The sequence below is a fragment of the Sphingomonas changbaiensis NBRC 104936 genome, assembly GCF_000974765.1.
Lineage (GTDB): Bacteria > Pseudomonadota > Alphaproteobacteria > Sphingomonadales > Sphingomonadaceae > Sphingomonas_B > Sphingomonas_B changbaiensis.
In genome coordinates, this window is the sequence record NZ_BBWU01000051.1 from 1 (window position 1) to 55,340 (window position 55,340).

A 55,340-nucleotide genomic window follows, 5' to 3' on the forward strand; every position below is an offset into this window, starting at 1 on the left:
AGGGCGAAGTCTGCTTCGGAGCAATCTAGATCCCGCGGCTGATGCCCGAGGAGGACGTCGAGAGCCGGCCAGCCCAACCTTCCGGCTCACCCGACCGAAGCATCACGTTTGGGCGACTGCGACGTCGGCTATTGGCTGGTCTTCTCCTCTTCGCTCGGCTCTTCTCCCGGATTGTAGCGCGGTTTCGGTTGGGGCAGCAGGAAGAAGGCAACACAGAGGAGCGCCACGGCGACCCCCGGTCGAGGTGCCGCGATCACAATAGGCAAGGCGGCGATCTGGATCAAAGTCGCAAATCCGTAGCGCCGCGTCATCTGGCGAAGGAAATCGGGTGCGAGCCTCTCGTCCATCACTCGACGACCCGACATGCCGTAGAACCACTTCGCCATCCAGGTACAGGCAATCAGTGCCAAGCCCGCGACGAGGGTCAGGGCTCCGGTCGACTCAAACCGCGTGCCGAGGTGAAAGCACCAGGCACGGATCGGATAGGGAACGACGACAATGGCCAGAAGAAATAGCAGATTGATCGCGCTGAACCAATGATCGCTTCTCGCGTAGATGCGCCCGGAATAATGGTGCTGGAGCCAGTAAGCGCCGATCACGACATAGCAAAGGATCAGCGCGAGGTGTTCTCGCCATTGCTCGGCCATGGCCTTCGCCAAATCGGCGTAGCCATGGGGGCCGTCGGGTGATCCAGGCACTTTGATCTCGACGATCAGCAACGTCAGCGCGATCGCGAAGACAGCATCGCTGAACCCTTCAAAACGGCTCAAGCCGCGCTGGGCACCAGATGTATTTTCTTGGGCCATATGGTTGGCCTGCATGCGTCAGAGAAGCCGGCAAAACGACCAGCCAGCGGCAGGGTTCCTGGGCGCTCGTCATGTCCGATAAGGGGCAAGAGCTGTCGCCCGCAGGTTCATTCGGAGAAAGCCTGCTTACGCCCTCCACGACCACTAGGCGCGATGGCTGAGTTGTGTCGCAAGCAGTCGTTCAACGACTTGAGTGCCTGAACGGCAGCTATTTTCCGGGTGCTCAGTGGGGCTGCGGCAACGCACGCGGGCCGGACACGCGCCAAGGCATGACGCGGGACACAAATAAAATGCCGTTGTGCAGCACCCCAGTGACAGGGCTGCCTGCGAAGGTTTTGCACGGCCGCGAGGAACACATGGCTACGCTGGCACTTTGAAGCAGCGGCCGCCCCAAGGAGTGTTCCCGTGTCCTCTTCGAAATTGTTCGAGCAGCTTGACGTTGGCCGTCTGAGGCTGAGTAACCGCATCGTGGTGGCGCCGATGTGCCAGTACTCGGCGGTGGATGGCTGCATGACCGACTGGCACACCATTCATCTCGGTCAGCTCGCCCTCTCTGGCGCAGCCCTGTTGACGATCGAGGCAACGGCCGTCGCGCCAGAGGGCCGCATCACTTATGCTGACGTTGGCTTGTGGGGCGAGAAGACCGAAGCGGCGCTGGGCGAAACGCTGGCGAGCGTGCGCCGGTGGTCGAAGATGCCAATCGCGATCCAGCTCGCCCACGCGGGCCGGAAGGCGTCCACGGAGGTGCCGTGGAAGGGCGGACAGCAGCTGCCGCCAAGCGACCCGAACGGCTGGCAGACGGAAGCGCCGTCCGCGCTGGCTTTTTCCGAAGAAGAGAACCCACCCAAGCGGCTCAGCAAGGAGCGCATGAGCGAGATCAGGGACGCCTTTGCAGAGGCGGCCAGGCGGGCAGACCGGCTCGGAATCGACGCGGTGCAGATCCACAGTGCGCATGGTTATCTCCTGCACCAGTTCCTCTCGCCTTTGTCGAACCAGCGGGACGACGAATATGGCGGAAGCCTCGAGAACCGGATGCGATTTCCGCTGGAGGTGTTTCGCAGCGTGCGGGAGGCATTCTCGCCCGGCAAGCCAGTCACCATGCGCGTTTCCGGCACCGATTGGGTCGCCGGCGGTTGGGACATTGAGCAGACCGTGCAGTTTGCCAGCGAGCTGGAGGCGCTCGGCTGTGCCGGCATCCATGTCTCGAGCGGTGGACTCGATCCGCGCCAGCAGATCCCGGTTGGCCCGAGTTACCAGGTGCCACTCGCGCGCGCCGTGAAGGCCGCGGTCGACATCCCGGTGATTGCCGTTGGCCTGATTACCGGTTTCGAGCAGGCGGAGGCGATCATCGGCACCGGCGACGCCGACCTCGTCGCGCTCGCCCGCACGATGCTCTATGATCCGCGCTGGCCGTGGCATGCTGCAGCTTATTTCGGAGCGCGCGTCGAAGCGCCGCCGCAATATCTCCGGTCACAGCCGCGTCGGTACAAGCACCTGTTTGACTATGAGCTCGGCTGAGAGACGCGTCGGTTCGCGTGCGGCTCAACATGAAGATCGGCTTTATCGGTTTCGGTCAAACGGCTAGCGCGATGGCTGGGCACCTCATCGAGGCTGGTCGCGAGATGACGATCTCGAGTTGCTGCCTGAGGAGAGAAAGGCAGGAAGGCGCAGGAGCACACGCGCCTTCCCGCAGTTTAGTGATTGGTCAGCCTTTTGTGCTGGCCGTTTGCGTCTGGCCTGTCTTCTGCAGCTGTCCCTTCCCCATTGCTGACACGAGCGCGCTGCCGTCGCCGGAGACGCTGAAGTTGTCGACCGGCACCAGTGCCTGCGCATCGCCGACGCGAACCAGGATAGCTTGCACGGCGCCCTTCGCGTTGGTGCGGATATCCTGCACCGCGCCGATCACTCGGCCGCGCGAATCCTGGATCAGCGTGCCAGGCGCGATGTTGATATTCTTGGCGACGCTGCCGCCCAGCTCGTCCATGCCCGAGAGCGCGCCGTCGCCATAGCTGGTCGAACCGCTGCCGGAGCCCTGGCCTGCCGCCGACCCGGTCACGCTGCCGAGCCCGCCGGTCAGTCCGCCCGCAGACCCAGCCGCGCCGCGCGCCGTACCGACCGCATTACCCGCGGCGTCGCGCGCCGCATGGGTGCCGATCAGCTGCGCGTCGGCGCTGCCGCCGCCCGAGCCGCTCGCGTTGCCCGATCCGCTGCCCGACAACGTCTGGCCGAGCAGGCTTGAGCTGTGCGCCGCATTTCCATTCGCAGAACCGGAGCCCGCGGCACTGCCGTGCACCTTGCCGGAACGACGGTCGACGCTCTTGTCGGCCCGGATCGAGCCGCTGTTGGTGATCGACCCGGTGGTGCTGGACATGGCCGGCCCCAGGCCGCCGAGAGTGCCGTTCAGCGTGCCTCCGAGCGATCCGCCCAGCCCGCCGCTGCCGAGCAATTGCGCCGACGCGGGGGCGGCCGCCAACGCGATTACCGCCAGCGACGTCGTGACCAAAATCCTGTGCATGTTCGTCTCCCGTTCGAAACCACGGCGCCGTTGCGCCTGATCCGAGAACGAGAGCGGGTCCGGGTTTAATCCCTCGCGTCGTGAAAATCAGCGAACCGGGGTGCGACAGTCGCCGCAGACCAAGCCGCGTCCGTAACTCTTGTCAGGACCGTGCGGGCCGAGGTCGCGCGCTTCCCGGACAAGGGCGGCAACACTGCCGGTGCGCGCCAGCCGGCCGGCAACCAGTGGCGCGGCGAAGGACGTGCCGCGCACCGGCCTCGCGCCGCCATCGGCACTGGCCGCCAGCATGTCTGCGCCGGGCGCTGCGAAGTCGAGATGCAGTGCCCGGCCGGCTTCGATCAGCGGCCGGTTGCGTCCATCGACCGCCGTCACCGCGATCACGCCGGGATAGGAGGCGGGATAGGCGGGCGGAGCGGCGGGGCCGTCATTGCCGACTGCGGCGACGATCGTCACGCCCTTCCCCTGCACCGCGCGGACGGTCGCTGCGACCAGCGGATTGGCCGGCCCGACCAGACTGACGGTGACGGCGCGCACTCCTTTCTCGGCCATCCAACCGAGCGCCTTGGCCAGCGCGAGGGCATTGCCGCCTTTCGGATCGCGGCCATAGATGTCGGCGACGACCAAGGGGGCATCTGGCGCCGCGCCGCGCACCCGGCCGGTACCGGCGATCAGCGACGCGACGGCGGTGCCGTGGCCGCTCGGGGCCGGGGCGCCGGCGGCAAAGCCGCGCTGCTCGGCCATGCTCACGCCGGCCGCAGCCGCGACTCCGCCATCGATCATGCCGATCGGCTGCCCCGACCCGCCGCCGCCCTGTGCGAGCGCGGTGCCGCCGCCTGCAGCGATGCCGCTTTCGAAATGCAGTGCGTTGGCGCTTGCCTCAGCCTCTGGCGCGATCTTGCGCAGCCGCTTCAGCGCGCTGCCGAGCGATTGCCCGTCCGGAACGGCCAGGCGAACGAACGGCACATCTGCGCCTTCGACCGTGCCACGTTCGAGCACGCGAAAGCCTGCCGCTTCAGCCGCGGCGATGCGGGTGTCGCTGGCGCCGGTCAGCAGCAGCTCGCCGCGCACCGCCGGATTGCCTTGCGGATCGAGCTCCAGGTCGCGCGGAAAGCGCGCCACCAAATCCTGCAGCCGGTCGACGCGCGCCCGCACCAGCCCACGGGCGGCGTTCACCACCGGCAGGTCGCCGACCCGCGGCAGTGTCCGTTCCACGCCCTGCAGCACGCCGCCGATCGGCGGCAGGCCGAGCTGGGCGAACGCAGCGCCGGGCAACAGGATCGCCAGAATTGCGATGCGCTTCACATTCATTCCTTTGCGGGGGATTAAACGCTCGGGTCCAATCGTTTAATCCCCGTCGGCATGGACGGGCAAAGCTTCGAAGGCGATATGATCGCGCTGCTGCCGCGCTTGCGGCGGTTCGCGCATGCGCTGGCGCGGTCGCCCGCCGATGCCGACGATCTGTGCCAGGCCTCCATCGAACGCGCGCTGAAGTCGCGCGATCAGTGGCAGCCGGGCACGCGACTGGATAGTTGGATGTACCGGATCATGCGCAATCTGTGGGTCGATGAAGCGCGGGCGCGAGGACGACGCGACCAGACCTTTGCGCCCGAAGAAGCCGGCGCTCATGTCGGCGACGACGGCGCGCGCCACATAGAACTCAAGCTGGAGCTGACCGATCTCGACCGTGCAATGAGCCGGCTGCCCGCCGAACAGCGCGAAGCGATCGCACTCGTACTGGTCGAGGGGCTGGCGTACAAGGAAGCGGCGGCTGTGCTCGACGTGCCGATCGGCACGCTCACCTCGCGTCTGTCGCGCGGCCGCGAGGCGCTGATTGCCGAGCTAGGGAAAGCGATATGACGATAGATCGCGAAACGATCGGCGCATTCGTCGACGGCGAACTTAATGAAATCGAGCGCCGCCGTGTCGAGGCCGCGCTGGCGGACAACCCTGTGTTCGCGCAGCAAGTGGAAGCGGAGCGCCGGTTGCGCGCCCTGCTCAAGGCGAGGTTCGATCCGATTGCGGAAGAGCCGGTCCCGGAGCGGCTGGGGGACGCTGTGCGCGCGGGCGCAAAGGTGGTGCCGCTGCGCCGGCGGGCTGGCTGGGCCGCTCCGCAATGGGCAGCGATTGCGGCGACGTTGGTGCTGGGCCTGGTGCTGGGCCGGCAGCTCCAGCCGGTACGCGATCCGCTGCTCGCGACCGGCCCGCTGGCGCAGGCGCTCGAAACGCAACTCGCTTCCGCGCAGCCGCCGAACGCGCCGGTGCGGATGGGCCTGACCTTCAAGGCGCGTGACGGCACCTGGTGCCGCACGTTCGAGCAGAAGAGGCTCGACGGTATCGCCTGCCGCGACGGCGGAGCATGGCGCTTGCGCCAGCTCGTGCCCGGACCGGCTCAGGCGACCGAGTATCGCCAGGCCGGGTCTGGTGCCATCGCAGCGGCGGCACAGGATATGGCTGCCGATGTGCCGCTCGACGCGGTACAAGAGCGCCTCGCCGTGGAAAGCGATTGGAAATGAGGACGGGGGGTTGCACAAGACACAGTGGCCGCGTTCGTGCGAGAAGTTGTCCCTGGATTCGCCGCTATGAATAAGTGACGGCTATGAAACGCCGTTGGCTTACGGGCGAATGGCGCACATGCTGCGCACATCGGCCATTTGCAAGCGAGTCTCCGATCGGCAGCTATCGGCGCGGAGCGGACCATCCGAGCTCGAAAGCGCGAACGTTCGGTTCGGAGGATACTGGAACCCGCAGCTCACGTCCGGCGAACGGCGCGAAGCGGCATGGTTGATGGAGCTTTCTTCGACTTGATCCGACGAATAGATCGCCAGCAGCGGCCTCGCACCGGCTCAGTTGCTCGAATACACCAACGAGAGGATGCCGACGGGCTCCGCCGTCTCGATCCCGATGTGATCGTCCTTGCGCCACTTCACGACGGCGGCGACCGGCGATCGGTCGCCGAGCTTTACAAGAACATGCTGCCCGGCGCCCAAGTTAGCGGAGGCCTCCAGCAACATGCCTGATTGCGATACGTTCTTCACTTTCGCGGGCTCGGGCGGGCGGCCCAGGTTCAGACGCGCTGGAATGTTCAGCGTAGCACGCCGCGCGCGTGGCTTGTGCTCTGGCATTGAGCCATAATCGAGGGCGTCGTCGCCAGCACCGGTCCGGGCGAGCGGCGTGTCGAAGGAGACGCCGAATGTCTTTCCTTCTGTCCATCGAACGGTGCCGGTTTGAAAAGCCTTGTCGTCCAGCGTCAGGTGCAGCTTTTCTCCGATGGTGAGTTCGACGTCGGCCTCGCCCATAAATCCTTCGGCGGACACATTGTGAATCACGACATCGGAAAAGAAGTCGATGGCGTAGATCGCCGCGTCCAGAAAGACGGTTCGACGAGGATGTCTCCGGTTATCCGCCGATGAGTCCTCGTCGCCTCGCGACCGGAACAAAGTCTTTTTGAGACCGCTCAACATGCCTTGTCCTCTTGTAGCCGGTTATCCCATTGGCGTCGCCGAGTTTTCTTTCAGTTCAGCTTGGACTCGTATTTCTACGGTAGGAGCGGCTCGGACTCAGTGCTGCTGTGCCTGTTGCAGGGCGGCGGCTTGGTGCGGGGGCTAAACAGGCCACGGATACTATTTGGATGAGCGCCACTTTTAAGGCCGCTGCCATCCTGAACCGCAAGATCGGTCGAGCGCCTGGCAGCCTTGAGCGCCTAGCTGGCCCCGCCACGAAGGAAGGAACGATGAAGGCGGCGCTTCAAAACTACAAGGTCCGGATGCAACGAGTGCTGGACTATGTCGACCTGCATCTCGACGATGATCTGGACCTGGACACGGTGAGCCGGGTCGCCGCCTTCTCGAAATTCCATTTCCACCGGCAGTTCACGGCAACCTTCGGGTTGTCCGTGCATCGCTATGTCCAGCTTGCCCGGTTGAAGCGCGCTTCGCACCGCCTGGCCTCGAACGACGCCGAGAGCGTCACGGACATAGCGATGGATGCCGGTTACGATGCGCCGGATGCCTTTGCCCGCGCCTTTCGGCGGAGGTTCGGGCAATCGCCGTCGTCGTTCCGGAAATCGCCCGACTGGGCGCCGTGGCTTGCGGCCTTCGGGCCTCTCGACAATGCGAGGAGCAAGCTCATGCAGATTATCTATGACCATGAAGACGTGACAATCCGCGACCTTCCCTCCACGCCGGTGGCGGTCATGGCGCATCGCGGCGATCGGGCGACGCTCGGCGAGACGATCGAGCAATTCATCGCCTGGCGCAAGGCGGCCGGCCTGTCGCCCGAGACGAGTCCGACCTTCAACATCTTCCGTTCGGAGCGAACGCCCGCGAACCCGGCCGACTACAGCATGGACCTGTGTGTCGGGACCGACCAGCCGATCGCGCCGGACGACGAGCAGATGAAGGCCGGCGTGATACCGGGTGGACGCTGCGCGGTGCTGCGCATTGTCCACAATACCAACAACCTCGAGGCCGCCGCGCTCTTCCTTTATCGCGATTGGCTTCCCGCCAGCGGCGAGGAAACGCGTGACTTCCCGATCTACTGCCGGCGGCACTTGTCAGTGTTCCCGAATGTACCAGTGCCCGAGATGGTCTGCGAACTCTTCCTGCCGCTGAAATAGACGAAAGGGATGTGGATCCTATGAGCGAAGATCTGACCATCTGGACCCTGGACTGGGTGCCCGAAGGGCCACGCGGGTTCGTCCGAGATTTGCGGTTGCGCTGGGCCGCCGAAGAAGCAGGGCTTCGCTACGACGTTCGCACCGTTGCCTTTGAGGACCGTGACACCAACCACCTTGATCGGCAGCCGTTCGGGCAAGTGCCATTTCTTACAGATGGCGAGATTACGATCTTTGAAAGCGGTGCATGCCTGCTACACTTGGCACGTAAGAGCGATACCCTGATGCCGCGGAGCGCAACCGGCGAAGCTGAAACCCTCCAGTGGGTAATTGCCGCGCTCAATTCCATTGAAATGGTTTCCGTTTCGTGGTGGTTCCTCGGGCTCTCCGGGGACAATGAAAATGGCTTGTCTGGATGGCTCGACAGTCGGCTTGCTCACATGGAAGCCATATTGAGCGAACGCGAATGGCTCGTCAGAGACCGGTTCACTGCTGCCGATCTGATGATGGCCGACGTGCTGCGCGTTCCTGCCATTCGCGACCGGGGTGACCGCCCCGCCAGCGAATCCTACGTTGAACGTCTTGTTTCTCGACCCGCTTTCAAGAAGGCTCATGCCGACCAGCTGAGGCATTTCGCGGCCGCCGATGACAGCCGGGCCAGGCGCATTTGAGCTTTTCAACTCCGGTTGATAATCAGCGAGCCGCGAACGCCAAGTGTTAAGGCGCGTTGCTGCCGCGGTGGCTCACCGCCTCAATCCAGATGTCAAGATGGCCTCGAACCCGACGGCGCGCACAACAAAGGACGGGCGCCGCATCGTTGCAGCGCCCGTCCGGAATAATCTCAAAACCTGTTCGACTAAGCGATCTGCGCCAGCGCCGGAGCTCGCTTGCGGCGCGTTGCGAACCCGATCCCGCCGAAACCGAACAGCATCATGGCCCATGTTGCGGGCTCCGGAACAGCGGCAACCGTTCCTGAACCGAATTGGGCAGTCGCAGTCAGCGAATATTGGGTATTCCCGCCCAAGGATGTGGACAAATTCACGCTGTAACTGCCGTTAGCAGACGGATCGAAGCCGATTGGCGCCCAATTGAACCGGAAGCTGTTCTGACTGCTGTAGCTGCCGGTCAGGGCGTCAAAAGCTGCGGTATTGTCGTTTCCGGGAGCGAGCGGATTATAGCTGAAAGTCTGGCCGGTTCCGATGTTCGTTAGCGTGATCAGAGCGCTGTCAGCGCCATGGTTGAATAACCCGAGGTCCCAGTCGAAACTGTATTGGTCCGCTGGAAGGCCCAGCGCGAACGAATAGACGTTGCCAGTGGACGCCGGTGCAACCTCGCCGGTCTGGTGAATGCGAAGAGCCAGTTCGTCACCTAAACCGACGGCTGTAGCGTCCACAAGGGTATTCGAAGGGCTGTAATTGTTGCCATGGCCGTATTGCCATCCCTCGCGCGGCGCGGAATTCGGTGTCGCAGCATCCTGAGCAAGAGCCGGCGTGGCCAACGACACTGCCGCCACGGCAATGCAAAGCTTTCCTATCATTATACTCACCCCTTGGGGCGCGAAGTCGCCCGCACGAGGGCTACGGATGGACTGGTCCAAATGATTGGAAAATTTTGCCACCAGAAAAATCGTGCCAGATCGGAGCAATCTGCGCCGAGCGTATGTCCGCGGGCCACTTCAACGAACGACCGATTCTAGGATCGCGCGGCCGCCCTGCGAACGACCGCTATGAAGGCACGAAGTGGACAATGCCGTGAACTGTGTCGCGCGGCAGCTAGGGGCGCTGATCGGCCCTCTAAATTTCGATCGCAAGTGCCCGCTCGGGCGATCTGAGACCCGCGGCGGAGATCCCGCAAGGGCGCGCCGTCCACAATTGCGTCCTCATGCCGGACTTGGGCGTAGCTCCTATGAGGTTTGCCCGTGAATACGGCGGTCCCGGAGCGGCTCGGTCAGGAAGGATCGTTGCGGCCGCCGTTTTAGGGGCCGGACGAAGAAATCGCGGCAAACTGCTCCTATCTGGCAATCTGGAGACGAGCAGTAGGCAATTGCCTTTCTTGTTGACGATGCTTGGTCGGCCCACCTGGTCGCGCCTCAGTTTGTGGAACGCCCCGAATGAAGTGGGTCCCACCTTGGGTGCCGGCACGGTCGGGCGGCCGCTTCCGACACCCTCGCCGAGCTTGGCCTTGGCCATCGTGAGCATGCCTGCGGCAGCGCAGGAACATCCCGTCAAAAGTCTTTGTATCGTGGGAACAATGTTTTCTTTTCTTACAGAGCAAAACCATAGCTGGGCGCGCATTGCCGGCGCGTAGTTGCACCTTGACAACTCCGAAAAATGGCTCTGGATAACGTATACGATTCTTGGCGCCCAATGTCGGGAACGAACAGGGAGAGATTGAATGGGAACCGTTGGGAGGGCCGCGCTAGCGGCGCTCGTTGGCACCTGCTGTCACACCGCTTTGTTGGCGCAAACCGCACCGGCCGAAGTTCAGGTGAGCTCTGCCACGCCAGCTGAACAGGACATTGTTGTTACCGGGTCACGAATTGCGCGAACCGGCGAGACGACCACCACGCCGACTGTCATGCTGGGCGCGGAAGACGTGGCACGAGCGGGTTCCGTCAGCTCCGGTGATCTCCTCCGTCAGCTCCCGGCGGTTGCACCTGGCCTTGGTTCCGAATCCTCCGGCGTCACCTTCAACGGGGCCGGCCTGGATCTCGTCGATCTTCGCGCATTGGGTACTAATCGGACGCTTGTACTCGTCAATGGCCGGCGGCAGGTCGGCTCGAACCCGAATACCACGTCGGTCGATCTGAACACGATCCCGACCCCGCTGATCGAGCGCATCGAAGTCATCACGGGGGGCGCCTCTGCGGTTTACGGCGCCGACGCTGTGTCTGGCGTTCTCAACGTCATCCTCAAGCACGACTTCGAGGGTTTTCAGGTCGACGCGCAACTCGGCACATCGCAGCGGGGGGATGCCACCCGCTACTCGATCAGCGGTCTCGCCGGCACTAATTTCCCTGACGGACGCGGCAACGTGAACGCGTTCATCGGCTATACCCGCGAAGGCGGTATCGCCTATGATGCCCGGAAGCAGGCCATCAATGGCCGCAACTATATCGCAAATCCCGCGAGCAAAGGACCGAACGACGGGGTTCCGGACTGGATCATCGTCGATAATGTTCGCCAGATCGGCGGCCAGCAGCAGTCGGCCTTTATCCTCAACCGTGGCAACGGTCCTGAAGCATTCGGCTTCAACGAGGACGGCAGTGTTCGGCCGTTCGCGCTCGGTCCTTCAGGCCTGATCGGGGGCGGCCAGTATACCGATGGCGGCGAGGCCGAGCTTGGCTATGACTCTCAATGTCCTCAGGCAAAGTGCGCGCTTCGCATTCCCGTCCAGCGCTTCCTGGTGTCGGCCAACGGAAATTACGAGCTGAGCGATGCGTTCGACCTATTCTTCGAAGGCCGTTTCGCCAAAACCAAATCCTCGTCGCGCTTCGGCTCCGTCTTTGAGATCCCCCCGAATACGAACAAAATTTCGATCAACAATCCGTTTGTCACTCCGTCCCTGGCTGCCCTGATGCAGCAGGCAAACGTCACGTCGATCGGGATCCTTCGCTCGGACCAGGAGCTCGGTTTGCGCGGCCAAGATACGAGCCGCGACTTGTTTCAGTTCGTTGCCGGGTCCCGGGGAACAATCGGCATCGGCGACTTCAAGTACGAGGCATCGGTGCAGTATGGCGAAACCGATTTCTCGAACACGCGCGTCAATGACGTCGATCAGCGGCGCTTCCTGAATGCGCTCGACGCCGTGCGCGACCCCGACGGCGTTATCCGCTGCCGCTCAGTGGACGCGCGGAGCCAAGGCTGCGTTCCCATCAACTTCCTCCAGGATGGCGCGGCGATCACGCCTGCAGCGCTCTCCTACATCAAGATTCCGTTCGCGACCGAGACCGCCAATCTTACCCAGCTTGTCGCAACCGCGAACGTGACCGGCTCGCTTGGAGACTTCTGGGGCGCAGGCCCGATCGGGATTTCGGCCGGTGCCGAATATCGGCGCGAGAAGAGCGTATATCTCGTTTCGCCTGTGGACGCTGCGGGACAGGGCTTCTTCTTCACCAAGCGTCAGTCGACGTCCGGCCAGTTCGACGTCGCCGAAGTCTTTGCCGAAACGGTGGTCCCGATCCTGACGAACGTGCCGCTCGCCAAGAAGCTCGAGCTCGAAGCTGCGGTGCGCCTCTCGGACTATTCGACGTCGGGTCGAACCACCAGCTGGAAATTCGGCGGGACTTACGCACCGACGAGCGACATTCGTTTTCGGGCCATCCTTGCCCGCGCCGTCCGCGCCCCGAACGTTGGCGAGCTTTTCTCGCCCGGCAGCGAAGGATTTCTGACGGTTGATGATCCTTGCGACGTCAATTTCGTCGGGCGGAGCGGAAACCGTGCAACCAACTGCGCCGCGCTGGGCGTGCCCGCGGGCTATGTCTCGAACGCCCGCACAATCAATATTCGCACCAGCACCAGCGGAAATCCCAACCTCGATGTCGAGACGGCCGACACTTTGACCGCGGGCGCTGTCCTTACGCCGTCCTTCCTGCCGGGCTTCTCGGCAACGGTCGACTATTTCCGCATCAAGATCAAAGACGCGATCAACGTCTTTGCGGCCCAGGACATTCTGAACAACTGCGTCGACCTGAACACGATCGACAATCCGTTCTGCCAGTCGATCACGCGTGCGAACGGCGGAGACATCCAGCAGATCCGCCGCCAAAACATCAACGTCTCCCGTCTCGACCGCGAGGGCGTCGATTTCGAACTGCGCTGGCGTGAGACCATCGGCGACCTCGGCACCCTGAACTTCGGCTTGGTCGGCTCGCGCATGTTCAAGGTGACGACGGTTGTCGCGCCGGGAACACTTACGGGCAGCAACGTGATCGATTTCAATGGCGAGTTCGGCTATCCGAAGTGGAAGGCTCGGCTGACCACCAACTGGGAGATCGATCGCTTCGATCTGACCGGCACGGTCAATTATCTGTCCAACATGGTGCGTGACGTGCAGCCCTCCACGCCGGAAGATAACCGCGCGACTTATGGAAGCGGCAATTTCCTCCTCTTCAACCTGCAGGGCGGCTATCGCTTCACGGACAAGATCCGGGCCTATGCCGGCATCGACAATGTGTTCGATCGCCAGCCCCCGAATCTGCCGGACACGCGTGCAGGCGGGGCAGGCAGCTATGCCGGTGCAGAGATCTTCCCGATCACGGGGCGCTTCTTCTACGCCGGCCTATCGGTGGGCTTCTGATAATCCTCGGCCCGGATCCTCGATCCGGGCCGTATTGGAGTTTCGGGAATGCGACAGATTTGGTGCGTTGCGGCGCTGGTGTGCGCAATGCCGGTTGCGGGTGCTTTCGGGCAGGCAACAGCGGCGCCAGACGAACATGGGCCGGCCTGGCTGAATCAGAACAGCAGCCGGACATTGCATTGGGTTGAAGAACAACGCCGCAGCACGCTGGACAGGCTGCGCGCATCTCCGAATTTCGAGGCGCTGCAATCGGACGCCGTCGCCGTCCTGACTGACGATTCCCGGATCGAGGACGTCACCTTTATCGGCGACGACGTCTACCAATATCACCAGGAACGCGACCGGCCGTTGGGCGTGTGGCGGCGGACGTCCAAACAGTCCTACCTTGCCGGAAAGCCAAGCTGGGCCGTGGTTCTGGACCTGGACGCCTTGTCTGCTGCCGAAAAACACAAATGGTTCTTCGCGGGCGCCAGCTGTCGGGAACGACGCTGCCTGGTGCGGCTTTCCGAAAACGGCAAGGACGCGAACGATACGCGAGAGTTCGATCTCGACCAGCTGCGCTTCGTACCTGGCGGTTTTCAAATCCCGAACAGCAAGAGCAGGGCCTGGTGGTACGATGCCGATACCCTGCTCGTCTCGCCGGTCCTCGGACCCGACAGCGTCAACAACTGGGACGTGCCCAAGACGCTGCGCGTGTGGCGTCGAGGGTCGGACCTCGCCAAGACGAAGCCGATATTCTCTATCGACGACAATGACGCAATGCTCAGCGTCTCGTTCATTCGGGCAGCCGGCAGCAACGCCTTCGTTGTCGCGCGGCATGTTGACTTCGAACGGCGCGAATACCGGTTGATGACCCTGGACGGCGCCAGCCGCCCGATTTCGCTGCCGCCCTATTCGTCGATCATGGGCGTGCATGCGGGGAAGCTGCTCCTTCGACCGAACGAGGCATGGCAACCGGAAGGCGCCGGGCAAGGCTTCGCGGCCGGCACGCTGGTTGCCGTCCCGCTGGCGCCGATCATGCAGGACGCGAAGGTCACGGATGCGGAGCTAATCTTCACGCCATCAGGCAACGACGCCGTGCGCGGCACGGTGAGCGGTCGCGACCGCTTGTTCGTCGAGCTGTTGCATGACGGTTTTTCGCGCGTCGTCGAACTTCGCAGCGATGATCAGGGGCAGACCCGTGAGCGGTTGCTGCCCTTCAACAGTCCTCGGTTCCTGTCGGACATCAGCTTTGTCGACGGGAAGCTTCTGGCGCGTGAAGAAGCGCCTCTCATCCCCGAGCGGCTGATCCTGTTCGATCCGGACAATGGCGCAACCACGACGCTTGCGCAGCGCAAGCCACAGTTTGAAACGGCCAATCTCGTTTCCGAGCAGTTCCGCACCGTCAGCCGGGACGGAACGACGATAACATATCTGATCACGCACCGGCGCAACATGCCGCTCAACGGCAGCACGCCGACCCTCGTGTATGGCTATGGCGGCTACGACGTTGCGGTGACGCCACGTTACGAGCCGATCTTCGGCAAACTGTGGCTGGAGCGGGGCGGCGCTTATGTGCAGGCGTATCTGCGGGGCGGTGGCGAGTTTCGGGCGCCGTGGCATCGCGGCGCGATGCGCAAAAACCGGCAGCAGCCGTTCGACGATATGGAGGCCGTTCTGGCGGACCTCAGCCGTCGCGGCGTCGCCACTCCCGCACACCTTGGCATCATGGGGCGCTCGAACGGCGGCCTGATGGTCGCAACCGTAATGGAGCAAAAACCCGAGCTGATGAACGCAGTCGTCATCGGCGGCCCGCTGATCGATATGCTCGATTTCCATGAGCTTTCGCCGGGGGGGACCTGGCTTGCCGAATATGGAGACCCGCGCGACCCGGATATGCGCAGCTTCCTCAGAAGCTACTCGCCGATGCAGAACATCGCGGATCCTGACATCCACTACCCGGTTCCGCTGATCATCACGGCGACCGACGATGATCGAGTGTTGCCCGGGCATGCTCGCCGCTTTTCATATCGCCTGACCGCGCTGGGCCACAACAACATCTATTATGAGGATGCTCAAGGCGGGCATTATTGGGAGCTGGCCGGCGGTCCGCCCCCCGGCGACTGGCGACTGCGTTCGCTCGCACGAGCCGTGGAGTTTACCTATCTGTGGGATCGCCTCGGCCCCAAGGCGGCCGCGCAGTGAAGCTGATATGCGCCTTGATGCTCGCCGGATTGTCCTCGACGGCGCTTGCCGCCTCCTCGCCGGATTCGCTGATCGTCGAACGCTCCATCTCGGAGATGGACGACATGCTCGCGAGCGGACAAACCACGTCGCGCGCGCTGGTGCAGGACTATCTGGAGCGGATCACGGAAATCGACCGGGCGGGGCCGGCGATCAACAGCGTGATTGCGATCAACCCGGACGCCTTGGCCCAGGCGCGCGCACTTGACGACGAACGACGGGCGGGGCGCGTTCGCGGGCCGCTCCATGGCATCCCTGTCTTGATCAAGGACAATATCGAGACGAAGGACAGGTTGCCGACCACGGCCGGATCGCTCGCTCTAAAGGACAATGTTTCCGGACGCGATGCGCCATTGGTTGCTCGGCTTAGGGCGGCCGGAGCGATAATTCTCGGCAAGACGAATCTCTCGGAATGGGCCAATATTCGGTCCACTCGATCGTCGAGCGGCTGGAGCGCTGTTGGCGGCCTGACCAAGAACCCATACGCGCTTGACAGGAACGCCTGCGGCTCGAGCTCCGGAAGCGGCGCAGCGGCAGCTGCTAGCCTGGCCGCCGCCGCAGTGGGGACGGAGACCGACGGCTCGGTTACCTGCCCGGCGGCCGTGAACGGCATTGTGGGACTCAAGCCCACAGTCGGACTCGTCTCCCGCACCTATGTCGTCCCGATCTCTCATAGCCAGGACACGGCAGGACCAATGGCGCGCACCGTGCGCGACGCTGCGCTTTTGCTGACCGCCATGGCCGGCAGCGACCCGGCCGATCCTGCCACAGCAGACTCAGATAGGCACCGGACAAATTTTGCGGCTGCCCTTTCGCCGGATGCGCTTAAGGGCAAGCGATTGGGCGTCCTTCGTTTTGCGGTGGGTCCGAGCCCGGAAACCGTCCGGCTGTTCGATGCGGCTCTGAAGGACCTGCAAGCCGCCGGCGCCGAACTGGTCGAGATCGATGCCATGCCCAATCGGGCGCAGATTCGAGACGCCGAGCAGGTCGTCCTGATGACGGAACTCAAGGCCGACCTCGACGCATATCTTTCCTCCACCGACCCCAAAAAGGTGCACACTCGCAGCCTGGCAGACGTGATCGCGTTCAATCGCGAGAACGCGTCGACCGAGTTGCGCTGGTTCGGGCAGGAACGGTTCGAGCAAAGTGTCGAAACCAAGGGTCTCAGCGATCCCGAATATCTGAAGGCGCGTATGACTGCGCGGAGCCTTGCCGGCCCTGAGGGGATCGACGCACTGCTCAAGGCGCATCAGCTGGACGCACTGATCGCGCCGACCACGGGACCGTCTTGGACCACCGATCTCATCAACGGCGATCATGTCGGCGGCGGGGGGGCGGGCAGTTTGGCCGCCGTGGCGGGATATCCGCACCTTACGGTACCGATGGGGCTGGTCCATGGCCTTCCTGTTGGCCTTTCCTTCATCGGCACGGCCTGGGACGACGCGGATATATTGGCCCTTGGCTACGCCTATGAGCAGCGGACAAAACGTCGCCAACCGCCTGGCGACTCCGAAGGCATCCCGGGGCCGGCCGAACGGCCGTGATCAAGGAGGGCGCCCGCTTCGCCGCGCCTGCCCATGGGCACGACCACAGCCGACGCGGACGGAAATGATCGATAACGACCCGTTTGCTGCAGACCACTATGAGGATGCGCCGTCCTGTGTGGAACTCCTGGCTCGGGTAACCGATCCACTTCATTGCGCCTGGCGTTCGGTCAAGTAAACTGCAGGGTAGGTCTTTGGCGGGGCCCGTATCGCTACAGCATCGCTGAGGCTCGGTCATATCTGCGAAGCGCTTGAGCTTAAGCCCTTGTTTCTGCCCGCCAACACCGATGAGACGTCTCAGCAGCAGCGCGAATTTCAGCTTCCAGCATCGCTTTGAGATCGCGCGATGGTCGGAATAGAGGCGGGAAGCGGACGAGACGCACGCTCACTGATAAGGGCTGCAATGGGCGCAAAACGGTCCCTAGCGATGGCGACTCCAAGTCGCGGAGCAGTGAGACTTCTTTTTTCTATCTCAACACGCGCGACCGATGTCGACGCCTGGCACCCTGTCGTTGCCATGCCGCGGGTGTGGGTTTTTCGCGCAGCGTCGTCTTTACGTCGGAGCATCCAAGGCTCCGACTGGAGGGACAATGCTGCACAAGATTGTGATCGCCGTCGCGCTGGCCACCCTGGCCGGATCGCCCGCGTTCTCGGCGCCGTGCCGCGACGCCAAGGGCAAATTTGTCAAATGCCCGGAGAAGAGCGCGCCGGCACCGAAGCGCTGCAAAGATGCCAAGGGCAAGTTCGCAAAGTGCGGCGCTCCCGGGGCCAAGCCAGCTTGAGCGTGAATGGCTCCGCCAGCAGGCGTGCCAGCGGAGCCTCCGCGCACGTGACGAACGCGGGCCGGCACGGCAAAACAGGGGGAATTACCATGCCGACCACTAATGACGGCACGAACCCGCCGGAGCCGCATCACGTCGCCACAGCAACGTCAGATCGCCCAGCAGCAAGCGCAGGAAGCAAAGCATGATTCACGCGGCGACAAGGGCATAAGCCCACTCTTCGGATCGGCTGGCTTGCATCGGCAGGCTGAGCCACATTCGACCCAGTGTCGAACAGCAATGCCGCTTGCGACGGCCATGCCTTATCCGGCCTCGTCGTCCCTGGATCACTCTCGGCCGAGCAAGTCTTCTTCGAACAAGGAGGATCGCGACAGGCGGTCTTCGACCGCGCCTGAGGCCAAGCTCGCGCGCAATCTGGCGAGGCGCTCCTCCAGCCATAGGCGGAACCGCGCCGTATGTGGAAATTCCGACGGATCGGGCGTTGGCGCTCGGAAGGCCGCGACGAAAGCCTCGAGCCTGACAAGCTTGCCGTGGTCGTCCAGGAGTCGTTCGAGCAGGTCCGTTCGCTGTCGTTCGACCCGGGCGCGCCGCTCCTGTTCCGCTCGCCGAATGGCCGCCTGCTCATCTGCAATTCGCCGCCGCTCGTCCGCCTCCCTGTTCTCGCGCTTGGCGACTCCGATCGCCGCGATTGTCGACATGATCCTGGGAATCATGTTCAGCAGGTCACGCGTCTTCGTGTCGGTGAACGTGCGGGGAATGGTCGGTCCCCAATACTGGTTCTCGGTACGGATCCTGACTTCTTCGAGTCGCACCGCCAGTCTCCCTTCGAAGCGCTGTTCCCATTCCGGAATTTGCGGACGGCCATAGCCGCTCCTGTAGCCGTAGCGCTTGAAGCGGGCTTCTTCTTCGGCCTCCCACTTTGCCACGGCCTTCAGCTCGGCTTCGGTCGGCGTATGCTCGTAGCGATCGGCGACCTCGGCGATTTCGAAGCCGACATGCTCGCCACGGGCGCGCCAAGCCGCCCGGTCGCCCTCGTAGCCAAGGCTGAAGCCCGCCGCCTGCGCGGCAGCATCGAGGGCCTCCAGCACCTTACGCGCCCGTTCTGCGGAGTCGGGCCGCATCGCGGCCGTGATCAGGCGGCCTCCACTGACATTGACCAGTCCCAGCCGGTCTGGCCTCGCCTTGCCCAGCTTTTCTATCGTCCGGGTGATTATCGGGCTGACTGGCTGGTGCTCGGAACTAGAGCGCTCGGCCAATCCGTTCAAAGCCTGCGCTCGGGCCTCTGACATGGCTTCGCTTTCGCTGGTCCCGGCCCCTTCGTGAATGACAAGGACCGCATCGGACGCACCACTCGCCTTGTCGGTAGGAAGCGGCGCCAGCTTCACCGGTTTGCCGTGCGCTTTTTTGGCCCAGTACCCTACGGGCGGCGTCGGGATGTGATATTTTCGGCAAATCTTGTGGAGGGCGACGTCGGACAGGCTGAACTCCTTGGCAAGCTTGGTCATGGGCGATCCCAAACGAGAGCATGGAGCTCGGCGCGCGTCAGACGTATGGCCATCGAGAGTTCCTGTCAGCGGGATTGATGTGCGGAATTGGCCGGCTTGAACACAGGTGTTCAGCTACGTCCGACCCGATCGGAAATCAGCCGACTGCCCGTCGTCCGCCGAAATTTGGCTTGAGCAGCTTGGCGCCGCTGCGCAGCCGGTCAAGTTCGTCCGACCAGAACTGCATCATCCTGACTCGCTCGTCCCAATATTCGCCGCGGGTATAGGCCCGCCGCACGCCGTCGTTTTCCATGTGCGCGAGCTGCCGTTCGATTGCGTCGGGATGAAAGTGGCCGCACTCGTTGAGCAGGGTCGCGGCCATCGCGCGAAAGCCATGGGCGGTCATTTCCTCCTGCCCGAAGCCGAGGGCGCGCAGCGCCGCGTTGACGGTGTTTTCCGACATCGGGCGCCGATCGCTGCGGAACGACGGGAAGCAATAGCGGCCGGTCCCGGTCAGCTCCCAGAGCTCCTCGAACAGGCCGACCACCTGGCGAGACAGCGGCACGCGGTGCGCGCGCCGCATCTTCATTTTCTCCGCCGGCAGGTTCCAGACCGAGCGATCGAAATCGAATTCGCTCCATTCGGCCTGCCTGAGTTCGCCCGGGCGCACGAACAGATGCGCCGAGAGCCGCAGCGCATAGAGCGTGATCGCATGGCCGGTATAGCCCTCGATCGCGCGCATCAGCTCGCCCGCGCGGCTGGCGGTCGTGATCGCCGCGAGATGTTTGGTCTTGGGCACGGTGAGCGCGCCGCGCAGGTCGCCGGCGGGATCGCGCTCGGCGCGTGCGGTGGCAATGGCATAGCGGAAGACGCGACCGAGCACGCTGCGCATCCGCCGCGCGCTTTCGTAGCGCCCGGTGGCCTCGACGGAGCGCAGCACCGCCAGCACTTCCTGGGCGGTGATCTTGGCGATCGGGCGTGTGCCGATCTTCGGATAGGCCTTGTCGAGCAGCCAGCGGATCTTGGCTAACGTGATCTCGGCCATGCCCTCGCGCTCGTTCTTCGCGACCCACTCCTTGGCGATGCTCTTGAAGGTGTCGTTCTCGTCGACGCACGCCTTGGCCCGTGCGACCTTTTCCTCGTGCGACGGATCGAGCCCGGCCGCGATCAGGCGGCGTGCCCCGTCACGCTTGCCGCGCGCATCCGCAAGGCCGACGTCCGGCCAGGCGCCGAAGGCCAGCGTGCGATGCTTGCCGTGGTAGACGTAATTGAAGCGCCAGAGCTTCGACCCGTTCGGCCGGACGAGCAGGTATAGCCCGGCGCCGTCGGTCAGCTTATAGTCCTTTTCAGTCGGCTTGGCGCCGGCGACGGTCGTGGCAAAGAGGGTGCCCATCTGGGGTATCGCCTCCAAAAAGGGAGGAGAACGATACCTCACGAGATACCCGAAATGTTCTCGATTGGTGCCGTATCCGCCCGGATTTCGCCGGACGCTTATAGCACAAGAAACGGCGGATTTCAGCCATTTTCGAGACGTTCCCGGACGGTGCCGGAAGAACAAATGGTGCCCAGGAGAGGACTCGAACCTCCACGCCCTTGCGAGCGCCAGCACCTGAAGCTGGTGCGTCTACCAATTCCGCCACCTGGGCACGGGGTAGGCGGCGCGCTTAAGCGGGCGCGAGCGCGCTTGTCAACCGGACTTCGGCGGGGCAAGGGCGCGGATATGAGAGACGCGATCGTCACGGTGTTCGGCGGCGGCGGATTTGTCGGCCGCTACCTCGTCCAGCAATTGTTCGATGCAGGCGCGCGCGTGCGCATCGTCCAGCGCAATCCGAAAGCCGCCTTCTTCCTGCGGCGCGGCCGCATCGGCCGGATCCAGTTCCTTGCGGCGGATGTTCAGAGCGAAGAGCTGGTGCACCGCGCGGTGGCCGGCTCCGACGCTGTCGTGAACCTCGTCGGCGTGCTGAAGGGCGATTTCAACGGCATCCACGCCGACGGCGCGCGGAACGTCGCAAAGGCGGCCCGCACGGCGGGAGCGCGCGCGCTGGTCCATCTGTCGGCGATCGGCGCCGATCCCGATTCGCCGTCACGCTATGGCCGCAGCAAGGGCGAAGGCGAAGCCGCCGTCCGCGACGCCTTTCCCGGCGCGACCATTGTCCGCCCGTCGCTGGTGTTCGGACGCGAGGACGGCTTCACCAACCGCTTCGCCCAGATGCTGAAATGGCCGATCGTGCCGGTGGTGCGGGCGGAAACGAAGTTCCAGCCGGTCTTCGTCGCCGACCTGGCGCAGGCGATCGCGAAGGCCGTCGCCGACCCGCAGGCTTATGGTGGCGCGTCCTTCGATATCGCCGGCCCCGAGCCGATGACGATGGCGGCGCTGCTCCGCCGCCTGGCGGAGTGGACCGGCCGCTCGCCTCACTTCATCGACATGCCCGACGCGGTCACGGCGGCGATGGCGCGCGCAGGCGGCTGGGCGCCGGGCGCGCCGATCACCTGGGATCAGTGGCTGATGCTCCAGCGCGACAATGTCGCCGCAGCCGGCGCGCAGGGGCTCGACGCGTTCGGGATCACGCCGACGCCTCTCGCCGCAGTCGCGCCGGGCTGGCTGGTTCAGTACCGCAGGCACGGCCGGTTCGGCGCGGTGCGGACCGCCGAGCGCTGATTCAATCCAGACCGAGCTTAGGCGCTCAATCCTGAAAGGTCGCATATGCCCCTTCTCCTGACCGCCATCCTGCTCGGCATCGTCGAGGGGCTGACGGAGTTCCTGCCGGTCTCCTCCACCGGCCACCTGATCCTTGCGTCCGAACTGCTGGGCTACAAGGCCGAGACCTGGGCGACCTTCAACGTGGTCATCCAGCTGGGCGCGATCCTGGCGGTGATCGTGCTGTACTGGCGAACCTTCTGGGCGGTGGCGACGGGCCTGTTCCAGCGCGAGCCGACCAGCTGGCGCTTCCTCAGCAACCTGCTGCTTGCCTTCCTGCCGGCGGCGGTGATCGGCTTTCTGCTCCACAAGCAGGTCGAGGCGCTCCTCGGCAACGCGATCGTGGTCGCGGTCGCGCTGATCCTGGGCGGCATTGCGATCCTGGTGATCGAGGCCGCGGTGAAGCGCGCGACGATCGAGCCCGGCGTCGCCGCGATGCCCGCGAGCCGTGCGCTCGGCATCGGCGTGATCCAGTGCCTGGCGATGATCCCCGGCGTCAGCCGCTCCGGCGCGACGATCATGGGCGCGCTGGCGCTTGGCGTCGAACGGCGCACGGCAGCCGAGTTCAGCTTCTTCCTCGCGGTGCCGACGATGCTCGGCGCGACCACGCTGGAGGCGCTGAAGAACCGCGAGGCGCTGACCTCCGGGGCGGTCGATTGGGGGCTGGTCGGCGTCGGGTTCGTCGTCGCGTTCCTGGTCGCGATCGTGGTGATCCGCTGGTTCGTCGGCCTGATTTCGAAGCGGGGATTCGCGCCCTTCGCCTGGTATCGCATCATTGCCGGCAGCGCGGCGCTGGTCTGGCTCCTCGCCAGATAGGTCCGGAACCGGACCCATCTTCATCTTAGTTGATGCACCTAGACAGGAGCTTAGCCGCGGACGGTCCCCAATATAGTCAGCATTGCTGACATAACACCATTTTTCCACGTGACTCCCCTCTCCGGCCGCTGCGATATATCGGGCGAGGGAGGTGGCGATGGCCGAAAGCCCGATGCTGACATTCGTGGGAACGGCGCAGGCCTATCCGGCGAAGCGCCCGCCGGAACTGCGCGCCGAGGACTTTCATGAGATCGCCGGTCGCTATCCGCCGGCCGAGGCCGAGGCGCAGTCGGCGCGCTGTTCGCAGTGCGGCGTGCCCTATTGCTCCGTCCATTGTCCGCTCCACAACCACATCCCCGACTGGCTTCGCCTGACCGCGGAGGGGCGGCTGCAGGAAGCGTACGAGTTGTCGAACGCGACCTCGACGATGCCGGAGATCTGCGGCCGCATCTGCCCGCAGGATCGGCTGTGCGAAGGCAATTGCGTGATCGAATTCTCCGGCCACGGCGCGGTGACGATCGGCTCGGTCGAGAAATTCATCACCGATACCGCCTGGGAGGAAGGTTGGGTCGAGCCGCTGCGCCCGGGCCGCCCGACGGGCCAGTCGGTGGGCATCGTCGGCGCCGGCCCCGCCGGGCTGACCGCGGCCGAATATCTGCGCGCGGCGGGCCACGACGTGCACGTCTATGACCGGCACGACCGCGCCGGCGGGCTGCTCACCTATGGCATCCCCGGTTTCAAGCTGGAGAAGGAGGTGGTGATGCGCCGCATCGCTCGGCTGGAGGGTGGCGGCATCGTGTTCCATTTGGGCAGCGAGGTGGGCGGCGCCCTTCCCTTTGCCGATCTTCGCGCCCGCCACGACGCGCTGCTGATCGCGACCGGCGTGTATAAGCCGCGGGGGGTGAAGATACCGACTGTCATAGCCTTAAATCCTCCCCTGCAAGGGGAGGTGGCGCGCGAAGCGCGACGGAGGGGTGTCAGCGGCGGCAAATTATCTCCGGCCTGGACACCCCTCCACCAGCCTTCGGCTGGTCCCCCTCCCCTTTCAGGGGAGGATCTGGGCGGCACGCCTTCCGGCATCGTCGAAGCGCTCGATTATCTGATCGCGTCCAACCGCAAGGGCTTCGGCGACCGGGTGCCTGCGTTCGACAATGGCGCGCTGAACGCGGCGGGCAAGCGCGTCGTGGTGATCGGCGGCGGCGACACGGCGATGGATTGCGTACGCACGGCCGTTCGCCAGGGCGCCGCGTCGGTGAAGTGCCTCTATCGCCGCGACCGCGCCAACATGCCGGGATCGCAGCGCGAAGTCGCGCATGCGGAGGAAGAGGGCGTCGAATTCCTCTGGCTGTCCGCGCCCGAAGCCTTCGAGGCGGCGGCAAATGGCTGGGTCTCGGGCGTCCGCGCGACCCGCATGCGCCTCGGCGCGGCGGATGCGAGCGGCAGGCGGATGCCGGAGCCGGATGTGGCAGGCGGCTTCCGGCTGGATGCCGACCTCGTCATCAAGGCGCTCGGCTTCGATCCCGAAGAGCTTCCGGCGATGTTCGGCACGCCCGAGCTCGGCGTCACCCGCTGGGGCACGCTGCGGATCGATCACCAGAGCATGATGACATCGATCGACGGCGTGTTCGCGGCGGGCGACATCGTCCGCGGCGCGAGCCTCGTCGTCTGGGCGATCCGTGACGGGCGCGACGTGGCCGAGAAGATGCGCGCTTGGCTGAGGGGGCGCACGATTTCCTCAACCCGACGCGAAAGGATCGCGGCATGATCATCTCGTTACTCATTCTGCTGGCTCAGCCCGTGGCAGTGGCCCCCACGGCCGCGCCGGCGCAGATGGTCGATCAGGAGCGAGTGGCCGCCGCCCGACAGCTCATCGGGCTATTGAAGCTGGAAGACACTTATGATCGGATGTTTGCACAGCTGACGCCGATTTTCGGTCAAGCCGTGATCGGCATACTGCAGGCGGATCCCGCGACCAAGGCCGGATACGATCTTCTGATAAACCAGGGCGAGGGCGGCCAGGCCCGGCTAGTCGCGATCATTGCCGACGAGTTCATGAAGTCGATCCGGGCGCGTTATCCGCAACTGAAGGATCGGGCCGCCGTCGAATACGCACAGGCATTCACGCTGGCCGAACTCCGCGACATGATCGCTTTCTACAGCTCGGGGACGGGCGCAAAGGCGCTGACTATAATGCCCGAGCTGCAGAACCGCTTGACCGCGGCCGGCCGCGAAATCGGCCGCGCGGCCGGCGAAGAAGCGGGTCGCCGTGCGTTCGAACGCGCCGAAAAGGAGATGCTGCCAAGCAGGCAGCCAACCAAGTCATGATCGACGAGCGCGAACGCCTCGCCCGCGAGGGCATGTACCGGCCGGAATTCGAGTCGGACGCCTGCGGTGTCGGGCTGATCGCCGCAACCGACGGCCGACCCTCCCGCCGCGTCGTTTCTTCCGCCATCGATGCACTCAAGGCCGTGTGGCACCGGGGCGCGGTCGATGCGGACGGGAAGACCGGCGACGGCGCGGGGCTCCACCTCGACCTCCCCACCCGCTTCTTCGACGACGCGATCGAGGGCTCGGGTCACACGGTGCTGCCGAACCGGCTGGCGGTCGGCATGATCTTCCTGCCGCGCACGGACCTTGCCGCGCAGGAGACGTGCCGGACGATCGTCGAGGCGGAGGTAATCGACGCCGGCTACACCATCTATGGCTGGCGGCAGGTGCCGGTCGACATCTCCGTGATCGGCCAGAAGGCCCAGGCGACCCGGCCAGAGATCGAGCAGATCATGATCGCCGGCCCGCTTCCTGACGAGCAAAGCGCGGCCGAGTTCGAAAAAAATCTCTATCTCGTTCGCCGGCGGATCGAGAGACAAGTGATCGCGGCGCAGATTGCGGGCTTCTATGTCTGCTCGCTCTCCTGCCGGTCGATCGTGTACAAGGGCCTGTTCCTCGCGGAATCGCTCAGCCTTTTCTATCCTGACCTCACCGACGAGCGGTTCGAAAGCCGCGTCGCGATCTTCCACCAGCGCTATTCGACCAACACTTTCCCGCAATGGTGGCTGGCCCAGCCGTTCCGCTGTCTCGCCCATAATGGCGAGATCAACACGATCCGCGGCAACACGAACTGGATGAAGAGCCACGAGATCAAGATGGCGTCGCTTGCCTTCGGGGAAGCGTCCGAGGACATCAAGCCGGTGATCCCCGCCGGCGCATCGGACACCGCGGCGCTCGATGCGGTGTTCGAGGCGATCTGCCGATCCGGCCGCGACGCGCCCACCGCCAAGATCATGCTGGTGCCGGAAGCGTGGCACGCGGCGGACCTGCCCGACGAGCAGAAGGCGATGTACGCCTATCTCGCCTCGGTGATGGAGCCGTGGGACGGGCCGGCGGCGCTGGCGATGACCGACGGTCGCTGGGCGGTCGCGGGCATGGACCGCAACGCGCTCCGTCCCTTACGCTTCACCCAGACCATCGATGGCCTGCTGATCGTCGGCTCAGAGGCAGGCATGGTCGTGGTCCCCGAAGCGACCGTAATCCGCAAGGGACGGCTCGGCCCCGGCGAAATGATCGCCGTCGACCTCGATGCCGGCGAAGTGCTGGAGAACCGCGCGATCAAGGCGAGGATCGCGGCCGAGCATCCCTATCAGCAGATGATCGCCGGCTTTCGCCGCTTCGATGACCTGCCACTCCCGAGTGCTCCGGCGAAGGCCGGAGCGATGGGCGCAGGGCTCCGGCCTTCGCCGGAGCACAGCGGAGCGGCTATGGACCGCGCCGCGCTCGCGCGCCTGCAGGTCGCGGCCGGCCAGACGCTGGAAGACATGGAGCTGATCCTCTCGCCGATGGTCGAGGATGCGAAGGAAGCGGTCGGATCGATGGGCGACGATACGCCGCTCGCCGTCATTTCCGACCGGCCGCGGCTGATCAGCCAATTCTTCCGCCAGAATTTCAGCCAGGTCACCAACCCGCCGATCGATTCCCTGCGCGAAACGCAGGTCATGAGCCTCAAGACGCGGTTCGGGAACCTCGCCAACATCCTCGATGTCGAGGGCCAGGGCTCGAACGTGCTGGTCCTAGACTCGCCGGTGCTGAGCTGCGCGGACTGGGAGCGGCTGAAGGCCCATTTCGGCGCCCAAGCGGCGGTGATCGACTGCACCTATCCGGCCGAGGGCGGCCCCGAGCAGCTGCGCGCCGCGATCGCCGCCATCCGCGCCGAAGCCGAGCGCGCGGTGCGCGAAGGCAAGACCGAGCTGTTCCTGACCGACGAAGGCATCGGTCCGGACCGGATGGCGATCCAGATGATCCTCGCCGCCGCCGCGGTGCACACGCATCTGGTCCGCAAGGGGCTGCGCTCCTACGCGTCAGTGAACGTCCGCTCGGCCGAATGCCTGGACACGCATTATTTCGCGGTGCTGATCGGCGTCGGCGCGACGACGGTGAACGCTTGGGCAGCCGAGGCGTCGATCGCGGACCGGCACGCGCGCGGCCTGTTCGGCACGCGCACGCTCGAGGATTGCGTCGCCCGCTACAAGAAAGCGATCGGCGACGGGCTGCTGAAGATCATGTCGAAGATGGGGATCGCGGTGATCTCCAGCTATCGCGGCGGTTATAATTTCGAAGCCGTCGGGCTCAGCCGCGCGCTGGTCAATGACCTGTTCCCCAGCATGCCCGCCAAAATCTCGGGCGAAGGCTATGCGTCGCTGCACCTGAATGCCCAGATGCGGCACCAGGCGGCGTTCGACAGCGCGGTGACGACGCTGCCGATCGGCGGCTTCTATCGTCAGCGCCACGGCGGCGAGACGCACGCCTATTTCGCGCAGCTGATGCACCTGCTGCAGACGTCGGTCGCGACCGACAGCTATTCGACCTATCTGCAATTTTCGCGCGGCGTGCGCGATCTGCCGCCGGTCTATCTGCGCGACCTGCTCGAGTTCAACTTCGCGCCGCAGCCGGTGCCGATCGATCAGGTCGAGGCGATCACCGAAATCCGCAAGCGCTTCGTGACGCCCGGCATGAGCCTCGGCGCGCTCAGCCCCGAGGCGCACGAGACGCTGGCGATCGCGATGAACCGCATCGGCGCCAAGGCCGTCTCCGGCGAAGGCGGCGAGGACCCGTCGCGCTACAAGCCCCGCGCCAACGGCGACAATGCGAACTCGGTGATCAAGCAGATCGCCTCGGGCCGGTTCGGCGTCACTGCCGAATATCTGGGCGCGTGCGAGGAGATCGAGATCAAAATCGCCCAGGGCGCGAAGCCCGGCGAAGGCGGGCAGCTCCCCGGCTTCAAGGTCACCGACATGATCGCGCGGCTGCGCCACTCGACGCCCGGCGTGAGTCTGATCAGCCCGCCGCCGCACCACGACATCTACTCGATCGAGGATCTGGCGCAGCTGATCTACGACCTGAAGATGATCAACCCGCGCGCGCGTGTGTGCGTGAAGCTGGTGAGTTCCGCGGGGATCGGCACCGTCGCGGCGGGCGTCGCCAAGGCGCATGCGGACGTGATCCTCGTCTCCGGCCATGTCGGCGGGACGGGCGCCAGCCCGCAGACGAGCATCAAATATGCGGGCACGCCGTGGGAAATGGGCCTTTCCGAAGTCAACCAGACGTTGACGCTGAACGGCCTGCGCGGCCGCATCAAGCTCAGGACCGATGGCGGCCTCAAGACCGGGCGCGACATCGTCATCGCGGCGATCCTCGGCGCTGAGGAATATGGCATCGGCACCCTCAGCCTCGTCGCGATGGGCTGTATCATGGTGCGCCAGTGCCATTCGAACACCTGCCCGGTCGGCGTCTGCACGCAGGACGAGCGACTGCGATCCAAATTCACCGGCAGCCCGGAAAAGGTCATCAACCTGATGACCTTCATCGCCGAGGAAGTGCGCGAGATCCTGTCGCGGCTGGGCTTCCGCTCGCTCGACGAGGTGATCGGCCGCACCGAGTTGCTCCGCCAGGTCAGCCGCGGCGCCGAGCATCTCGACGATCTCGACCTGAATCCGATCCTCGCCAAGGTCGACGCCGAGGATTTCGAGCGGCGGTTCAGCCTCGCCACGTTCCGCAACGAAGTGCCGGACAGCCTCGACGCGCAGATGATCGCCGACGCGCGCGCCGTGTTCGATCGCGGCGAGCGGATGCAGCTGACCTATAATGTGCGCAACACGCACCGCGCCGTCGGCACGCGTCTTTCGGCCGAGATCGTGCAGCGCTTCGGCATGTCGGCGCTGGCTGACGGGCATGTGCATGTGCGGCTGCGCGGCTCCGCCGGCCAGTCATTGGGCGCGTTCCTGTGCAAGGGCGTACGGATCGAAGTGTTCGGCGACGCCAACGACTATGTCGGCAAGGGCCTGTCCGGCGGCACGATCATCCTCCGGCCGATGGTCAGCTCGCCGCTCGTCAGCCACGAGAACACGATCATCGGCAACACCGTCCTCTATGGCGCGACGGCAGGCAAATTGTTCGCGGCCGGCCAGGCGGGCGAGCGCTTCGCGGTCCGCAATTCGGGGGCGACTGTGGTCGTCGAAGGCTGCGGCGCCAATGGCTGCGAATACATGACCGGCGGCATGGCCGTGATCCTGGGCAGCGTCGGGCGGAACTTCGGCGCGGGCATGACCGGCGGCATGGCGTTCGTGCTGGATGAGGACGGGGGTTTCGAGCGCAGCGCCAACCCGGACAGCATCGTCTGGCAACGCCTCGCCTCGCGCCATTGGGAGACGAAGCTCCGCGCACTGATCGCCGAGCATGCCGAGGCAACCGACAGCAAATGGGCGCACGGCATCCTCGACGAATGGGACCGCTGGCGTGACCGCTTCTGGCAGGTTGTACCGAAGGAAATGCTGAGGCGGCTGGAGGTGCCTCTGTCGGATGAAGCGGAGCTCGTGGCGGCGGAGTGAAGTTGTCTCGCACGAAGGGCACAAAGGACACGAAGAGGTCACCCCGCCATTCCGGCGAAAGCCGGAATCCCGCTTCTTCTTACCTTTGTGCCCTTCGTGCCCTTCGTGCGAGACCATTCTTGCAATGCCGCCTGCCGAGGATTAGAACAAAACAGAAACGAGAGCGAGAGACGAGATGGCGACCGGCGGATGTCAGTGCGGAGGCGTGCGGTATGTGGCCGAGGGCGAGGTGCTGCACCACGCGATCTGCCATTGCTATGATTGCCGCCGTTCGTCCGGCGCGCCGATGGTCGGCTGGATCGCCTATAAGTCGGACGGCGTGAGCGTCACCAAGGGCGAGCCCAAGGTCCACGCCTCGTCCGACCACGGGCGGCGCCATTTCTGCCCGGATTGCGGGACGGGGCTATTCTATACCAATGACACCGTCCTGCCCGGCATCACCGACATCCAGAGCGCGACGCTCGACGATCCCGAGGCCGTGCCGCCGGCCGCCCAGATTCAATATGCGGAGCATCTGCGCTGGACGGAGAGACTGGACGAGCTGCCGAAGTTCGAGCGCTATCCGGGCTGAGCCGCGGGGCGCCGGAACGCCAGCCAGCCGGCGCCGCCGAACATCGCCAGCGCCCACCAGCCGCCGTCGGTCGCGAGCAGATAGGCGATGCCAAGCAGCGCAATCGCGCCGAGCACGGCGAGCGCGGCCTTGGGCGGAAGCACGCGACCGAGCAGCCACGCCCCAAGCAGCAGGGCGGCGGCTGCATTGACCGCAAGCCAGAGATACGAGGCATCGGCGCCGATCGAGCCGAGCCCCGGCAGCTTGATCGTCGCATATCCCCGCATCGCGTTGGGGAACATGTCGGCCGACAGATGCAGGCCGAGCCCGAGCGCCAGTCCCGCCGCAAGCGGCCACCAGCGGCGCCGCGCACAGGCGACCCCGACCGGAAACACGCTGTGCGTCAGCCCGCTGCGGTGGCCGAGGCCCAGCATCAGGTCCAGGTCCGGCAGCCGCGTCATTGCCCAGGCGGCGAGCACGGCCGTCAGCGCCGCCGCCCAGGGCCAGCGCGCGCCGAATGCCGTCACTCCGATCGCCAACGCGGTTATGAACAGGACAGTCAGCATCTTCCCCCCCGCCGCCTTCCTGCCTAACACGAACGACGATGTGGCAACTGTTCCAATTCCCGCTCTGCCCCTTTTCGCGCAAGGTCCGGCTGCTGCTGGGCGAAAAAGGCGTCGGCTATGATCTCGTCCGCGAGTCCCCCTGGGAACGGCGCGACGAATTCCTCGACATGAACCCCGCCGGCCGCACACCCGTGATGGTGGACGACAAGGGCACTGTCCTGATCGACAGCTGGGCGATCTGCGAGTTCTTCGAGGAGACCGTCAACAAGGCGCCGATGATCAACGGCACCGCGATCAACCGCGCCGAAATCCGGCGGCTGGTCGCGTGGTTCGACGAGCAATTCTTCGCGGACGTGGTCGCTCCCCTGATGCACGAGCGGATGAAAAAGCGCCTGATCGATCGCTTGAGCCCCGACGCGCGCGTGCTGCGCGAGGCGATGAAGCTGGCGCTCAACCACCTCGATTATACCGATTACCTGTTGGACCACCGCAATTGGCTCGGCGGCGCGACGATGAGCCTCGCCGACCTGACCGCCGCCGCGCACATCTCCGTCGCCGATTATCTGGGCGGCATCGACTGGCGCGGCCACGAGCAGACCAAGCGCTGGTATTCGGGCCTGAAGAGCCGCCCCAGCTTCCGGCCGCTGCTGAGCGAGCGCATGGAAGTGATCAGCCCGCCCCAGCATTACGACAAGGTGGATTTCTGACGGCACTCGCGACCGTCGCAACCGGTTTGGCCTGAGCTTGTCGAAAGCCTCCCTTCCCCTCTAGTGAGTTGGGGAAACAAGAAAGGGAGGGCTTCGACAAGCTCAGCCCAAACCGAGTGGGGGACAGCATGAGACTTTTTGGTCGCGGCCTGGCAATCGTCGGCGCCCTGCTCCTCATCCTCATCGCCATCTTCGCGATCAACACCGCCCGCCTCCGCCCCGAAAAGCTCGGCCAGCCCCTGCCCCCGCCGCCGGTCGACCAGGCTGCTGTGCAGCACCTTGCGCAGGCGATCCGTATCCCGACCGTTTCGACCGAAGCCGCCCCCGCGCCGGATGCGGTGCTCGATGCCTTCGCCGCGCACTTGGCCGCGAGCTACCCGCGCGTGCACGCCGCGCTGAAGAAGGAGGTCGTAGCCGGTCACAGCCTGCTCTTCACCTGGCCGGGCACGAACCCGAACGCCCCTGCCCTGCTGCTCGCCGCGCACCAGGACGTCGTACCGATCGAGGGCTCGAGCGCCAGCAAATGGACCCACCCGCCGTTCGCAGGGACCGTCGCGAACGGCTTCGTCTGGGGCCGCGGCACGATCGACGACAAGATGTCCGTGATCGCCATCCTCGAGGCCGCAGAGCGGCTGCTCGCGCGCGGTTATCGGCCTGAGCGGACCATCTATCTCGCCTTCGGGCATGACGAGGAGCGCGGCGGCACCGGGGCGAAAGCGATGGCTGCGCTCCTGAAGGCGCGCGGCGCAAAGATCGGCCTTGCACTCGACGAAGGCTATGCGGTGCTGGACGGCGTGCTCGCGGGCGTCAGCCGGCCCGTTGCCGTCGTCGGCATGGCAGAAAAAGGCTATGTCTCGGTCGAGCTGGATGCGAATGGCACCGGCGGCCATTCGTCGATGCCGACGCCCGACAATGCCGCCGTGCGCGTCGCCCGCGCGGTCGAGCGGCTGGCCGGCGATCCCTTCCCGGCGCGGGTGCAGGGCCTGACAGGCGACATGCTGACGTCGCTCGCGCCCTATATGGACCAGCCGCTGAAGACCGTGATCGCCAATCGCTGGCTGACCGAACCGCTGATCCGCCGTGAATTGCTGAAGAACCCGCGCACAGCGGCGGCGCTGCGCACGACGACGGCGCCGACGATCATCCAGGCCGGCACCAAGGACAATGTCCTGCCGCAGAGCGCCCGCGCTGTCGTCAATCACCGCATCCTGCCCGGCGACACCGTCGACAGCGTCGTCGCACGGGACCGCGACGTGGTCGACGATCCCCAGGTCATCGTCCGCGCGATCCCCGGCGGCCATGATCCGAGCAAGCCGGCCTCGACCGACAGCGCCGGGTTCAAGCAGCTCGCCGCGGCGATCCGCGCGACCTATCCGAACGTGCCGATCGCGCCGGGCCTGGTGCTGGGCGCCACCGACGGCCGCTCCTACGAACCGGTCGCGGCGGCGAGCCTCCGCTTCACGCCGATGACGATGCGCCCGGCCGACCTCGCCCGTTTCCACGGCAATGAAGAACGCATCGCGATCGACGACTTCATGCGCGCAATCGGGTTTTACGAGAGGCTGATCAGCGGGCGGTAGCGGCGCGCCCGCGCGAGACCGCCGAGCAAACCAAATCCGCCGATCATCATCGCCCATTCGGCCGGCTCGGGCACTGACGACACCAGGCTGCTCCGCAACTCGGCGATCGCCTGCTCGCCAAGCGCAGGATCCAGTTCGGTCGTCAGCGTGTGGAGCGCGTCGAGATAGCCGCCGCGATTGGTGAACATGCTGAGATTGCCGTAAACGACATAGCTGTGGCCCGGCTGCAGGAACAGCGGCCCGCCGGCGCAGGATTGGGTCGTGGCGCTGACATTGAACGCGCCGCCCACCGCGGCCGGCTGCGCCGACCCGAACGCGAGCAGCCCGTCGGTTCCGCAATCCAGCACCGGCCCGATGTTGATCGACCTGTCTGAAAAGTCGACATAGTCGCGCACGAACGCGCCAGTCTCGAAAATGCCGACATAAAAGGAGACGAACGCGCCGCCCGGCAGCAGCGGATTGTCAGGACTGGCGTTCGAGGCATCGACCGTCAGCGTGCTCTTCAGGCTGAACTGTTGGGGCGCCGCGCCGGTAAAGTTGTAGCTTGCGAAGCCCAGCGCGCTGCCATTCACGCGCGCATCGGTCGCAGCGGAAGAGACGGCATGGAGGATCGGCAGGTTGAGACCGTCGCCGGCCAGCTCTCCCCGGCCTTCGCCGAAGGAGCCATTCTGCGCGATGTCGCGCGTTTCGACATAGCCGGATGCCGCGCTTGCCTGCCACAGCCCGCCGGCTGTCGCGAACGGCCGCCGCAGCCGCCCGCCTGCACATTCGTCGGTGGGGCCCGCCCCGCCGCAATCGCGCAAGCTGGCCAGCGTCTGCACGCCGTAAAAGCCCGTCGCGGCCGGCGCGGAAGCCGGGATGGCGGCGGCAATGGCCGCTCCGGTCAACAGAATCCAACGCATGTCATTCTCCCCTTTCAACGAAGCTCCCGCCCGCCCCCTGGTCGGGCGGGAGCCGCCCTGTCAGGCACGCGATGCCTGGCAGGACTCACCCTTTGCTAACTCGTTGACAGGCTAGGGTATTCCGTTCGACCCGCCCATTAGGCCAGATGGCTTAGTCGCTGTCTCATTCCGATACGCGCGCAACCGCATCGACTCGGCTTGACAGCGGCGGCGCCGTTCCGAACACATGTTGCGGGGAAAAAGGGGTCAGCGTGGAAGCTGCGTGTCGCGTGCAGGTCCTCGTCAACGAAACGCGGACCGAGGTGAAGGGAAGCCTGGTCGCGCTGATCGGGCTCGCCTGTGTCACCGGATTCCTGGTTGTCGAGTATCGCGACGTGGCGCCTGGCGCCAGTCTGCGCGCCTGGGTGGCGGCAATGGGCGGACTGCTGACGAGCTGGCTGGCGGCATGGATCGACTTCGTGCTTCGTCCCCCGTCCGACGCCCAGATTCTGCGCTGGTGGATTCCGGGCGCAAAGGCCGGCATGACCATCTGCAATGTCGTGATCGCCGCCAGCGTCTGGCTGTTCATGCCGCCGGCCGGGCCGGAGCTGCGCGCGCTGATGATCATCCTCTACGCCTGGTATCTGGTGATCCAGTTCGTCGCCGCGACCGAGGCGACGCAAGTGCTTGCGGGCGCGGTCGTGCTGGTGCTCGGATCGTTGGTGACCTGGCTGCTGGTCGCGATGCCGCCCTATGCGCTGCCGCTGGCCTTTTTCCTTGCCCTGTTCGGCGGCACCTTGCTCGCTGTGCGCCGGTTCGTTCGCGCCGCGGTGGTCGAGGCGACGGCCGCGCGCGCCACGGTCGCGCGGGAACGCGATGCCAAGACGCACTTCATCCGCGCCGCCTCGCACGATCTGCAGCAGCCGCTCCAGGCAGCCGCATTGTTCCTGAACCAGGTAAAGCCGGGCGGCAAAGCGGCGGAGCAGGCGCCCGCCCTTGGCGCGCTGCGCCAGTCGCTGACGGCGGCGCGCGCGCTGGTGGCGGCGATGCTCGAACATCTGAAGCTCGAAGGCGGCGTTATCCGGCCCAGTCTTCAGGCGGTTCGCACCGGCGACGTATTCGATCGCGTGCTGCTCACGCAGCGGCCCAATGCAGCGGCGGCCGGTATCCAGATCCGCCTCGCCGGAATCGGCCATTGGATCATTGCCGATCCGGCGCTCCTGGCGCGCGCGCTCGAGAACCTGGTCGCGAACGCCGTCCGGCATTCCGGCGCCGGCAAAATCCTGATCGGCGCTCGCCGGAGAGACGATGCGGTCGAACTCTGGGTCGCCGACAACGGCCAGGGCATTGCGGCCGACGACCGGGAGCGCATCTTCAGCCCGTTCGAGCAGGGCGGCCGCGTCGGCGCCGAAGGCGGCTTCGGCCTCGGTCTCGCCTCGACCCGCAATCTTGTCGCGCTGATGGATGGGCAGTGCGGTCTCGCACCGGCCAGGGGCGGCGGCGCCGCGTTCTACATCCGGCTTCCCGCGGCGGCAGCGAGCGAGGGAGCCGAGCTGCCATGCGCTGCCTGATCGCCGACGATCACCCGCTGATGCGCCAGGCGCTGGCCGCGACCGTTCGCGGCGCATGGCCGGCGGTGCAGCTGCTGGAAGCGACCAATTTCCCGGAAGCCTGGACAATGGCGGCGCAGCAGCCCGACCTATGCCTACTCGATCTCGCCATGCCGGGGGCCGCGCCGGAGGAAGGCGTGCGCCGGTTTCGCGCGCTGGCGCCGCACACGCGCATCGTGGTCATGACCGGCCTTGAAGATGCGCGCCTTGCCGCACAGCTGGATCGGATCGGGATCGACTGCCTCGTCTCCAAACAGCTCGATCCCGAAGCGCTGCTCGCGGCGATCAAGGCAGCGATGGCCGGCCGGCCGATCGATGCTCCCTCGGCCGCGCGTCTCCCGCCACGCCAGCTGGAAGTGCTGCAGCTGATCGCGCACGGTATGACCAACAAGGAGATTGCCGTCCGGCTCGGCATCGCCCCTGCGACAGTCAAGGTCCATGTCGCGGCTCTGCTCGGCAATCTGGGCGCGTCCAACCGCGCCAAGGCCGTCGCCCAGGCCAGGAGCCGCGGCCTGGTCTAGGCGCCTAGGCGCGCCGCGCGGTGACGAGATAATTGAGCGAAAGATTCTCCCCCAGCACGAAGCCACGCGCCGGGCTGAAGCTGAGCCCCGTCGTGTCGAGCACTTCCAGCCCCGCCGCTTCGATATGCGCGCGCAGTTCGTCGGGCGTCAGAAACCGGTCCCAATCGTGGGTGCCGCGCGGGATCGCGCCCAGGCCTTCGCCCAGCGTGATCATCGCCAGCCGCGAGACGGGCGTGCGGTTGGGCGTCGACAGGATCAGCAGCCCGCCGGGCTTCAGCGCATCGGCGAGCCCGCGCACGAATGTCGCCGGATCCTCGACATGCTCGATCACCTCCAGCGATGTAATCAGATCGAACGGCTCCGCACCGAGCACATCGATGCTGCCGACGCGATAATCGATCGCGAGGCCCTGTCCCTCGGCATGGAGGCGCGCCGCGGCGATGTTCTCCGGCGCGGCATCGATGCCGACAACGTGCGCGCCGAGCCGCGCCAGCGGCTCGCACAGCAGGCCCGCGCCGCAGCCGACGTCCGCCGCGCTTTTTCCGGCCAGCGGCTTGCGGTCATGCTCGTCCAGCTCCCATTGGTGATCGAGCTGTTCGCGGACGTAACGCAGCCGCACCGGGTTCAGCCGGTGGAGCATTGCGGACGAACCCTTCGGATCCCACCAGTCCGCGGCGAGCTTTCCGAAATGCGCCGCTTCTTCGGGGCGGATGGTGTTCACTTCAGTCATCTCACGCTCCGGTTTGGGCTGAGCCTGTCGAAGCCCTCCCTTCCCCTTTCTACAGCCTTATCCAAAGAACAAGGGAGGCCTTCGACAAGCTCAGGCCAAACCGAGTTTAGGGCACCCCGAACTCGGGCTTTCTTGCCAAGCCAAAACCGCGCCCCTAAACGGCGCCTCTCTCGGAGGAACGCCCACGCTCATGGCCCGGATCGTGATGAAATTCGGCGGCACGTCGATGGCCGGGGTCGAGCGCATCCGCGCCGTCGCCGAACGGGTCAAGCGCGAGGTCGACGCCGGCAACCAGGTCGCGGTCGTCGTGTCGGCGATGGCCGGCGAAACCGACCGTCTCGTTGCCTTTTGCCGCGAAGTCTCGCCGCTGTATGACCCGCGCGAATATGACGTGGTTGTGGCCTCCGGCGAGCAGGTGACGAGCGGCCTTCTCGCGATCTCGCTGCAGGCGATCGGCGTGCCGGCGCGAAGCTGGATGGGCTGGCAATTGCCCATCCGAACCTCCGACGGCCACGGCTCCGCGCGCATTGCCGAGATCGACACGGCAACGCTCGATGCCGCACTCGCCGAAGGCAAGGTGGCCGTGATCCCCGGTTTCCAGGGCGTGGCGGCGGGAGAGCGGGTGACGACGCTCGGCCGCGGCGGCTCCGACACCTCGGCGGTCGCGGTGGCGGCGGCGATGAAGGCGGACCGCTGCGACATCTACACCGATGTCGACGGCGTCTACACGACCGACCCGCGCATCGTGCCGCGCGCGCGCAAGCTTCAGAAGATCACCTATGAGGAAATGCTCGAGCTCGCGAGCGTCGGCGCCAAGGTGCTGCAGACGCGTTCCGTGGGTCTCGCGATGAAAGAGAAGGTCCGGCTGCAGGTGCTGTCATCGTTCGACGATCGACCCGGCACCATGATCGTCGGCGACGAGGAAGTGGACAATATGGAACGCCAGCTCATCACCGGCATCGCGCACGACAAGAACGAAGCGAAGATCACGCTGACCGACGTGCCCGACCGCCCCGGCGCGGTCGCATCGATCTTCGCGCCCCTGGCGGACGGCAACATCAATGTAGACATGATCGTGCAGAACATCGCGCACGATACCGGCTCCACCGACGTCACTTTCACCGTGCCGAGCGTAGAACTCGCCCGTTCGCTCGACCTGCTGGACAAGGCGAAGGCGGCGATCGGCTTCACGCGCATGGTGCACGACACCAATGTCTCGAAGATCACGATCGTCGGCGTGGGCATGAAAAGCCACGCGGGTGTCGCCGCCAAAATGTTCAAGACGCTGGGCGATCGCGGCATCAACATCCAGGCGATCACCACGTCGGAGATCAAGGTCTCGGTGCTGATCGAGGAAGATTACACCGAGCTTGCCGTGCGCGTGCTGCACACGGCCTATGGCCTCGACGCGGAGCAGGTGGCCGCCTGATACGTTCCCCTCCCGCTTGCGGGAGGGGCTAGGGGTGGGCATGGGCGTAAACATGGCAACTGCACTGGAAGAACAAGATCCCACCCCCGACCCCTCCCGCGAGCGGGAGGGGAGTGAGAAGCTGAAGGCGCTGATGCATCGCGGGGCCGAGTTCCTCGGCTGCGAGGTCGCGATCCTGGGCGGGGCGATGTCGTGGGTGAGCGAGCGCAACCTGGTTGCGGCGATCTCCAACGCCGGCGGCTTCGGCGTGATCGCCTGTGGCGCGATGACGCCCGAGTTGCTGGATGCCGAGATTGCGGGCACCAAAGCGCTCACGTCGAGACCATTCGGGGTCAACCTGATCACGATGCACCCGCAGCTGTTCGACCTGATCGAGGTCTGCGCGAAGCATGAGGTCGGCCATATCGTTCTTGCAGGCGGGCTGCCGCCGGCCGGAAGCCTGGACGCGATCAAGGGCCGCGGCGCCAAGCTGATCTGCTTCGCCCCGGCGCTGAGCCTGGCGAAGAAGCTGATCCGCTCCGGCGTCGACGCGCTGGTGATCGAGGGCATGGAGGCCGGCGGCCATATCGGCCCGGTCTCGACCTCGGTGCTGGCGCAGGAAATCCTGCCCGAAGTCGCAGAGCAAGTGCCGGTGTTCGTCGCCGGCGGGATCGGCCGCGGCGAGCTGATCGCCGGCTATCTCGAAATGGGCGCGTCGGGCGTGCAGCTCGGCACCCGCTTCGTCTGCGCGACCGAGAGCATCGCCCATCCGAACTTCAAGAAGGCGTTCATCCGCGCCTCCGCCCGCGACGCCGTCGCCAGCGTTCAGGTCGATGCACGCCTGCCGGTGATCCCCGTCCGCGCGCTCAAGAATGCCGGCACTGAGCTGTTCACCGCCAAGCAGCGCGAGGTCGCCCAAGCCCTCGACGAAGGCAAGGTCGCGATGGCCGAGGCGCAGCTGCAGATCGAGCATTACTGGGCCGGCGCGCTGCGCCGCGCGGTGATAGACGGCGACGTCGAGCACGGCTCGCTGATGGCCGGCCAGTCGGTCGGCATGGTCAGGAACGAGGAGCCGGTCGCCGGAATTATCACCGAGCTGATGGACGAAGCGGCACAGGCGCTCAGCCGCCGGGCGGCCTGAGCTTTCCACAATCCGTTCGTTTCGAGCGAAGTCGAGAAACCGCAGTCTCCGTGCTACACGCTTCTCGACTTCGCTCGAAGCGAACGGAGGAGAGTGTCTTATGCCGAGGGCAGTCTGGAACGGCACGACCATCGCCGACAGCGACGACACCGTGGCCGTCGAGGGGAATCACTATTTCCCGCGCCAGTCCGTCGACGCGTCGGCGTTGCGTCGCAGCGACACCCACACGACCTGCCCGTGGAAGGGGCTCGCCAGCTATTACACGCTCGCGGTGAACGGCGCCGAGAACAGGGATGCGGCCTGGTACTACCCCGATCCCAAGCCCGCCGCCGCCGAGGTCAAGGATCGCATTGCGTTCTGGAAAGGCGTGCGGGTCGAATAGCGCTCTCTGGCGTTCATGCTCCACCTGTCGACGTGATCGCGGCAACCGGTCGCGCTGTTACGCGTTGCGCTCGCGTTACAATGGAGATGAAAATGAGAAACAAGCTGGCTTTAGCGACCCTTGCGGTCCTCGTGTCCGCGCCCACCATCATGCCCGAACCGGCGTTGGCGCGCACGCATCACTATAATCGTCATCACGTGTATCGCGGCCAGACCGCCTATTATCGTCATCGCTGCAGCGGCGGCAACGGCGCGGTCGGCACGATCGCAGGCGGCGCCGGCGGCGCACTGATCGGCAACGCGCTGGGCGGCGGCACGGTCGGCACGATCGCCGGCGGCGTCGGCGGCGCGCTGCTCGGCCGGCACCTGGACAAGAAGCATACCCGGCACCGCAACGGCTGCTGACCGCAACTTCGTTCGGGCGGATCGGTCGAGGTCCGCCCGAACCAGATCAGTGGAGCGGTTCGCCCGAGATCGTGATCCGGTGCATCAGCCGGCGATGGCCCTGATAGTCGTTCATCGCATAATGCCAGGTCGACCGATTGTCCCAGATCGCGAGAGATCCCGGCGACCATTGGATGCGGCAATGGAATTCCTCCCGCATCCCGACGCCATACAGATAGGCAAGGAGCGGCATGCTCTCCTCCCGCGTCCAGCCCTCGAAATGCAGCGTGAAGGCCGGATTGACGTAAAGGATTTCGCGCCCGGTCACCGGGTGGCGAATGACGGCAGGGTGGACGGCGCGCGTATGCACCTCGTGCCCCTTCAGGTCGGCGGCCTGATCGGTCTTCGCATATACCCCGTCATGGCTGTAGATGTGATCGGCCGAGTGCACCGCACGCAGCCCGCGCAACATGTCCTTCAGCCCTGAACTCAGGGATTCGAACGCCGCTGCCATCCCGGAGAACAACGTGTCGCCTCCATGGGGCGGCGTCTCGCGGGCCAGCAGCACGGACCCCATCGCCGGCACCTGGTCATAGCTGTGATCGGTGTGCCAGCCGCCGCCGATATTCGTCGTCTGCGTCTCGCTCTTGCGCACCTCGGCGATTTCCGGATGGCCGCCATTGGCCGGGAAATAATTGTTGATGTCGATGCTGCCCCAGCGCCGGGCGAACGCGATATGCTGCTCGGGCGATAATTGCTGATCGCGGACGAAGACGACGCCGTGTTCGGCGAGCGCGGCCTTCATCGCCTCCAGCTCCTCGTTGTCCAGGCGATTGAGGTCGATGCCCATCGCCTCCATCCCGACATGCTTGCCCAGCGGCCGCAGTTCCAGCGTCATGCTGTCCTCCCTGACTGTTCGCAGTTGTAGCGGCTGGCGCGATGGTTAAATATCACCAGGGTGACATTTGATCCTCTCTCCGTCCTTCGCCGCAATCCGTGGTTCGCGCGCCGCGCGCCGGCACTGCAGGAGCGGCTTTGCGCCGAGGGCCTAGTCGTGCGGCTGGAGCCAGGCCAATGGGTCTATAGCGAGGGCGATCCGGACACCGGCCTGTGCGCCGTGCTGGACGGCGCATTGCGGCTCGAAGTCGCAGTGGATGCGGATCGGGACGTGCTGATCGGACTTGCCCAGGCACCGGCGATCCTGGGACAGAGCCGCCGGCGCGGCGGCGGCCCGCGCATCGTGACGACCCGGGCGCAGGGGATAGCTACGATTCTGACCATCTCCGACGCCGCGCTCGACCGCATCGCCGTCGCCCACCCGGATGTGTGGAAGGACGTCAGCGAGCTGGTTTACGGGGAGCTGGACACGATCGTCCACTTCGCCGCGCAATTGCTCCTCCTGCGCCCCCGCGCGCGCATCGCAGCGCGCCTGTTGCAGCTGGCAAGCGATGACCGGGTGCTCGCGCGTCAGTCTGACCTTGCGGAAATGTGCGGCCTCACGCGCAAGGCCATGAACGATCACCTCGCCAGGCTGGAGGCGGACGGGCTGATCCAGCGCGGCTATGGGGCGGTCAGGCTCCTCTCTGCCGCTGGCCTGACAAGGATCGCGCGCGGTTTGAGCTAGCGAGCGCGGCGACCGGGCTTACACGCCCATCAAACGCGGAGCGGTCGAGTGCCACCACTGCGTCTCCCACAGGCCGTGGACGGCGATCGCGAAGGGCAGGTTGACCGCGAACCAGATCGAATAGGCCCGATGGACGCGCCCGTTGCGGACCAGGTCCCACACGAACATCGGCGCGATGGCGACGAGCACATACAGGTCGGTCGAGATGGCGCTGGTCGGCAGCGTGGTCGGCAGCAGCCAGCTCAACCGATCGATCGCCGCCGGCAGCGGCACGGCCGTCGCCAGGATCATCATCCGCTTGTGAAGGCCCGCGTCGCTCCGCCGCGCCCACAGGCCGATCACCATAAACAACGGGAACAGGACGCCGATCCGCAGCTGCATCAGCAGAATATCGTCGAGAATCAGGACGAGCTGCCGGAGGCTCTGCCCCGCATCGCCAGACGCCGTCCGCGCCGCTGCCCATACCCAGTGATAGTTGCCGACAGCGAGCATGAACCCGACCACGACGATCGCCGGCACCAGCGCGAAGGCGGTGACGCCAAGCGTGCGGTGGAGCTTGCGCTTCCCTGTCGCCACCAGCGCCGTCTGCGCGAGCAGAAGCAGCAGGAACGACGCCATCAGCACGGCGTGCACGTGCAGGATGATGTGGAAAGGCGGCCGCTCGCCGGCCTTCACCGCTGCGATCTTCGCAAGGGAATCAGGAATGAACCCGCCCAGCGTGATCGCGATGAAGAGCGCCGCCATGAAGACGTAGACCCAGCGGTCGATCGCCCGGCCAATCGAGGTGCCGGCCTGGTTCCGGCCGGCAAGTCCAATGGTATTCGCAATGGTCGCCACAGAAAATCTCCCGCTAGCGACCCGTTTTGGCGCGCCCTAGCGTGATCGATTCCGAACGCGATGATCAGGCGACCGATATGCGGATTTCGTCGACGGACCCGTTCAAGGCAGCAGCAGCGAGGCGTCGCCATAGCTATAGAAGCGGTAGCCGCCGGCGATCGCATGCTCGTACGCCGCCAGCATCCGTTCGCGGCCCATCAGCGCCGAGACCAGCATGAACAGGGTCGACTTCGGCAGATGAAAATTGGTCATCAGCCCGTCGATCGCGCGGAAGCGGTAGCCGGGGGTGATGAAGATCGCGGTGTCGCCCTCGAACGGCTGGATGCAGCCATCTTCCGTGGCGGCGCTTTCCAGCAGGCGAAGGCTCGTGGTGCCGACGGCGATGACGCGGCCACCCCGCGCGCGCACCGCATTCAGACGATCGGCGGTGGCGACGTCGATGCGACCCCATTCCGCGTGCATCTGATGGTCGGCCGTGTCTTCGGCCTTGACGGGCAGGAACGTGCCGGCGCCGACATGCAGCGTGAGCGTTTCATGGCCGACACCTGCATCTGCGAGCGCAGCCATCAGCGCGGGCGTGAAGTGCAGAGCCGCTGTCGGTGCCGCTACCGCGCCTTCCTCGCGGGCAAACATCGTCTGGTAATCGGCGCGGTCCCGCTCGTCCGCTTCGCGCTTGCTCGCGATATACGGTGGCAGCGGCATGCGGCCGGCGCGCTCCAGCAGAAGCTCGACCGGCTCGTCGCCCAGGAAGCGGAGCAGGATGCTGCCGTCGGCATTGCGCGCCTCGACGACGGCCTGGACCTGGGCGGGAAAGTCGATCGTGTCGCCGATCCGCAGCCGTTTCGCGTTGCGCACGAAGGCATGCCAGCGCCGCAGATCGGCACGCTTGTGGAGCGTGGCGCCGATCCGGGCGTCGCCGCGCTGCCCTTCGAGCTGCGCCGGGATGACCCGCGTATCGTTGAAAACGAGGCAGTCGCCGGGCCGAAGCAGCGTCGGCAAGTCGCGAACAATGTGGTCGGCGGTACGATCGCCGTCGAGCAGCAGCAGCTTCGCGCTGTCCCGCGGCTCGGCGGGACGGAGCGCGATGCGGTCCGGCGGCAGGTCGAAATCGAAAAGATCGACCTTCATGGTGCGATCCTGGGCCCGGTTAGTGGCTGGGCTGGGGAGTCGGCGTGGGGCTGGGCGCGGGCGCCGGTTCGGGCGTGGTCGGCGCAGGAGCAGCTGTCGCCGCCGGAGCCGGCGTCGCCGCCACGGCCGGCAGCGGCACCGGCGGGGCGTTCTCGCCGTCGGACTGGATCCAGGCCTTGATGATGCGCGACGGGTTGGCCGGCGGCTCGCCCTTCTCGATCGCATCGACATATTGCATGCCGGAAATGACCCGACCGAACGGCGTGTAGTGATTGTCGAGGCGCAGCGTCGGCATCAGCATGATGAAAAACTGGCTGTTCGCGGAATCGACGGCATCGGCGCGCGCCATCGAGACGACGCCGCGGACGTGCGGCAGGTCGTTGAACTCGGCCTTCAGGTCGGGAAGGGGCGAGCCGCCTTCGCCGGTGCCCTTGGGATCGCCGCCCTGGGCCATGAAGCCCTCGATCACACGGTGGAACGTCAGGCCGTTGTAGAAGCCGCTGCGCGTCAGCGTCTTGATCCGCTCGACCGTGTTCGGCGCCTTGTCCGGGCGGAGCTGGATCAGCACGCGGCCGCCGGTCGAAAGCTCCAGCACCCAGGTGTTCTCCGGCGTGACCGGCGGCGTGACGAGCGCCTCCGCGGCCGCCGGCGAGGGGGCCGGATTGGGCTTCGGCGCTTTCTTCGCGATTGCCGCCGTCGCGAACAGCGCGCCGAGCAAGGCAAGGATGGCGGCAATCAGGCGCATTCGAAACTCCGTGTTCGGGAATGCCGGTGCCGCTAAAACTCGGCGGCTTAGCGGCGGCTGAATAGGGCTAATTGCCCTTGCGGCCAAGCCTTTCAACACGGGCACGGACATCCTGCTCCACCGATGGCGTCACGAACCTGGATATGTCCCCGCCGTAAATCGCGATTTCCTTCACCAGCCGCGATGCGATCGGCTGCAGAGAGACGTCGGCCATCAGGAAAACCGTCTCGATCCGGTCGTTGAGCTGCTGGTTCATCCCCGCCATCTGGTATTCGTACTCAAAGTCCGCGACCGCGCGCAGGCCACGCACGATCACCGACGCGCCCTGGCGTTCGGCAAAAGTCATCAGCAGCGAATCGAACGGCACGACCTGGATATGGTCGCCCTCTCCGTCGACTTCGCGGCGGACCATGTCGATCCGCTCCTCGACCGAAAACATCGGCGACTTGGACGGGTTGGTGGTCACGCCGATCACCAGCCGGTCGACCAGCTTCGCGCCGCGCCGGATGATGTCCATATGGCCCAAAGTGATCGGGTCGAATGTGCCCGGATAGACTCCTGTCCTCATCTCACCTGTCCCGATCGATGATGTAGCCGGCGATCGCGCGCAGCAGGTCGGCTTCGGCGCCGTGATCGGTCAGATGCTCGATCGCCTGGTCGACCAGCAGTCGCGCCTGCTCCCGTGCCCGCTCCACGCCCAGGTGCGACACGAACGTCGCCTTGCCCGCCGCGGCGTCCTTGCCGACCGCCTTGCCGGCCGCTTCGGCGCTGCCTTCGACGTCGATCAGGTCATCGATGATCTGGAAGGCCAGGCCGATATTGCGCGCATAGCCCCGCAGGTGCGTCCGGCCCTCGGGCGGCACCCTGCCCATGATCGCGCCCGATTCCAGACAGAAGCCGAACAGCGCGCCGGTCTTCAGCTGCTGGAGGCGCGTGATCGTCGCCAGGTCCATCGGCGCGGCGCACGCGGCGAGGTCCATCATCTGTCCGCCCGCCATCCCGGACGGTCCCGCTGCCCGGGCCAGCTCCAGGCACAGCTCGGACCGGACGAACGGATCGGCGTGGGTTGCCGGATCGGCCAGCACTTCGAAGGCCAGCGCATGGAGCGCATCGCCCGCCAGGATCGCCGCCGCTTCGTCGAACGCCCGGTGCACGGTCGGCTTGCCGCGACGAAGGTCGTCGTCGTCCATCGCCGGCAGATCGTCATGGACCAGCGAATAGACATGGATGCACTCGATCGCGGTCGCGACGCGCAGGGCCGCCGGGCCGTCGACCGCATAGAGATCGCACGATGCACAGACGAGCAGCGGCCGCAGCCGCTTGCCGCCGCCGATCGCTGCATAGCGCATCGCTTCGTACAGGCGCCGCCGCGGATCGTCGGGGATCGCGAGCAGCAGGTCGAACGCATGATCGATATCGCGCGCGATCCGCTCCATCGCCTGCTGAAGATGCACGCCCCCGCGAGCCATCCCGAGTGCGCCCTTACCCACCGTCGAACGGCTGGGTGCCGGTCGGTCGGCCGTCCTGGCCCAGAGTGATCTTTTCGATCCGCGCCTGCGCCGCCGCCAGCCGCGCCTCGCACTGGCCGCGCAACTTGTCGCCCTCCGCGTAGAGCGAGATCGACTCGTCCAGCGACGCGTCGCCGCTTTCCAGCCGCGACACGATCGCCTCGAGCCGCTTCAGCGCGTCCTCGAACGACAAATCGGTAACATTTGTTGGCGCCGTTTCCGTCATGCATCCGCTATGCTCACAGGGCGTATTTTGGTCAATCGGCGCGTCAGTTTCGTCGACGAGCATCTTTACCATGTGGCCGGGCACCCGGATGCTCGACTGCTGAACAGGGAGGGTGATTATGCGCATCTCACGCACGTGGATGACGCTCGGCGCGACGGCGTTTGCCTTGCCGCTGGCGCTGGTGTCGGCCGATTATGCCAGCCGGGCAGCAGACCATCTCGACCCTCCCACCCGGACGGACAAGGATTTCGATCCGACGCCCGATGTGCCGGCCGACATCGCCGACGTGTTCGCCTGGTACACGCCGACCTCGATAGTGATCGTGCTGACCTTTGCCGGCCCGCAACCCGGCAACATGCCGCCAACCTATGATCGCGACGTGCTCTACACGATCAACATCTCGAACGCCGGCGCGCGCACCGATCCCGAATTCCAGATCCGCTTCCGCTTTGGGTTCGACGGCCAGTCGCCGGGCGTCCAGTTCACCGGCGTCCCCGGCACGACGGGCCCGATCGAGGGACCGGTGCAGACGGTGCTGCAGCGTGATGGCGTCAAGGCGATCGCCGGCGTGTTCGACGACCCCTTCTTCTTCGACCTGCTGGGCTTCCGCGAGACCCGGTCGACCGGGACTCTCGCGATCCGCAACACGCGCGACTTCTTCGACGGCCAGAACGACACGTCGGTCGTCATCGAAATTCCGCGTTCGGCGGTGCTGAACGGCACCAACCCGCTCGACATCTGGGCGCAGACCGCCCGCTTCGGGGGACAATTGTGATGCGCCCGGCTCTTCCCCTTCTCGCCCTCCCCGTCGCCCTTGCGGCGCTTGGCGCGTGCAGCAACGATGGCCCCACGGCCGCTCCCCGGCCCGGCCCGGTCGAGTCGACGCCGACCCCGACACCGTCGCCCACTGCGACCGGCACCAGCTTCGACGTGACGCGCTGCCTGAACCAGCAGGTCGCGCCCGGGGTCAGCGTCGCCAATCTGGTGATCCCGGACACGGTGAAGCTGGACGTCACCAAGCCGAACGGATTCCCGAACGGCCGCGGCCTCAATGATCCCGTCATTGATATCACGCTCAACGTGCTGTTCCTCGATCTCACCAAGCATCCGGCGACGCTGCTGGCCAGCCTTCCGCTCGACCCGCCGGGGAACGAGGTGAAGACCCTGTCCGATTTCCCCTATCTCGCACCCGCCAATGGCAATCCGCCGATGCCTCCCGCCGGCGGAACCAACTTCAACTTCCGCACCGATCCGCCGTCTGCCTATGTGAGCGTCGATCGGATGGGCATGCCGGCGGTCGCGACCGCGCTCATCTCCAGCGCGCAGAAGAACGCCTATAATGATTCGACGCCGGCCGATGACGTCGCCGGCAAGTTCACGGGCGATATCGTGCACACGCTAACCGGCCTGACCAACGCCCTGGCTGACGACTTCCAGCGCCTGGGCCTGACCATGTGCGCCACGCCCGTGTGATCGCGGCCGCTCGCCCGCTGCCGATGCGAGCGCTGGTGTGGCTGATCGCAGCGGCGCTCGCCGTGTTCGCACTGGCGCGATGGCTGGAGTCCCGCCCGGTCGCGGAGCTGCCGATCCGTCAGAGCAGCGCCGGCGCGCCCAGCTACGCCGTCGCGATCGCCCAGATGGACAGGAAGCTCGCGGGCCTGCGCCAGCTCGCCGCCGGCCGCCCCGACGACTGGCTGATGCAGGAACGGATTGCCCACCAGTTGATGCAGCGCGCCCGGCTCACCGGATCGTTCCACGACTATGCCGATGCCCAGGCCGCGCTCGATCGGGGCTTCGCTACCGCCGCCCCCCGCTCCGGGCCGCACCTCACCCAGGCAGCGCTCGCGCTCAGCCTCCACCGGCTTGGGGTGGCAGAGCGGATGCTCGACGCCGTCGATCATTATGCCGTGCCGGCCGAAGCCGAAGTGCGCGCCGGCGAGGATGCGATGCGCGGCGACATCGCGCTCTATCGCGGCCAATATGGCCGTGCCCGGGACGTTTATCTAAAGCTCGGCGAGGCCGGCGAGCGACCGGACCAGCGACTTGCCATTTTCTGGTCAAAGGCCGGCCGTCCGGACGATGCGCTGGCCGCGATCCGGCGCGTCGAACGCGCCGGCCTCGTTCCCGGCCAGGCGCTGGCGCAGCTCGCGCTGCTGCGCGGCACGATCGAGCTGCAGCGGGGAAATTGGGATCAGGCCGACGCCGCCTTCGCCGACGCCGAGCGCCGCTTTCCCGGCTGGTGGCTGAGCGAAGCATATCGCGCGCAAATGCTCGCCTTGCGCGGCAACTATCCCCAGGCGATTCGCGCGTTTGAAGCGCTGACCGCGCGCAACGACGATCCGATGCTGTGCGACGCGATTGCCGGCCTCTATCGGGCGCGTGGCGACTATGCCCAAACCGAGTTCTGGGCGGCCCGTGCGGCGAAAGGCTGGGCCGAACGGCTGCGCCTGCTGCCGGAAGCCGCGCTCGGTCATGCGGTTGAGCACGAGCTCGCGTTCGGAAGCGCGGGACGCGCGCTCGACCTGGCGCGGCGGGATTTCGCCAACCGCCCGCACGGTGCGACAGCGATCGCGCTCGGCTGGGCGCTGATCGCGAACAATCGGCCGGCGGAAGCGCTGCGTTTGATCGATGCTGTCAACCGCTCCAGCTGGCAATCGGCAGAGCAGCATCTGGTCGCGGCACGTGCCCACGCCTTGCTGGGGCAGAGCGAAGCCGCTGACGCAGAGCAGGACACGGCGCTTGGCCTCAACCCGCACGCGCTCGACCCGACCGCGACCTTGCTGTGGTACGGCCATTGACGCGGCTGCTGCTCTGGCTCGCGCTGCTGCTGGCCGCCGCGCCCGCCGCCGCGCACCTGACGCCCAATTCGGAAATCCGCCTCGATTTCGGCGCGCGCCGTGTCGAGGCGGAGGCGATCATCCCGCTGGCAGAGCTGAGCTTTGCGCTGCGTCGCCAGGTGCCGGGCATGCTCGGCCCGGTGCGAGATGCGGAGGTTCGCCGCTACGTCGCCGGCGGCTTGAGCGTCCCCGGCTGGCAGGTGCGATCGACCGCTATCGATATCGTGCACGAAGCCGGCCCGCCGGACCTGCGCGCGCGCTATTCGCTGGTGCCGCCGCCGGGCGTGTCGCCGCGCCGGTTCGATCTTCGTTACACCGCAGTGATCGATCGCGTTCCCAATCACATCGTGCTGGTCGTCGCGCGCAACGACTTCGCCGGCGGCCATCTGACCGAGCGTGCAGAGATGCTGGGCGGCCTTCAGCCCGGCGCGACGGTGCTGCGCATCGATCGCGGCACCGGCAGCGACTGGCGCGGCTTCGTTTCGGCGATCGGGCTCGGCATGCACCACATCGCGGAAGGGCACGACCATCTGCTGTTCCTGATCGCGCTGCTGCTGCCGGCGCCGGTGCTCACGGCAGGGCGGTTCTGGAACGGCTATGGCGGCTGGCGTCACACGGTGCACCGGCTGGTCGCGGTGGTCAGCGCCTTCACGGTCGGCCATTCGCTGACGCTGATCGGCGGCGCCTTCTTCGGCTGGCGGCTGCCGGCGCAGCCGGTGGAGGTCGGGATCGCCGTATCGATCCTCGTCTCGGCGATCCATGCCTGGCGTCCGCTGTTCCCCGGCCGCGAGGCATGGATCGCCGCCGGCTTCGGCCTGATCCACGGCCTCGCCTTCGCGACGCTGATCGGACGCTTCGGGCTGGACCCGCTGCAAAAGGCGAAATCGATCCTCGGCTTCAACCTGGGGATCGAGCTGGTTCAGCTGATGGTCGTCGGCGCGGTGATGCCCGCGCTGGTGCTGCTCGCCAGGACCCGCTGGTATCCGGCTGTCCGCAACGCCGGCGCCGCCTTTGCCGGCATCGCCGCGACCGCGTGGATCGTCGAACGGACGCTGGGCGTCGACAATCCGGTGGGCCGCGCGATCGATGCCGGGCTCAGCCACGCACCCTGGCTGCTGGCTACGCTGACGCTCGGCGCCCTTCTCGCTTTCGTGACCGGGCGGGCGTCTATCCCATCCGCTGGGGCAGGTAGGTGTCGTCGATATAGTCGCTGAACTTGGTGATGTTGCTCTCGAACTTCAGCCGAACCTTGCCGGTCGCGCCGTGGCGCTGCTTGGCGATGATCAGCTCGGCCTTCTGGAACGCCTCCTGCATTTCCAGCTGCCACTGGCGATAGGCTTCGTCGGCCTTGGGATCGGCGCTGTCGCCCTTCGGCTCGCGCGACTGAACGTAATATTCCTCGCGATAGACGAACAGCACGATGTCGGCGTCCTGCTCGATCGAGCCGGATTCGCGCAAGTCTGACAGCTGCGGGCGCTTGTCCTCGCGCTGCTCGACCGCGCGGCTGAGCTGCGACAGCGCCATCACCGGCACGTTCAGCTCCTTGGCGAGCGTTTTCAGGCCGCGGCTGATCTCGGAAATTTCCTGCACGCGGTTGTCGCCGCTGTTTTTACCGCCGCCCGTCAAAAGCTGCAGATAGTCGACGATGATCAGGCCGATGCCGTGCTTGCGCTTCATCCGCCGCGCGCGCGTGCGGAGCGCCGCGATCGTCAGGCCTGGCGTGTCGTCGATGTAGAGCGGAAGATTCTCCAGCTCGGCCGCCGCGCGGGCGAACTGGTTGAACTCGTCGCGACTGAGGCTGCCTGAACGGATCTTGCTGCCGACCACCCCGGAGTTTTCAGCCAGGATACGGGTCGCCAGCTGGTCGGCCGACATTTCGAGGCTGAAGAACGCGACCGGCGCCCCCAGCGTCTTGGCCGGATCGATGCCGTCGGCGATATCGCGCTGGTAACGCTGGGCCGCGTTGAATGCGATATTGGTGGCAAGCGAGGTCTTGCCCATGCCCGGCCGCCCGGCGAGGATCAGCAGGTCCGATCGCTGCAAGCCGCCGGTCCGGTGGTTCACATCCTCCAGGCCCGTGGTGACCCCGGAGATGTGCCCGCCCGAATTCTGCGCCTTTTCCGCCTGCGCGACGGCGATGCGGGTCGCCTGCAGGAAGCTCTTGGTCCCGCCCTGTTCGCCCCCCTGCTCGGCGACTTTGTAGAGCGCGACTTCCGCTTCCTCGATCTGGCCTTTGGGGTCGACGCTCTCGCTGGTGTCGAGCGCCTTTTCGACCATGCCGCGGCCGACGCCGATCAGCTCGCGCAGCAAGGCGAGGTCATAGACCTGCTCGGCGAAATCGCGCGCACCGATCAGGGCGGCGCCGCTGCCGGTCAGCTGGGCGAGATAGGCGGGGCCGCCCAGCTCCTTCATCGCCTCGTCGCCGTCGAACATCGGCTTCAGCGTCACGGGATTGGCGACCATGTTGCGGTCGACCAGCCGCAGCACCGCGTCATAGATGCGGCCGTGGACCGCCTCGAAGAAATGCTCGGGCCGCAGCTTCAGCTGGACGTCCTCGACCAGCCGGTTGTCGATCATCAGCGCGCCCAGCAGCGCCGCCTCCGCTTCGATGTTGCAGGGCAGAGTCTGGGGTGCGCCCTCCACGGGCGGGACGAGTCGGATCGGTTCGGCCATGATGCGCGCATTCTCCGCTGTTTCGGCCCGCCGCTCAAGCCAATGACTCTGTGGATGAATCCGTGCATTCATTCGTGACTCCGCGAAGCGGGGATCCAGCCGAATGCTCGCACGAAGAGCACGAAGGCCACAAAGGCGCTCTCTTCGTGCCCTTTGTGGCCTTTGTGCGAGCCAAAAAATACTTCCCGCTTTCGCGGAAGCGAGAAGGGAGGCTAGACCAAAACCAATATGCCCGATCCGCGGATCATTGCCATCGACCTGGACGAGCACACGATCCTGTGGCGCTCCGCCGATGTGGAGCAGGAGCGGCGGATCGCGATCTTCGACCTGCTGGAAGGCAATCACTTCGCGCCCCAGCGCGAACATGCCGACGGCTATGGCGGCCCTTATCGGATCAAGCTGCGCGTCGAGGAAGGCCGGCTTGCGATCGACATGTTCCGCGAGGACGGATCGCACCTGGAAACGCTGGTGCTGGGGCTCGGCCGCTTCCGGCGGCCGATCAAGGATTATTTCGCAATCTGCGACAGCTATTACCAGGCGATCCGCCAGGCATCGCCGCAACAGATCGAGACGATCGACATGGCGCGTCGCGGCATCCACAACGATGCCGCCGAGTTGCTGAAGGAGCGGCTGGCCGGCAAGATCGAGGTGGATTTCGACACGGCGCGCCGGCTGTTCACATTGATCTGCGTGCTGCACATCAAGGGGTGAGATGACCAGAGATGAATTGATCGACGCCGCGCGGAATGCAGCCGCCAATGCCCACGCCCCCTATTCGCGGTTCGGGGTCGGCGCCGCCCTGCTGATGAGCGACGGCTCGGTCGTGACCGGCTGCAATTTCGAGAATGCGAGCTATGGCCTGTCGCTCTGTGCAGAGACGGTCGCACTTGCCAAGGCGAACAGCGATGGGCGGCTGCGCGACGTCGTCGAGGTTGCGGTGATCGGCGGCGCTCTGGTCGATGGCGGCTTGACCGGATCGGCCCCGGTCAGCCCCTGCGGCCGCTGCCGGCAGGTGCTGAACGAAGCGGCCCAGCTCGGCAGGCGCGACCCGCTGATCCACTGCGCCGCGGCAGAACGGGGTGCCGTCGCAACCTACCGGCTTTCCGAGCTGTTGCCGCACGCGTTCGGCCCTGCCGATCTGGGGCTGGGATGAACCGCAACCCCTACGCCTCGCGCGCCGTTTACCCGGCGTGATGTCGGAGAACCTCGCTTTCGACGTCGATTACTGGCTCCCCGATCCGCGGCTCGACGGCCTGGTTTCGGGCTATCACCGCTATGCGGTCGCGCTGCCGCCCGGCGAGCGGCATCTGGACGTGTTCTTCCCGGCCTGGGCCAATATGCGTTTCCACGTCGCCGGCCCGCATTGGCGCGTGCGGCTGGGCGGCGACAGCTTCGACGTGCCTCCGGCCGCTCTGTTCGGGCCGACCAGCCGCGCCGGCTATAGCGACGGCGCGAACGGCATCGTTGTCGGCGCGGGCATCACGCCGCTCGGCTGGTATCGGCTGAACCGGGCGGATGCAGCGGCCTTTTCCGACCGGATCGCACCGCTGCAGGAGCTGATCGGCGCCGACGCAGCCCTGCTCGCCGATGCCGCCCAGGCGCCGCGCGAGGACATCAAGGCGCGCTTCGACGCGATTTTCCTGCGCCTGCTCAGCCGCCCGCGCACCGACGAGGCGCGCGTCGCCCAGGTTCACCGCTACCTGATGGAGCCGGTCCAGGGCGGCGTCGCCGAGATGGCGAGCAAGCTCGGCCTGTCGCACCGCACGCTCAACCGGATCGCGCTCGCGGCGTTCGGCTTCGGTCCGAAGCTGCTGGTGCGCCGCGCCCGCTTCCTGCGCTCGCTGATGGCGCTGCGCGGTGCGAGCGCCGAGACCTGGGCATCGCGGATCGAGAGCAGCTATTACGACCACTCGCATTTCAACCGCGACGCGCAGGAATTCCTCGGCATGTCTCCCGGCGCGTTCCTGCGCCTGCCCAAGCCGCTGAACGAAGCCTCGGCCCGGTTGCGGACGCAGATTCTCGGCGCCCCGGCCCAGGCCCTGCTCAAGCCCGGATTGACCCGACCCGCCTGACCCCCGAAAGGATCGCCGGGGAGGCTTGTGAATGTCGATTCTGTCGGACCGGTGGATACGCGAGCAGGCGCTCGAACGCGGCATGATCGAGCCGTTCGTCGAGAGCCAGCGCCGCGAAGGCTGCATCAGCTACGGGCTGTCGAGCTATGGCTATGACGCGCGCGTGGCGGACGAGTTCAAGATCTTCACCAATGTCGACAATGCGATCGTCGACCCGAAGGACTTTGCCGCGAACAGCTTCGTCGATCGCAAGACCGATGTCTGCATCATCCCGCCCAACAGTTTCGCCCTTGCCCGCACCGTCGAATATTTCCGCGTGCCCCGCGACGTGCTCGTCATCTGCCTCGGCAAATCGACCTATGCGCGCTGCGGCATCATCGTGAACGTGACTCCGCTGGAACCCGGCTGGGAAGGTCATGTGACGCTGGAGTTCTCGAACACCACGCCGCTCCCCGCCAAGATCTACGCGAACGAAGGCGCCTGCCAGTTCCTGTTCCTCCAGGGCAACGAGCCGTGCGAGATCACCTATGCCGACCGGGCGGGCAAATATATGGGCCAGAAAGGCGTCACGCTGCCGCGGCTGTGAAGAGCCCCTCGCGGGCGCTTGCCATTCGGGCCGGACCGGCTAGGCAGGGGCGGAAGCGGAGGCGTCGATGCGCAAGACTTTGGGACTGATCGCGATTGTGCTCGGCGCCGGAACGGCCGGGGCGCAGATGGACCCGAGCTTCGCGCCCTGTTCCATCTGCCACACCGTCGCACCCAACCAGAACCGGATCGGCCCGACCCTCAACAAGATCGTCGGCCGGCCCAAGGCGTCCGTGCCGGGCTTCGCCTATTCGCCGGCGATGAAGGCGCAGAAAGGTGTGTGGAGCGAGGCGGAGCTCGATGCCTTCATCGCCAATCCCAAGGCCAAGGTGCCCGGCACGCGCATGGTCTATGCCGGCATGACCGACCCCGCCAAGCGCGCGCGCCTGATCGCCTGGCTGAAAAGCATTAAGTAGAACGCCTTAAATTCCGTTCGGCCTGAGCTTGTCGAAGGCCTCCCTTCTTCTTTCGGCATCGAAGGGAAGGAAAGGCTTCGACAGGTTCAGCCAGAACGGGACTTGGCTCGAGCTATTCCTCCAAAAACTGCACGTCCCGCGGCAGCCCCAGGAAGCGCTGGCCCCCGTCCAGCACGATTGTCTGTCCGGTCAATGTCGGCGTTGCGATCAGGAAGCGCAGCGTGTCGACGATCTGCTCGACGGTCACGCCGCGCTCGAGCGCGTTCAGCCTGTGTACCGCGTCGAAATTCTCGCGTGTCTGCGGGCCGGAGACAAGGGTGACCGACGGCGCGATGCCGCACACCCGGATGCCGCGCCCGGCAAGCACGCGCGCGCTGAGCTCGGTCACGCCGGCCAGCGCCATTTTGGACACCGTGTAGGTGAAGAAATCCGGGTTCGGCTGGACCAGCTTCGCGTCGAGCAGATTGACGACCAGCGCCCCCTGCCCCTCCGGCACCGCGCGCGCGAATGCCTGGGTCAGCAAGGCCGGCGCGCGGGCATTGACGGCCATGTGCCGGTCCCATTGCCCGGCCGT

The 55,340-nt window shown here is 65.8% G+C and carries 52 protein-coding genes and 1 tRNA gene (1 of these 53 running past the window's edge); 33 read left to right on the forward strand and 20 right to left on the reverse strand.

Annotation, left to right across the window (positions count from 1 at the left end; all coding sequences use genetic code 11):
* Nucleotides 1-128: 128 nt before the first annotated feature.
* Nucleotides 129-821 (reverse strand): TMEM175 family protein, encoded by a 693-nt coding sequence (locus tag SCH01S_RS14035; RefSeq protein ID WP_046349460.1) that lies wholly within the window; start codon nucleotides 819-821, stop codon nucleotides 129-131.
* A 390-nt stretch (nucleotides 822-1,211) separates the two neighbouring features.
* Between SCH01S_RS14035 and SCH01S_RS14040 the strand changes: the two genes are divergently transcribed.
* Nucleotides 1,212-2,324: an NADH:flavin oxidoreductase/NADH oxidase gene (locus SCH01S_RS14040; protein ID WP_046349461.1), complete on the forward strand. Its 1,113-nt coding sequence runs from the start codon at nucleotides 1,212-1,214 to the stop codon at nucleotides 2,322-2,324.
* Nucleotides 2,325-2,511: 187 nt separating this feature from the next.
* Here the strand turns inward: SCH01S_RS14040 and SCH01S_RS16875 are convergent, their stop codons facing one another.
* Together SCH01S_RS16875 and SCH01S_RS14050 are read right to left on the reverse strand one after the other, a co-directional pair.
* On the reverse strand, nucleotides 2,512-3,321 hold the full coding sequence (locus tag SCH01S_RS16875; RefSeq protein WP_052733950.1) for a hypothetical protein: 810 nt from the start codon (nucleotides 3,319-3,321) through the stop codon (nucleotides 2,512-2,514).
* 87 nt (nucleotides 3,322-3,408) lie between these two features.
* Nucleotides 3,409-4,623 (reverse strand): S8 family serine peptidase, encoded by a 1,215-nt coding sequence (locus SCH01S_RS14050; protein ID WP_245612277.1) that lies wholly within the window; start codon nucleotides 4,621-4,623, stop codon nucleotides 3,409-3,411.
* Nucleotides 4,624-4,680: 57 nt separating this feature from the next.
* Between SCH01S_RS14050 and SCH01S_RS14055 the strand changes: the two genes are divergently transcribed.
* A complete protein-coding gene (locus SCH01S_RS14055; protein WP_046349463.1) occupies nucleotides 4,681-5,178 on the forward strand; it encodes an RNA polymerase sigma factor in 498 nt (165 codons plus the stop codon).
* Nucleotides 5,175-5,834, forward strand: coding sequence for an anti-sigma factor family protein (locus SCH01S_RS14060; RefSeq protein ID WP_046349464.1), 660 nt, complete (start codon nucleotides 5,175-5,177; stop codon nucleotides 5,832-5,834). The genes SCH01S_RS14055 and SCH01S_RS14060 overlap by 4 nt, the downstream gene beginning before the upstream one ends.
* A 330-nt stretch (nucleotides 5,835-6,164) precedes the next feature.
* On the opposite strand, the gene SCH01S_RS14065 is transcribed toward SCH01S_RS14060, so the two are convergent.
* Nucleotides 6,165-6,782: a PilZ domain-containing protein gene (locus SCH01S_RS14065; protein ID WP_084689588.1), complete on the reverse strand. Its 618-nt coding sequence runs from the start codon at nucleotides 6,780-6,782 to the stop codon at nucleotides 6,165-6,167.
* Nucleotides 6,783-6,889: 107 nt separating this feature from the next.
* On the opposite strand from SCH01S_RS14065, the gene SCH01S_RS14070 reads away from it, so the two are divergent.
* Together SCH01S_RS14070 and SCH01S_RS14075 are read left to right on the forward strand one after the other, a co-directional pair.
* Nucleotides 6,890-7,936, forward strand: coding sequence for an AraC family transcriptional regulator (locus tag SCH01S_RS14070; RefSeq protein ID WP_245612278.1), 1,047 nt, complete (start codon nucleotides 6,890-6,892; stop codon nucleotides 7,934-7,936).
* Between the two features lie 20 nt (nucleotides 7,937-7,956).
* Nucleotides 7,957-8,604 (forward strand): glutathione S-transferase family protein, encoded by a 648-nt coding sequence (locus SCH01S_RS14075; RefSeq protein ID WP_046349466.1) that lies wholly within the window; start codon nucleotides 7,957-7,959, stop codon nucleotides 8,602-8,604.
* A 185-nt stretch (nucleotides 8,605-8,789) separates the two neighbouring features.
* Here the strand turns inward: SCH01S_RS14075 and SCH01S_RS17280 are convergent, their stop codons facing one another.
* A complete protein-coding gene (locus SCH01S_RS17280) occupies nucleotides 8,790-9,470 on the reverse strand; it encodes a PEPxxWA-CTERM sorting domain-containing protein (protein ID WP_245612279.1) in 681 nt (226 codons plus the stop codon).
* A gap of 857 nt (nucleotides 9,471-10,327) precedes the next feature.
* Between SCH01S_RS17280 and SCH01S_RS14085 the strand changes: the two genes are divergently transcribed.
* The 4 genes from SCH01S_RS14085 (at nucleotide 10,328) to SCH01S_RS14100 (ending at nucleotide 17,780) form a co-directional block, all read left to right on the forward strand.
* Nucleotides 10,328-13,231, forward strand: a complete 2,904-nt coding sequence (locus SCH01S_RS14085) for a TonB-dependent receptor domain-containing protein (RefSeq protein ID WP_084689589.1) — start codon at nucleotides 10,328-10,330, stop codon at nucleotides 13,229-13,231.
* 48 nt (nucleotides 13,232-13,279) lie between these two features.
* The gene (locus SCH01S_RS14090; RefSeq protein ID WP_084689590.1) at nucleotides 13,280-15,415 is read left to right on the forward strand and encodes a prolyl oligopeptidase family serine peptidase; all 2,136 of its coding nucleotides are present in this window, start codon (nucleotides 13,280-13,282) and stop codon (nucleotides 15,413-15,415) included.
* A 17-nt stretch (nucleotides 15,416-15,432) separates the two neighbouring features.
* Complete coding sequence (locus SCH01S_RS14095; protein WP_046349581.1) at nucleotides 15,433-16,998, forward strand: amidase; 1,566 nt, start codon at nucleotides 15,433-15,435, stop codon at nucleotides 16,996-16,998.
* 590 nt (nucleotides 16,999-17,588) lie between these two features.
* Entirely contained in the window at nucleotides 17,589-17,780 is a 192-nt protein-coding gene (locus SCH01S_RS14100) for a hypothetical protein (protein WP_046349469.1), read from the forward strand.
* Between the two features lie 326 nt (nucleotides 17,781-18,106).
* Here the strand turns inward: SCH01S_RS14100 and SCH01S_RS14105 are convergent, their stop codons facing one another.
* The 3 genes from SCH01S_RS14105 to SCH01S_RS14115 form a co-directional block, all read right to left on the reverse strand.
* Nucleotides 18,107-19,285 carry a hypothetical protein gene (locus tag SCH01S_RS14105; RefSeq protein WP_046349470.1) on the reverse strand — a complete coding sequence of 393 codons (1,179 nt, stop codon included), beginning with the start codon at nucleotides 19,283-19,285 and terminating at the stop codon, nucleotides 18,107-18,109.
* A gap of 136 nt (nucleotides 19,286-19,421) precedes the next feature.
* Nucleotides 19,422-20,657 carry a tyrosine-type recombinase/integrase gene (locus SCH01S_RS14110; RefSeq protein WP_046349471.1) on the reverse strand — a complete coding sequence of 412 codons (1,236 nt, stop codon included), beginning with the start codon at nucleotides 20,655-20,657 and terminating at the stop codon, nucleotides 19,422-19,424.
* Nucleotides 20,658-20,823: 166 nt separating this feature from the next.
* Nucleotides 20,824-20,910, reverse strand: a tRNA-Leu gene (locus SCH01S_RS14115).
* Nucleotides 20,911-20,984: 74 nt separating this feature from the next.
* Between SCH01S_RS14115 and SCH01S_RS14120 the strand changes: the two genes are divergently transcribed.
* The 6 genes from SCH01S_RS14120 to SCH01S_RS14145 all read left to right on the forward strand — a co-directional run bounded on the left by SCH01S_RS14120 (nucleotide 20,985) and on the right by SCH01S_RS14145 (nucleotide 30,227).
* Nucleotides 20,985-21,923, forward strand: a complete 939-nt coding sequence (locus tag SCH01S_RS14120) for a complex I NDUFA9 subunit family protein (RefSeq protein ID WP_046349472.1) — start codon at nucleotides 20,985-20,987, stop codon at nucleotides 21,921-21,923.
* Nucleotides 21,924-21,968: 45 nt separating this feature from the next.
* Nucleotides 21,969-22,778: an undecaprenyl-diphosphate phosphatase gene (locus SCH01S_RS14125; RefSeq protein ID WP_046349473.1), complete on the forward strand. Its 810-nt coding sequence runs from the start codon at nucleotides 21,969-21,971 to the stop codon at nucleotides 22,776-22,778.
* A 157-nt stretch (nucleotides 22,779-22,935) separates the two neighbouring features.
* Entirely contained in the window at nucleotides 22,936-24,543 is a 1,608-nt protein-coding gene (locus SCH01S_RS14130) for an NAD(P)-dependent oxidoreductase (protein ID WP_046349474.1), read from the forward strand.
* A complete protein-coding gene (locus SCH01S_RS14135; protein ID WP_046349475.1) occupies nucleotides 24,540-25,103 on the forward strand; it encodes a DUF2059 domain-containing protein in 564 nt (187 codons plus the stop codon). The genes SCH01S_RS14130 and SCH01S_RS14135 overlap by 4 nt, the downstream gene beginning before the upstream one ends.
* On the forward strand, nucleotides 25,100-29,656 hold the full coding sequence (gltB, locus tag SCH01S_RS14140) for a glutamate synthase large subunit (RefSeq protein ID WP_046349476.1): 4,557 nt from the start codon (nucleotides 25,100-25,102) through the stop codon (nucleotides 29,654-29,656). The genes SCH01S_RS14135 and gltB overlap by 4 nt, the downstream gene beginning before the upstream one ends.
* Nucleotides 29,657-29,831: 175 nt before the next feature.
* Nucleotides 29,832-30,227 carry a GFA family protein gene (locus tag SCH01S_RS14145; RefSeq protein WP_046349477.1) on the forward strand — a complete coding sequence of 132 codons (396 nt, stop codon included), beginning with the start codon at nucleotides 29,832-29,834 and terminating at the stop codon, nucleotides 30,225-30,227.
* Here SCH01S_RS14145 and SCH01S_RS14150 read toward each other — a convergent pair.
* Nucleotides 30,215-30,772: a hypothetical protein gene (locus SCH01S_RS14150; RefSeq protein ID WP_046349478.1), complete on the reverse strand. Its 558-nt coding sequence runs from the start codon at nucleotides 30,770-30,772 to the stop codon at nucleotides 30,215-30,217. The two genes, SCH01S_RS14145 and SCH01S_RS14150, sit on opposite strands and share 13 nt — an antisense overlap.
* Before the next feature lie 38 nt (nucleotides 30,773-30,810).
* Here SCH01S_RS14150 and SCH01S_RS14155 point away from each other — a divergent pair, with 38 nt between their 5' ends.
* Together SCH01S_RS14155 and SCH01S_RS14160 are read left to right on the forward strand one after the other, a co-directional pair.
* A complete protein-coding gene (locus SCH01S_RS14155; protein ID WP_046349479.1) occupies nucleotides 30,811-31,479 on the forward strand; it encodes a glutathione S-transferase family protein in 669 nt (222 codons plus the stop codon).
* Nucleotides 31,480-31,607: 128 nt separating this feature from the next.
* Nucleotides 31,608-33,059 (forward strand): M20 family peptidase, encoded by a 1,452-nt coding sequence (locus SCH01S_RS14160; protein WP_046349480.1) that lies wholly within the window; start codon nucleotides 31,608-31,610, stop codon nucleotides 33,057-33,059.
* On the opposite strand, the gene SCH01S_RS17285 is transcribed toward SCH01S_RS14160, so the two are convergent.
* On the reverse strand, nucleotides 33,032-33,961 hold the full coding sequence (locus SCH01S_RS17285) for a PEPxxWA-CTERM sorting domain-containing protein (protein WP_046349481.1): 930 nt from the start codon (nucleotides 33,959-33,961) through the stop codon (nucleotides 33,032-33,034). The genes SCH01S_RS14160 and SCH01S_RS17285 overlap by 28 nt on opposite strands.
* A 251-nt stretch (nucleotides 33,962-34,212) precedes the next feature.
* Here SCH01S_RS17285 and SCH01S_RS14170 point away from each other — a divergent pair, with 251 nt between their 5' ends.
* Nucleotides 34,213-35,511 carry a sensor histidine kinase gene (locus SCH01S_RS14170; protein WP_046349482.1) on the forward strand — a complete coding sequence of 433 codons (1,299 nt, stop codon included), beginning with the start codon at nucleotides 34,213-34,215 and terminating at the stop codon, nucleotides 35,509-35,511.
* Complete coding sequence (locus SCH01S_RS14175) at nucleotides 35,499-36,071, forward strand: response regulator (protein ID WP_046349483.1); 573 nt, start codon at nucleotides 35,499-35,501, stop codon at nucleotides 36,069-36,071. Before SCH01S_RS14170 ends, SCH01S_RS14175 begins: the two co-directional genes overlap by 13 nt.
* A gap of 4 nt (nucleotides 36,072-36,075) precedes the next feature.
* Here SCH01S_RS14175 and ubiG read toward each other — a convergent pair whose 3' ends face one another.
* The gene (ubiG, locus tag SCH01S_RS14180) at nucleotides 36,076-36,801 is read right to left on the reverse strand and encodes a bifunctional 2-polyprenyl-6-hydroxyphenol methylase/3-demethylubiquinol 3-O-methyltransferase UbiG (protein WP_046349484.1); all 726 of its coding nucleotides are present in this window, start codon (nucleotides 36,799-36,801) and stop codon (nucleotides 36,076-36,078) included.
* Nucleotides 36,802-36,991: 190 nt separating this feature from the next.
* Here ubiG and SCH01S_RS14185 point away from each other — a divergent pair, with 190 nt between their 5' ends.
* From SCH01S_RS14185 to SCH01S_RS14200, 4 genes are all read left to right on the forward strand, one after another.
* Nucleotides 36,992-38,230, forward strand: a complete 1,239-nt coding sequence (locus tag SCH01S_RS14185) for an aspartate kinase (protein WP_046349485.1) — start codon at nucleotides 36,992-36,994, stop codon at nucleotides 38,228-38,230.
* Nucleotides 38,231-38,363: 133 nt separating this feature from the next.
* Entirely contained in the window at nucleotides 38,364-39,350 is a 987-nt protein-coding gene (locus SCH01S_RS14190; protein ID WP_046349582.1) for an NAD(P)H-dependent flavin oxidoreductase, read from the forward strand.
* Between the two features lie 100 nt (nucleotides 39,351-39,450).
* Nucleotides 39,451-39,732 (forward strand): DUF427 domain-containing protein, encoded by a 282-nt coding sequence (locus SCH01S_RS14195; RefSeq protein ID WP_046349486.1) that lies wholly within the window; start codon nucleotides 39,451-39,453, stop codon nucleotides 39,730-39,732.
* A 92-nt stretch (nucleotides 39,733-39,824) separates the two neighbouring features.
* Nucleotides 39,825-40,136: a hypothetical protein gene (locus SCH01S_RS14200; RefSeq protein ID WP_046349583.1), complete on the forward strand. Its 312-nt coding sequence runs from the start codon at nucleotides 39,825-39,827 to the stop codon at nucleotides 40,134-40,136.
* A 46-nt stretch (nucleotides 40,137-40,182) separates the two neighbouring features.
* On the opposite strand, the gene SCH01S_RS14205 is transcribed toward SCH01S_RS14200, so the two are convergent.
* Nucleotides 40,183-41,013, reverse strand: a complete 831-nt coding sequence (locus tag SCH01S_RS14205; protein WP_046349487.1) for a TauD/TfdA dioxygenase family protein — start codon at nucleotides 41,011-41,013, stop codon at nucleotides 40,183-40,185.
* A 60-nt stretch (nucleotides 41,014-41,073) separates the two neighbouring features.
* Here SCH01S_RS14205 and SCH01S_RS14210 point away from each other — a divergent pair, with 60 nt between their 5' ends.
* Nucleotides 41,074-41,739, forward strand: coding sequence for a Crp/Fnr family transcriptional regulator (locus tag SCH01S_RS14210; RefSeq protein ID WP_084689591.1), 666 nt, complete (start codon nucleotides 41,074-41,076; stop codon nucleotides 41,737-41,739).
* An 18-nt stretch (nucleotides 41,740-41,757) separates the two neighbouring features.
* Here SCH01S_RS14210 and SCH01S_RS14215 read toward each other — a convergent pair whose 3' ends face one another.
* The 6 genes from SCH01S_RS14215 to SCH01S_RS14240 all read right to left on the reverse strand — a co-directional run bounded on the left by SCH01S_RS14215 (nucleotide 41,758) and on the right by SCH01S_RS14240 (nucleotide 46,183).
* Nucleotides 41,758-42,576: a hypothetical protein gene (locus SCH01S_RS14215; protein WP_217995439.1), complete on the reverse strand. Its 819-nt coding sequence runs from the start codon at nucleotides 42,574-42,576 to the stop codon at nucleotides 41,758-41,760.
* A 102-nt stretch (nucleotides 42,577-42,678) separates the two neighbouring features.
* Nucleotides 42,679-43,704 carry a tRNA preQ1(34) S-adenosylmethionine ribosyltransferase-isomerase QueA gene (gene queA / locus SCH01S_RS14220; RefSeq protein WP_046349488.1) on the reverse strand — a complete coding sequence of 342 codons (1,026 nt, stop codon included), beginning with the start codon at nucleotides 43,702-43,704 and terminating at the stop codon, nucleotides 42,679-42,681.
* Between the two features lie 19 nt (nucleotides 43,705-43,723).
* On the reverse strand, nucleotides 43,724-44,449 hold the full coding sequence (locus SCH01S_RS14225) for a peptidylprolyl isomerase (protein WP_046349489.1): 726 nt from the start codon (nucleotides 44,447-44,449) through the stop codon (nucleotides 43,724-43,726).
* A 67-nt stretch (nucleotides 44,450-44,516) separates the two neighbouring features.
* Nucleotides 44,517-45,017, reverse strand: a complete 501-nt coding sequence (gene coaD, locus SCH01S_RS14230; protein ID WP_046349490.1) for a pantetheine-phosphate adenylyltransferase — start codon at nucleotides 45,015-45,017, stop codon at nucleotides 44,517-44,519.
* Between the two features lies 1 nt (nucleotide 45,018).
* Nucleotides 45,019-45,918 (reverse strand): polyprenyl synthetase family protein, encoded by a 900-nt coding sequence (locus tag SCH01S_RS14235; RefSeq protein WP_046349491.1) that lies wholly within the window; start codon nucleotides 45,916-45,918, stop codon nucleotides 45,019-45,021.
* Between the two features lie 13 nt (nucleotides 45,919-45,931).
* Nucleotides 45,932-46,183: an exodeoxyribonuclease VII small subunit gene (locus SCH01S_RS14240; RefSeq protein WP_046349492.1), complete on the reverse strand. Its 252-nt coding sequence runs from the start codon at nucleotides 46,181-46,183 to the stop codon at nucleotides 45,932-45,934.
* Nucleotides 46,184-46,301: 118 nt separating this feature from the next.
* On the opposite strand from SCH01S_RS14240, the gene SCH01S_RS14245 reads away from it, so the two are divergent.
* The 4 genes from SCH01S_RS14245 to SCH01S_RS14260 are packed head-to-tail and all read left to right on the forward strand — an operon-like array spanning nucleotide 46,302 to nucleotide 50,234.
* Complete coding sequence (locus SCH01S_RS14245; protein ID WP_046349493.1) at nucleotides 46,302-46,958, forward strand: DUF4331 family protein; 657 nt, start codon at nucleotides 46,302-46,304, stop codon at nucleotides 46,956-46,958.
* Nucleotides 46,958-47,656: a DUF4331 family protein gene (locus SCH01S_RS14250; protein ID WP_046349494.1), complete on the forward strand. Its 699-nt coding sequence runs from the start codon at nucleotides 46,958-46,960 to the stop codon at nucleotides 47,654-47,656. The genes SCH01S_RS14245 and SCH01S_RS14250 overlap by 1 nt, the downstream gene beginning before the upstream one ends.
* The gene (locus SCH01S_RS14255) at nucleotides 47,653-48,981 is read left to right on the forward strand and encodes a tetratricopeptide repeat protein (RefSeq protein ID WP_169746402.1); all 1,329 of its coding nucleotides are present in this window, start codon (nucleotides 47,653-47,655) and stop codon (nucleotides 48,979-48,981) included. Before SCH01S_RS14250 ends, SCH01S_RS14255 begins: the two co-directional genes overlap by 4 nt.
* Entirely contained in the window at nucleotides 48,966-50,234 is a 1,269-nt protein-coding gene (locus SCH01S_RS14260) for a HupE/UreJ family protein (RefSeq protein ID WP_169746403.1), read from the forward strand. Before SCH01S_RS14255 ends, SCH01S_RS14260 begins: the two co-directional genes overlap by 16 nt.
* Here SCH01S_RS14260 and SCH01S_RS14265 read toward each other — a convergent pair.
* Nucleotides 50,188-51,693, reverse strand: coding sequence for a replicative DNA helicase (locus SCH01S_RS14265; protein WP_046349587.1), 1,506 nt, complete (start codon nucleotides 51,691-51,693; stop codon nucleotides 50,188-50,190). The two genes, SCH01S_RS14260 and SCH01S_RS14265, sit on opposite strands and share 47 nt — an antisense overlap.
* Nucleotides 51,694-51,921: 228 nt before the next feature.
* On the opposite strand from SCH01S_RS14265, the gene SCH01S_RS14270 reads away from it, so the two are divergent.
* The 5 genes from SCH01S_RS14270 (at nucleotide 51,922) to SCH01S_RS14290 (ending at nucleotide 54,766) form a co-directional block, all read left to right on the forward strand.
* The gene (locus tag SCH01S_RS14270; RefSeq protein WP_046349496.1) at nucleotides 51,922-52,404 is read left to right on the forward strand and encodes a UPF0262 family protein; all 483 of its coding nucleotides are present in this window, start codon (nucleotides 51,922-51,924) and stop codon (nucleotides 52,402-52,404) included.
* Between the two features lies 1 nt (nucleotide 52,405).
* Nucleotides 52,406-52,846, forward strand: coding sequence for a cytidine deaminase (locus SCH01S_RS14275; RefSeq protein WP_046349497.1), 441 nt, complete (start codon nucleotides 52,406-52,408; stop codon nucleotides 52,844-52,846).
* A gap of 40 nt (nucleotides 52,847-52,886) precedes the next feature.
* Nucleotides 52,887-53,765 carry an AraC family transcriptional regulator gene (locus SCH01S_RS15930; protein WP_052733956.1) on the forward strand — a complete coding sequence of 293 codons (879 nt, stop codon included), beginning with the start codon at nucleotides 52,887-52,889 and terminating at the stop codon, nucleotides 53,763-53,765.
* A gap of 31 nt (nucleotides 53,766-53,796) precedes the next feature.
* Nucleotides 53,797-54,351, forward strand: coding sequence for a dCTP deaminase (gene dcd, locus SCH01S_RS14285; protein ID WP_046349498.1), 555 nt, complete (start codon nucleotides 53,797-53,799; stop codon nucleotides 54,349-54,351).
* Between the two features lie 67 nt (nucleotides 54,352-54,418).
* Nucleotides 54,419-54,766, forward strand: a complete 348-nt coding sequence (locus SCH01S_RS14290; protein ID WP_052733957.1) for a c-type cytochrome — start codon at nucleotides 54,419-54,421, stop codon at nucleotides 54,764-54,766.
* Nucleotides 54,767-54,878: 112 nt separating this feature from the next.
* On the opposite strand, the gene SCH01S_RS14295 is transcribed toward SCH01S_RS14290, so the two are convergent.
* A protein-coding gene (locus SCH01S_RS14295; RefSeq protein ID WP_046349500.1) for an SDR family oxidoreductase crosses the window boundary here: on the reverse strand, nucleotides 54,879-55,340 show its 3' portion. It continues 291 nt past the right edge of the window; only the last 462 of its 753 coding nucleotides appear in the window; the start codon falls outside the window, past its right edge; its stop codon occupies nucleotides 54,879-54,881.

What these genes read in the sequence shown, in the direction of transcription:
- SCH01S_RS14240 (WP_046349492.1), bottom strand. Translation starts at nt 46,183, where the DNA reads ATGACGGAAACGGCGCCAACAAATGTTACCGATTTGTCGTTCGAGGAC.
- SCH01S_RS16875 (WP_052733950.1), bottom strand. Translation starts at nt 3,321, where the DNA reads ATGCACAGGATTTTGGTCACGACGTCGCTGGCGGTAATCGCGTTGGCG.
- SCH01S_RS14245 (WP_046349493.1), top strand. Translation starts at nt 46,302, where the DNA reads ATGCGCATCTCACGCACGTGGATGACGCTCGGCGCGACGGCGTTTGCC.
- SCH01S_RS14270 (WP_046349496.1), top strand. Translation starts at nt 51,922, where the DNA reads ATGCCCGATCCGCGGATCATTGCCATCGACCTGGACGAGCACACGATC.
- SCH01S_RS14035 (WP_046349460.1), bottom strand. Translation starts at nt 821, where the DNA reads ATGCAGGCCAACCATATGGCCCAAGAAAATACATCTGGTGCCCAGCGC.
- SCH01S_RS14185 (WP_046349485.1), top strand. Translation starts at nt 36,992, where the DNA reads ATGGCCCGGATCGTGATGAAATTCGGCGGCACGTCGATGGCCGGGGTC.
- coaD (WP_046349490.1), bottom strand. Translation starts at nt 45,017, where the DNA reads ATGAGGACAGGAGTCTATCCGGGCACATTCGACCCGATCACTTTGGGC.
- SCH01S_RS14085 (WP_084689589.1), top strand. Translation starts at nt 10,328, where the DNA reads ATGGGAACCGTTGGGAGGGCCGCGCTAGCGGCGCTCGTTGGCACCTGC.
- SCH01S_RS14110 (WP_046349471.1), bottom strand. Translation starts at nt 20,657, where the DNA reads ATGGGCACCCTCTTTGCCACGACCGTCGCCGGCGCCAAGCCGACTGAA.
- SCH01S_RS14200 (WP_046349583.1), top strand. Translation starts at nt 39,825, where the DNA reads ATGAGAAACAAGCTGGCTTTAGCGACCCTTGCGGTCCTCGTGTCCGCG.
- ubiG (WP_046349484.1), bottom strand. Translation starts at nt 36,801, where the DNA reads ATGACTGAAGTGAACACCATCCGCCCCGAAGAAGCGGCGCATTTCGGA.
- SCH01S_RS17280 (WP_245612279.1), bottom strand. Translation starts at nt 9,470, where the DNA reads ATGATAGGAAAGCTTTGCATTGCCGTGGCGGCAGTGTCGTTGGCCACG.
- SCH01S_RS14065 (WP_084689588.1), bottom strand. Translation starts at nt 6,782, where the DNA reads ATGTTGAGCGGTCTCAAAAAGACTTTGTTCCGGTCGCGAGGCGACGAG.
- SCH01S_RS14075 (WP_046349466.1), top strand. Translation starts at nt 7,957, where the DNA reads ATGAGCGAAGATCTGACCATCTGGACCCTGGACTGGGTGCCCGAAGGG.
- SCH01S_RS17285 (WP_046349481.1), bottom strand. Translation starts at nt 33,961, where the DNA reads ATGCGTTGGATTCTGTTGACCGGAGCGGCCATTGCCGCCGCCATCCCG.
- SCH01S_RS14275 (WP_046349497.1), top strand. Translation starts at nt 52,406, where the DNA reads ATGACCAGAGATGAATTGATCGACGCCGCGCGGAATGCAGCCGCCAAT.
- SCH01S_RS14155 (WP_046349479.1), top strand. Translation starts at nt 30,811, where the DNA reads ATGTGGCAACTGTTCCAATTCCCGCTCTGCCCCTTTTCGCGCAAGGTC.
- SCH01S_RS15930 (WP_052733956.1), top strand. Translation starts at nt 52,887, where the DNA reads ATGTCGGAGAACCTCGCTTTCGACGTCGATTACTGGCTCCCCGATCCG.
- SCH01S_RS14190 (WP_046349582.1), top strand. Translation starts at nt 38,364, where the DNA reads ATGCATCGCGGGGCCGAGTTCCTCGGCTGCGAGGTCGCGATCCTGGGC.
- SCH01S_RS14090 (WP_084689590.1), top strand. Translation starts at nt 13,280, where the DNA reads ATGCGACAGATTTGGTGCGTTGCGGCGCTGGTGTGCGCAATGCCGGTT.
- gltB (WP_046349476.1), top strand. Translation starts at nt 25,100, where the DNA reads ATGATCGACGAGCGCGAACGCCTCGCCCGCGAGGGCATGTACCGGCCG.
- SCH01S_RS14265 (WP_046349587.1), bottom strand. Translation starts at nt 51,693, where the DNA reads ATGGCCGAACCGATCCGACTCGTCCCGCCCGTGGAGGGCGCACCCCAG.
- SCH01S_RS14290 (WP_052733957.1), top strand. Translation starts at nt 54,419, where the DNA reads ATGCGCAAGACTTTGGGACTGATCGCGATTGTGCTCGGCGCCGGAACG.
- queA (WP_046349488.1), bottom strand. Translation starts at nt 43,704, where the DNA reads ATGAAGGTCGATCTTTTCGATTTCGACCTGCCGCCGGACCGCATCGCG.
- SCH01S_RS14125 (WP_046349473.1), top strand. Translation starts at nt 21,969, where the DNA reads ATGCCCCTTCTCCTGACCGCCATCCTGCTCGGCATCGTCGAGGGGCTG.
- SCH01S_RS14130 (WP_046349474.1), top strand. Translation starts at nt 22,936, where the DNA reads ATGGCCGAAAGCCCGATGCTGACATTCGTGGGAACGGCGCAGGCCTAT.
- SCH01S_RS14225 (WP_046349489.1), bottom strand. Translation starts at nt 44,449, where the DNA reads ATGCGCCTGATTGCCGCCATCCTTGCCTTGCTCGGCGCGCTGTTCGCG.
- SCH01S_RS14150 (WP_046349478.1), bottom strand. Translation starts at nt 30,772, where the DNA reads ATGCTGACTGTCCTGTTCATAACCGCGTTGGCGATCGGAGTGACGGCA.
- SCH01S_RS14120 (WP_046349472.1), top strand. Translation starts at nt 20,985, where the DNA reads ATGAGAGACGCGATCGTCACGGTGTTCGGCGGCGGCGGATTTGTCGGC.
- SCH01S_RS14135 (WP_046349475.1), top strand. Translation starts at nt 24,540, where the DNA reads ATGATCATCTCGTTACTCATTCTGCTGGCTCAGCCCGTGGCAGTGGCC.
- SCH01S_RS14195 (WP_046349486.1), top strand. Translation starts at nt 39,451, where the DNA reads ATGCCGAGGGCAGTCTGGAACGGCACGACCATCGCCGACAGCGACGAC.
- SCH01S_RS14175 (WP_046349483.1), top strand. Translation starts at nt 35,499, where the DNA reads ATGCGCTGCCTGATCGCCGACGATCACCCGCTGATGCGCCAGGCGCTG.
- SCH01S_RS14205 (WP_046349487.1), bottom strand. Translation starts at nt 41,013, where the DNA reads ATGACGCTGGAACTGCGGCCGCTGGGCAAGCATGTCGGGATGGAGGCG.
- SCH01S_RS14145 (WP_046349477.1), top strand. Translation starts at nt 29,832, where the DNA reads ATGGCGACCGGCGGATGTCAGTGCGGAGGCGTGCGGTATGTGGCCGAG.
- SCH01S_RS14095 (WP_046349581.1), top strand. Translation starts at nt 15,433, where the DNA reads ATGCTCGCCGGATTGTCCTCGACGGCGCTTGCCGCCTCCTCGCCGGAT.
- SCH01S_RS14160 (WP_046349480.1), top strand. Translation starts at nt 31,608, where the DNA reads ATGAGACTTTTTGGTCGCGGCCTGGCAATCGTCGGCGCCCTGCTCCTC.
- SCH01S_RS14105 (WP_046349470.1), bottom strand. Translation starts at nt 19,285, where the DNA reads ATGACCAAGCTTGCCAAGGAGTTCAGCCTGTCCGACGTCGCCCTCCAC.
- dcd (WP_046349498.1), top strand. Translation starts at nt 53,797, where the DNA reads ATGTCGATTCTGTCGGACCGGTGGATACGCGAGCAGGCGCTCGAACGC.
- SCH01S_RS14100 (WP_046349469.1), top strand. Translation starts at nt 17,589, where the DNA reads ATGCTGCACAAGATTGTGATCGCCGTCGCGCTGGCCACCCTGGCCGGA.
- SCH01S_RS14055 (WP_046349463.1), top strand. Translation starts at nt 4,681, where the DNA reads ATGGACGGGCAAAGCTTCGAAGGCGATATGATCGCGCTGCTGCCGCGC.
- SCH01S_RS14060 (WP_046349464.1), top strand. Translation starts at nt 5,175, where the DNA reads ATGACGATAGATCGCGAAACGATCGGCGCATTCGTCGACGGCGAACTT.
- SCH01S_RS14235 (WP_046349491.1), bottom strand. Translation starts at nt 45,918, where the DNA reads ATGGCTCGCGGGGGCGTGCATCTTCAGCAGGCGATGGAGCGGATCGCG.
- SCH01S_RS14250 (WP_046349494.1), top strand. Translation starts at nt 46,958, where the DNA reads ATGCGCCCGGCTCTTCCCCTTCTCGCCCTCCCCGTCGCCCTTGCGGCG.